Below are 57297 nucleotides of genomic sequence, written 5' to 3' on the forward strand. Positions count from 1 at the left end.
ACGTCCAGCCTGGACGTTCCCGGCGAGCGGGCGGTGCAGGCCGCGCTGGAGACCGTGCTGACCGACCGGACCGCGTTGATCATCGCGCACCGGCTGTCGACCGTGCTGATCGCCGACAGGGTGCTCGTGGTCGACGGCGGCCGGATCGTCGAGGACGGTTCCCCCGCCGACCTCATCGCCGCAGGTGACGGCGAGTTCGCCAGCCTGCACCGCGCCTGGCTCGACTCCCTCGCCTGAACCCCCTCGTGAGTGTTTATCAGGGTTCTAACACTGATAAACACTCACGAGTCAGAGGAGGACGAAGATCAGGGCGATCCAGCCGAGGGCGAGGCCGGACGCGACGCCGAAGGCGACCCAGCGCCAGATCAGGACGCGGCGGGCCAGCCACACCGACGGGGCTAGGCCCGCGGTGACCACTATGTTCGCGCCGATCGCCAGCAACCCGCTGGTCTCGTTCAGCGTGATCGCCAGAGTCAGCACCGCCGTGATCGTGACGACCGCCATCAACGCGCTCACTGTCAGACCGGTCAGCCACGGGGTGGGCTCCGGTGCGGGCAGCGCGGACGCTGGTGACGGCGGCGCGGCGTCCACGAACAGAACTTCACCCGTCAAGGGGTCGTGGTAGCTCACCGTGGTCTCCAGGACGGCCGAAAGCCTGTCCGCGAGCTGCATGCCACGCCGTGACACGAGCACGGCGGCTGAGGCGTCCTCGGGTGCGTCCGCGCGCTGCATGGCGGCCACGACCTGGGCCCATTCGTCCAGCGCGGTGGTCAACTCGGCGGGCACGTCGAGCACCGCCGGGTCGATGACCCGGTCATCCGGCCCCACGAGCTCGGCTCGCTCACCGTTCGTGCGCAGTTCCACGGCCACAGCTAACCAGGCCCGAGGGCGTAAAAGGCCACGGCACCGGCCGTGGCGACGTTCAACGAGTCAACACCACCCGACATGGGGATACGCACAGCGTGATCGGCCGCGTCGATCGCCACGCCGGTCAGGCCGGGCCCTTCGGAGCCGAGCAGCACGGCGACCGGCCCGCCGGCGTCGACCTCGTCCAGCGGAAGCGAATCGGCCCTCGGGGTCAACGCCAGGACCTGGAAACCCTTGCTCCGCAGAAACTCCAGGGCGCCGGGCCATTCGGTCACGTTCGTGAACGGCACCGCCAGCACGTGCCCCATGGAAACGCGCACACTGCGGCGGTACAACGGATCGCTGCAACCAGGTCCGAGCACCACGCCACCCCACCCGAGCGCGGCCACGTTGCGGAACAGGGCGCCGAGATTCTCGTGGTCACCGACGCCTTCCAGGACCACGAGCCGTTTCGCCCTCGCCAGGTCCTCCAGGCCCCACGGCGCCGCCCGGTCGGCGACCGCCAGCACGCCACGGTTCAGGTGGAACCCGACGACCTCGGCCATCACGTCGGCTGATGTGACGTATGCCGGGATCGAACCGTCCACTTCGGCGTCGAGCTCGGCGATCCGCCGCTCGACCCCCAGCAGCGAACGCACCGGGTACGGCGAGGCGAGCAGGCGCCGGACGACCACCACGCCCTCGGCGATGACCAGGCCTTTGCCGCCCGGCCGGTCCGGCCTGCGATCGGCCGTGGTGAGGTCGCGGAAGTCGGCCAGCCGCTCGTCCGCCGGGTCTGTTATCCGGATCACTTCGGCCACGGGGTGATCTTCGCATGATTGGCGCTTCCGGTTGGCGGGAAACCCAGCTATGACAACCGGCCTTTCTACAGCGGAGCGTTATACACGGGTGACGGACAGCACCGATTTGGCCGCTAGCAATTCCGCTAGTTGTTGTGTCAACGTTGGATTTCCCGCTAGTGGCGCCGAGCCGAGCGAAGGGGAGGCGGCATGGGAAGGGACGTGACGACCGGGGCCTACTCCCGGGAGGAGCGCCAACGGTATCGCCGCAAGGTCCAGCGGTGTCTTGACGCATTGGCCGCGATGCTCACCAGTGAAACGTTCGCGTTCCACCGCAGGCACATGGGCCTGGAGATCGAGCTCAACCTGGTGGACGACAAGCTCAGCCCGGCGATGACCAACGCCGTGGTGCTGGAGAAGATCGCGGACCCGGACTTCACGCTGGAACTGGGGCAGCACAACCTCGAACTGAACGTCCGGCCGCGCCCGCTGGACGGCAGCGGGGCGATCGAACTGGAACAGGACATCCGCTCCTCCTTGACCAGAGCCAACTCCAAGGCGCACGACGCGGGCTCGGACATCGTGATGATCGGCACCCTGCCCACATTGCGGGAAGAGCACTTCGACGCCCGCTGGCTCTCCCCAAGCAGCCGCTACGCGGTGCTCAACGAGCGGATCTTCGCCGCGCGCGGCGAGGAAATGCTGCTGCACATGGAAGGCGACGCGTTGCCCGGCCGCGGGCCGGACCGGCTGCGCAGTTACGCGGAGTCGATCCTGCCCGAGGCGGCGTGCACGTCCGCGCAGCTGCATCTGCAGGTCGCGCCCGAGGACTTCGCCGCGCACTGGAACGCGGCGCAGTGCCTGGCCGGGCCCCAGGTCGCGCTCGCCGCGAATTCGCCTTTCCTGCTGGGCAAGGCACTCTGGCACGAGACCAGGATCCCGTTGTTCGAACAGGCCACCGACACCCGGCCGGAGGAGCTGAAGAACCAGGGTGTGCGGCCGCGGGTCTGGTTCGGCGAACGGTGGATCACGTCCATTTTCGACCTGTTCGAGGAGAACGTCCGGTACTTCCCCGGGCTGCTGCCGGAGGTCGAGGACGAGGACCCGATGGCCGAACTGGCCGAGGGCCGGGTGCCCGCACTGCGGGAACTGAGGCTCCACAACGGAACGATCTGGCGGTGGAACCGTCCGGTCTACGACGTGGTGGACGGCGTGCCGCACCTGCGGGTGGAGAACCGGGTGCTGCCCGCCGGTCCGACCGTTGTGGACCTGATCGCCAACGCCGCGTTCTTCTACGGCGCGCAACGCGCACTGGTCAACGAGGATCGTCCACTCTGGACGCAGATGTCGTTCCAGGCGGCCGAGGAGAACCTGTACTCGGCGGCCCGGCACGGTTTCGGCGCGCAGCTGTACTGGCCGGGCATCGGCTGGATCCCGCCGGACGAGCTCGTCCTGCGGCGACTGCTTCCCATGGCGCACGAGGGTTTGCGCGACTGTGGCGTGTCGGATGCCGCGCGGGAGCGGTACCTCGACATCATCGAGCAGCGCTGCGTGGCCCGCCGCAACGGCGCCTCGTGGCAACGGGAGACCGTCGCCACGATGGAGCAGCGCGGGATGAACCGGGACGCGGCACTCGTCGGCATGCTGCGGGCGTACATGCAACTGATGCACACCGGGGAGCCTGTGCACACGTGGCCGGTCGGTTAATGTCAACGCATGCCGAAAATCCTCGGCGAATCGCTGGCCGAGCACCGCTCGCAGGTGCGGGCGAAGGTGTTCGACGCGATGCGCACGCTGCTGTACACGCGCGGCTTCGACGCGATCACGCTGTCCGGCGTGGCCTCGGCGGCCGGAGTCGGCCGGACGGCGATCTACAACCACTTCCCTGACCGGGAATCACTGCTGGTCGCGTTCGTCGAACACGAGACCTCGCAGTACGTGACCCGGCTACGGGAGGCGCTCGCCGCGGTGGACGACCCGGTCGAGGCGTTGGCCGTGTTCGTCCGCATGCAGTTGCGAGTGCTTGCCGGGCGGCACACGCCGCCAGGCGCGAAGCTCAACGCCTTGCTGTCGCCGGAGGCGTACCAGCGGATGGCCGAGCACGTGGATCCGATCACCGCGGAGCTGCGGTCGATCCTGGAGTCGGGCGTCTCATCAGGGCAGATGGTGGCCGAGGACGTGGACGTCCTGGTCACGATGATCACGGCGAGTCTGGCGTCTCGCGAGGTCGTGGACGCCGGAGCGGAGCTGGAAGACACGATCGAGACCGCTGTGCGCTTCGTCCTGCGAGGAGTCGGAGTTAGGGTGGCCTAACCGCACGAGGTGATCTATCCTTTTCTGACAGTGGTGTCAGATAAAGGAGCCGTGCGCATGAGCCCGACGTTCTCGGAAACCCTGCGAGCTGCGACGTTGCCCGTGCACGAGCAGGCCAACCACTCGCCCTACATCTCGGCGCTGCTGGGCGGAGAGTTGTCGGTGGACGCGTTCGCGGCGCTGGCCGGCCAGTTGTACTTCGTCTACTCGGCGCTGGAGGACGCGGCCGAGGCGATGAAGGACGACCCGATCGCGGGAAGGTTCGTGTTCCCGGAGCTCAACCGCGGGGACGCGCTGCGGCAGGACATGGCCTACTACTTCGGGCCGTCCTGGCAGTCCGTGATCACACCGCTGCCCGCGACGTCGGCGTACTGCGACCGCATCCGCGAGGCAGGTCTCTCGTGGTCAGGCGGGTTCGTGGCGCACCACTACACGCGCTACCTCGGCGACATCGCCGGTGGCCAGATCATCCGGCACAAGCTCCGCAAGCTGCACGGGGTCGAGGGCCCCGGGTCGATGTTCTACGTCTTCGACCAGATCCCGAGCGCGCCCAGGTTCCGGGACAACTACCGCGCGCTGCTGAACGACGCGCCATGGACTGCCCAGGAGCGCAAGGACGTGATCATGGAGAGCATCCGCGCGTACGAGCTCAACGTGGGCGTTTTCGCCGCTCTCGCCGACGAGATGCCCAGGTATTCCATGTCCTGAGCGTGATCATGGTCGCCTGACGCCGGCCCTCTTATTGCGAGTAGGTTGCAAGTAGCAGATACTTGCAATGCCTACCCGTAAGGAGGGCCGATGGCCCCGTACGTCCTGCCGGACCTGGACTACGACTACGGCGACCTCGAGCCGGCGATCATCGGTGAGATCAACGAGCTGCACCACGGCAAGCACCACGCCGCGTACGTCAAGGGCGCCAACGACACGCTGGAGAAGATCGACGAGGCCCGTGACAAGGGCGACTTCGGCTCCATCGTCGGCCTGGAGACGACACTGGCGTTCAACCTCGCCGGCCACTCCCTGCACCAGGTGTGGTGGAAGAACCTCAGCCCGAACGGCGGCGACAAGCCGACCGGTGAGCTGGCCGCGGCGATCGACGAGTTCTTCGGCTCGTTCGACAAGCTGCGCGCCCAGCTGAACGCGGCGGCCACCACGATCCAGGGGTCCGGCTGGGGCATCCTGTCCTGGGACCCGGTCGGCCGGCGCCTGCTGACCCAGCAGCTGAAGGACCATCACGCGAACCTGTCGATCGCCACGACGCCGCTGCTGGCGTTCGACGTGTGGGAGCACGCGTACTACCTGCAGTACCGCAACGTGAAGGCCGACTACATCAACGCGCTGTGGAACGTCGTCAACTGGGAGGACGTCAACCAGCGCTTCGTCGACGCCCGTAACGGACTGAACGGCCTGCGAGTCCCGCAGGCCCAGTGAAAGCCTGGCAGCGGATGCTCCGACAAGCGAAGCTGCCATAAGGAACGCCCCCGGCCGGAAGGCTGGGGGCGTTCCTTATGGCTTGTGCGCTACCCCGTTCATGCCACTGTTGCGGTGTTAGTGAGGGTAGGCTAACCTCATACTCGTCCGCTTCGTGGTGGGAGCGGCAGTCAGTTCGGGAACAGTGAGAACCCCGGCCCGCCGGCCGGGGTTCTCATCTCTTCGGTCCAGTTCACACGGTCCCGCGGGCCTCCACCCGGCGCGCGGCGAGACCGGCCCGCCAGCGCAGGACCAGGCCCAGGACCAGCGCCGCGAGGATCGACATCACGCCGCCGACCAGGAACGTCGACCGGCCGCCGAACTGGTCGGCCAGCCAGCCCGTCATCGGGCCTGCGATCGGGTTCCCGCCCAGGAAGACCAGCATGTACAGGCCCATCACCCGGCCCCGCATCTCCTGGTCCACTGACAGCTGCACGGTGGTGTTGGCCGTGTTCATGAACGTCATCAGCACAAGGCCGACCGGGATCAGCGCGATCGCGAAGGACGTGTACGTCGGCATCAGCCCGGCCGCGATCTCCAGGACACCGAACACCAGCGCCGAGCCGAAGACCATGCGTAGCCTCGGCGTGCCGCGCACACTGCGTCGCGCCGCGAGCAGCGCGCCGGCGAGCGTGCCGACCGCGAGCATGGTGGACAGCAGGCCGTAGCCGTCGGCTTCCTTGTGGAAGACGTTCGCGGCCATGATCGCCAGCGTGGTGAAGAACGTGATGCCGAACGTGCTCACGCAGAACACCAGCGTCAGCACCGCCACCAGGTCGGCGCGGCCACGGACGTAGCGCAGGCCTTCGCGCAACTGCCCCTTCTTGCGCGCGATCACCGGTCCGCGGTGCAGTTCCGACGGCCGCATCATCAGCAGGCCGGTGATCACCGCGGCCGTGGTGGCCGCGTTGATCAGGAACACCACGCCGGTGCCGACCCAGATGATCAGCAGACCGGCCACGGCCGGGCCGACCACCCGGGCCAGGTTGAACGACGACGAGTTCAGCGCCACCGCGTTGCTGATCTGGCCGACGCCGACCATCTCGCTGGTGAACGACTGCCGCACCGGGGTCTCCAGCGCCACGAACACACCGAACACCAGGCACAGCACGTAGACGTGCCAGACCTGGACCAGGCCGGAGACGTCCAGCACGCCGAGGATCACCGCACACCCGGCCATCGCGGACTGCAGGAGGATCAGCAGTTTGCGTTTGTCGAGACGGTCGGCGAGCACGCCCGCGTACAGCGACAGGAACAGCGTCGGCGCGAACTGCAGCGCGGCGGCGACGCCGAGCGCGACCGGGTTGTTGCCGGTGAGGGTGAAGACCAGCCAGTCCTGGGCGATCCGGTTCATCCAGGTGCCGACGTTGGAGACGACCTGGCCGGAGAAGAACAGCCGGTAGTTGCGGATCCGCAGGGAGGCGAAGGTGCCCTGCTTCGGCTGCTCCGGCGGTGGCGGTAGGTCTGAGTGGAAGTTGCTTGACTTCTTCTCTCGGGTCCCACCCGTGCCGGTCAGCACCTCTTTATTGCCCCGCCATCCTGTCGATGATCTCGGCCGCGCGGGAGAGCGTCTCCCGCTCGGATTCGTCCAGTTCGGACAGTCGGGCGTCCAGCCAGGCCTCGCGGGCGGCCACGTCGGCCAGGATGTACCCCAGTCCCCGCTCGGTCAGCTCGACGATCACCTGCCTGCCGTCGTTGGGATGGGCCCGCTTGCTGATGTAGCCCATGTCCTCGAGCGCGGCGATCACCCTCGTCATCGAGGGCGGCTGTACGCCTTCACGTGCGGCCAGTTCGCCGGGCGTCATCGGGCCGCACTTGTGCAGGCTGGACAACGCCGAGATCTGGCTCAACGTGACCGACTGACTTGTCCGTTGTGCCCGGAGCCTGCGGTTGAGACGCATCACCGACAGCCTGAGTCGGCTGGTCAGCGAGTGCTCATCGGCGGAACCGGACACATACTTAGCATACCTTATGAATTGGTGACCTGGTCGAACGTCACGCAAGGTCACCCGATAGCACCCTGGATCGGGCCGACCGCGAAGTACGCCACGAAGGCCACGGCGACCACCCAGAGCAACGGGTGCACGGTCCTGGCGCGGCCCGACACGATCCGCAGGACCACAAAACTGATGAAGCCGGCGCCGATGCCGTTGGCGATCGAGTACGTGAACGGCATGACGACGATGGTCAGGAACGCGGGCAGCGCCATCGTGAAGTCGGTGAAGTCGATCTCCTTGATCTGCGCCATCATCAGCACGCCGACGATGACCAGCGCGGGAGCCGCCGCCTCCACCGGGACGACCTGGTAGAGCGGTGTGAGGAACATCGCAGCGATGAACAGCAGGCCGGTGACCACGTTGGCCAGGCCGGTCCGTGCGCCTTCGGCGATACCGGACGCCGACTCGATGTAGACGGTGTTGGAACTGCTGGACGCCGCGCCACCGGCGACCGCGCCGAGCGAGTCGACGAACAACGCCTTGCCGACGCCGGGCAGCTGGCCGTCCTTGCCGATCACGCCCGCCTCCTTGCCGAGGCCGGTCATCGTGCCGACGGAGTCGAAGAAGTCCGTCAGGATCAACGTGAACAGCAGCAGCACCACGGTCAGCGCGGGCACCCTGCTCCACGCGCCGAACGAGAAGTCCCCGAGCAGGGACAGGTCAGGCAGGCCGACGGCCTGCTCGGGCATGGCCGGATAGCCGAGGTTCCAGCCCTTGGGGTCGATGCCCTGCGACGGCCCGGCCTTGACGATGGCCTCGAGCGCGATCGCGAAGACGGTGCTGAACAGCACGCCGATCAGAATCGCGCCCTTGACCCGTTTGGCCATCAGGATGCCCGTGACCAGCAGCCCGACGACGAACACGAACGTCGGCCACGACGCGATCGACCCCGAGATGCCCAGGCCGACCGGGACCGTGGTGTTCGCCGCGTCCGGAATCCGCCGGACGAACCCGGCGTCGACAAGCCCGATGAGCGTGATGAACAGGCCGATGCCCACGGCGATCGCGGCCTTCAACGGCTGTGGCACGGCGTTGAACACGGCCGTCCGCACGCCGGTCAGCACGAGCACCATCACGATCAGGCCGTTCAGCACGACCAGGCCCATCGCCTCGGCCCACGTCATCTGCGGCGCCAGCGTGACGGCGACGAAGCTGTTGATGCCCAGCCCGGTGGCCAGCGCGAACGGGTAGTTGGCGATGACGCCGAACAGGATCGTCATCACCCCGGCGACAAGCGCGGTGACCGCCGCGACCTGCGGAACGGGCAGGATGTCGCCGACCACGTCGCGGTGCGCGGACGGGCCGTCGGCGGCGAAACTGCCGATGATCAACGGGTTCAGCACGACGATGTAGGCCATGGTGACGAACGTGACCAGGCCGCCGCGGATCTCTCTGCCCGTCGTCGACCCACGTTCGCTGATCTTGAAGAACCGGTCGAGCGCGCCGCGGCGGCTGGTCGTTTCGGCCATGCGGGTAGCCTTCCAAACGTGGCGTCCAAAAAGGAACCCGAATCGCCAGGCGAAACCGGAAAGTCACTTCCGCCGCCCCCGCCCCCACCGGCGCGGCTGGTGGACCTCTGGCAGATCGTGATCGTCGGCACGATCGTCTGGGCCGGCGTGCTCGCGGTGGCCCTGTTCACCGGGCCGGGCATCCTGGCGTGGACCGCGTTCACCGGCATCGTGCTGGGCGGCATCGGCATGGCCATCATGACCTGGCAGCGTTCCGCCGCCCGCCGCGGCTCGAAAACCGCCCAACAGGGCCTCTGACTCGTGTGTCCACCACTCCGGCACCATGAAATTCCCCTAGCAGCCACAGGCTTGGCCCGTTCGGGCTGACGCCACCGCCCGAGTGGCCAACTCGGGGTGCTGGAATGCGCAACTCGGGGTGCCGGAATGTGTGTTTCGGGGTGCCGGAATGGTGGACACGGCGGTGTGGGGGTGGCTAGGCCAGGACGGTGCTCGGGTCGGGGTCTTCGAGGATCGCGTGGATCACGTGCCGGTCGATCCACCGGTCGGACGCCCAGGCCAGCGCCCGTGCGAGACCGTCCGGGGTGTCCTCGCAGTGCACGCGGTTCTGACGGTCGACCCACCAGTGCACGCGCTGGCCGTTCGCCGTGAGCTCGTCGTGCACGATCACGCCCTCAAGCGGCAACTCGAAGCCGAGCAACTCCGCGGCCACGACGACAGCACCCAGTTCGGCCCACGGCACCAGTTCGCCGCCGGTCACGTCACCGGCCGACTCGGAAGCAAGCGGTAGGTCGAGCAACTCGGCCAGCGGCTCGGCGGCGTCGTCGTCCAGCGCGGCGACGACCCGGTTCGGCGGCAGAACAGCCAGGAGCCACGGGGCATCCAGCACGACGCAGTCCTCCGCGTCCACGGCCTCGCCGGACAGCACCCGGACACGTTCGGGCGCGTCGAGCAACGACACGTCGACGGAACCGGCCAACGCCGCGTGGGCGCGCAACGACACGCCGTGCGGAACGGTCCGTGCCGGATCGCCGAGGCGTTCGAGCAGGTCCTCCGCGTCGGCGGCGTCCTTGATTTCCAGGCGGGTACGGACTCCGGCCGCCGCGGCCAGCTCGTCGCCGAGCTCGATCGGCAACGGGTCGTAGAGGCCCACGAGGTCCGAGGCTCCGGCGGTCCGCCACGTGCGAGGTGCCTGGCCTTCGAGCAGGGCGTAGCGGGAGATCCACCAGGCGGTGTAGCCGCCGGGTTCCCGCAGTGCTTGCCATGTCGCGGGTTCGAGCGCGAGCAGCCGCAACGCCTCCGGCCACTTGTCGTCCGCGACCAGGTCGAGGTCCCGGACGGCCACGACTCGTTTCGGCTCCTCGGCGCCGGAGGACCACCACTCGTCCTCGTCCGCCAGGTCGTGCTCGGGGCCGATCGGCTCCTCGTCGACGATCACGGCGAAGCCGGTCAGCACGCCGACCGCCGACAGCACGTCCGCGGACCAGCGTTCGGCGAACTCGGGATCGAGCAGCCCGAGCGGCGAGTCCGGGTCCAGCACTTCGAGGAAGCGCGAGCCGGGCAGGGCCAGCTCGTCCGCGGCCCGCCAGTCGCCCTCGGAATCGGGCAGCGCCAACGACTTCAGCCACGGGCGGCCACCGGCCTGGCCGACCAGGCCAAGAACCGCGTGCGCGAGACCGGAGACGATCAGACCCGCCGAAGCGTCGGCGACGCTGCGTTCGACGGCTTCCTGCAACGCGTCCAGCAGTTCGGACGCACCCGCGTGCCGGGCGCCGAGCCGTTCCAGCAGCGGATGCGCCGCATCCGGGTGGACCAGACGCAGACCCGGAACGTCCAGGTCCGACAGGAACTCCGGCTCGTCGGCCAGCAGTGTTCCGCGCGGTCCGGGCAGCGTACGGCCGTCCACCAGCGGAACCGGCAGGCCGCTGAGGTTCTCCCGGATCGCCGCGTCGTTCTCGGCGAACGGCGCCAGCGCCTCGTAGACCCTGCGCCACCACGAGGGTTCCTGGTCGATGCCGGTGATCGCGGCGACGACCTCCGAGATCCGCAGGCGTGAGATCTCCAGCGCCGCCAAGGCGTGTGCGTGCTCCGGCTGGGCGAGCTGGGCGGACGCCAGGTTGGGCACGACATCCGAAAGCAGGTCCGCCAACGCGTCCGACGGGATCTCCAGCACCCTGGCCGAGGCCGGGGCCAGGGACTCCAGCACACCGGGCAGCCAGGCGTGCGTGCGCAACTCGGCGATCAGCAGGTCCCGGATCTGGGCGTCCACATCGGACCGGGGGAACCCGGGCACCGGCACCAGGGCCGTCCGGTGCGCCTCGGGGATGTCGAAGACCAGTGCGGGGTAGAGCTTGGCCGCTTCCGCCAGCACCTCGGCGACCGCCGGTGAGGACATCACGCGGCGACGGGAGGCCTCGATCGGCAGGCTGGCCAGTAGCCGTGCGGGCAACGAAAGCCGCTCGTCGGTCGGGGTCGGGGCGTGCAACACGTCTTCGGTCAACGGCTGCGGCACGCCGGACTCGCTGACCGGGATCGCCCAGCAGACCATCCACTCGGTGCTGGTCTCCATGCCGAGACCGGCCGTGTCGGACAGTTTCCCCGTCGCCCGGCGCAGCATCCAGCGGGTCGTGCCCTCCGGGCCGGTCAGCACCACCGTGTCGGCGGAGTCGGTGCTGGTCCACCGCGAGTCGCCGACCTCGATCGACGCCAGACCGGGCAACGCCAGCAGCAGGTCCGGCGCCTGCTCACGGAAGCCCGCCAGCAGCGCGTCCTGGTCGACGTCCGGCCGCAACGGCAGCCGGACCTCGGTGTCGAAGCCCTCGGGCGGCACCGAGGCGGTCGGCCAGACCAGGCGCAACACCGGCACCTGGCCGGCGCGTGCGGCCACGTGGTCCTGGATCTCGGGGATCTCCCGGGTCCGCCGCGCGGAGAACCGGACCGAGCCGGTGGTGGAGACGACCTCGGGCTCGTCGGTCACCGACAGGACGGCGGAGAAACCGACGCCGAACTGCCCGACCGTGCCGAGGATGTCCCGCTTCGCCGAAGCACGCAGCGAAGCCAGGGCCGCGACGCCGTCGGCGTCGAGCGGCGCGCCGGTGTTGGCCGCCCGCAGCTCGTTGTCCACAATGGACAGCCGGAGCCGTCCGCCGAACCCGGCCGCGTCGGCGGCGTTCTGGGCCAGTTCCACCAGCAGCCGATCGCGGTACGCGCCGAGCCGCAGGTCTTCCTCGGCGTTCGCGTCCTCACGGAACCGCGTCGGCGAGGCGCTCCACGCTGCCAGCACTGCCTCTCGTAAGCGCCGCGTGCCGAAAGGGTCCGTGCCGACAAGCAATTCGTCGTTGCTCACTCTGCCGGGGCCCGCTCGACGTCCAGCAACGAGTCGTCGTAGATCAGGTCCGCCACGAGCACCGGCGACCCCTGGTCGATCCGCAGCTCCGAGTGGGCGCCGCAGCCGTACTGGACGTGCACGACGTGCCCGTCGGCCGGCGAGATCTCGTTGCCGCAGACGCCGAACGCGGCCCGCAAGGAGCCTGCGACCGGCAGGTAGAAGCCACACGTGCCGCAGTGTTCCGGCGCGCTGCGGGCCATGTCCGAGCGCGGCCCGAACTCACCGTCCTGCCAGCGCGCGGCCGCGTCCTGGCGAGCCGGCCGGGACATCACGCGGACGCGGCCGAGGCCGATCTCCCGCGCGACCTCTTCCACGGCCTCGTCGTCGGACTGCACGTACGCGGGCACGAGCCGCGGGTCGTCGGGGGACGTCGGCAGCAGATCGCCGACACCGAGGTCACCGGCCTGCACCCGCTGCTGCCACGGCACCCACGCCGGAGCCACGAGCGCGTCGGGCCCGGGCACGAGCACGACCTCGCTCACGGTCACCTCGGTGCCGGGACCGGCGTTGGCCACCGTGACGGCCCAGTGCCAGCCGCGGTAGCCGGGCTTGTCGGCCTCGAACCGGTGCGTGACCGCGGCTTCGCTCTCCGGCTGCACACCCACGTGCGCACCGACCTCGTCACCGGCTTCTTCACGGGCGGCAGCGCGGGCGCGCTCCACCGCGCCGGCGAGGGCAGCGTCTAGTTCGGGCGTCGTGCTCATCACGAAGATTGTGCACCACGTGTGTCACCCTTCCCGCGTGAAGGTGCACGTTGTTCTCACGGCCTGCGTATTGCTGGCGTCTTGCGGCACCAGCACTGCTCCGAATGCGGAGCCAGGGCCCGTGCGGATGCGGGCCGAGGTCGTCGAGGTGCTGCCGCACGATCCGAAGGCGTTCACCCAGGGCCTCGAACTCGACGGCGACCGCCTGTACGAGGGAACCGGCCTGGAAGGCGAGTCCAGCGTCCGCGAGGTCGACCCGCGGACCGCGCGGGTGGCGAAGAAGGTCGACCTGCCGTCGCCGATGTTCGGGGAGGGCGTGACCGTCACCGGGTCCGCGATCTGGCAGCTGACCTGGAAGGACGGCGTGGCGATCCAGCGGGACAAGCAGACGCTCGCCGAGGTCAGGCGGGTGCCGTACACCGGCGAGGGCTGGGGGCTGTGCCACGACGGGCAGCGCCTCGTGATGAGCGACGGCACCGACAAGCTGACCTTCCGCGACCAGGACAGCTTCGATCCCGTCGGCGAGGTCCGGGTGCGCTCGGGCAGCGAGCCGGTCACCCGGCTCAACGAGCTGGAATGCACGCCGGACGGGGTGTACGCGAACGTGTGGCAGACCGACACCGTCGTGCGGATCGACCCGGCGTCCGGGTCTGTCACGGCCACGATCGACCTGACCGGACTGCTGACGCCCGCGGAACGGGCGAACACGGACGTGCTCAACGGCGTCGCCGCCGTCCCCGGAACGGACGAGTTCCTGGTCACGGGCAAGTTGTGGCCGAAGATGTTCCGGGTGAAGTTCGTCACGGCCGGTTAGGTATCTCCGTGTGTGGCGGCCAGGGCTTTACGGCAGGATGGAGTTGTGCTTCGTTCCGGCTCTGACGACCAAGGCGGGGACCGGCCTGCCAAGGGCCGGAACCCGAAGAAGACCCGTAAGTGGACTGCCCGGCAGCCGCAGCAGTTCAGCGAGCGCCGGCAGCCACCTCCGCCTCCGCCGCCGAGGCGCCAGCCGCCTCCACCGCCGCCGCCCGTGCCGGAGGAGTACCGGCAGACCACCCCGTTACGCCGTGAGCAGCCGCCCCCGCCGCCGTCGACCCGTTATGGCCCTGACGGCTATCCGGTGCCTCGTACCGGCCACACGGGCCCGTACGACTACTACGACGAACCGCCTCGGCAGCAGCCTCCCCGGCAACAACCCGAGCAACAGCCGCCCGAGGCGCATCACGGTGCGGAAGCCGCGGCGCTGCCGCGCGGGGGCATCCCCCACATGCCCAAGAAGCTCACCGTCACGCGTGTGGCGGCGCTGCGCAGCAAGCAGCTGACGCAGCAAGCGGTGCACGCGTTCAAGCGCGCCGCGAAGGCCGACGGTGCCGAGAAGTCCGGTCTCACGTCGCTGACGTACGCGACGATGCTGAACTACGCCAGCGACGCCGCCATGGCCGTCGCGTTGGCGAACACGTTGTTCTTCGCCGCCGCGAGCGCGGACAGCAGCAAAGGCAAGATCGCGCTGTACCTGCTGATCACCGTGGCACCGTTCGCGCTGGTCGCGCCGGTGATCGGGCCCGCGCTCGACCGGATCCAGCGCGGCCGCAGGCTCGCCATGTGCGTGGCCTCCGCGGGCCAGGCGTTGATGTGCGTCGTGATGGCCACCAACTTCGACTCGTGGCTGCTGTACCCGGCCGCGCTCGGCAAGATGGTGCTGTCGAAGTCGTTCACGGTCCTCAAGGCGGCGGTCACGCCGAGAGTCCTGCCGCCGGAGATCACGCTGTCCAAGACCAACGCCCGGCTGACGACCTTCGGCCTGGTGGCGGGCATGGTGTTCGGCGGGATCGCCGCGGGGCTGACGCAGATCTTCAACTCCGAGGCCGCGTTGTGGTTCACCGCGGCGATCTGTGTCGCGGGCGCGGTGCAGGGCATGCGGATTCCGGCGTGGGTCGAGGTGACCGAGGGCGAGGTGCCCGCGACGCTGTCGGCGACGCCGAAGCGGCCGACCCGCCAGCCGATGGGCCAGCACGTGGTGATCTCGTTGTGGGCCAACGGAACCGTCAAGGTGCTGACCGGCTTTCTGATGATGTTCTCGGCGTTCGCGATCCGCGCGGAGACCGAGGGCAAACCGGCCCAGCAGTTGCTGCTGCTCGGCATCATCGCGGCCGCGGCGGGCATCGGCAGCTTCGGCGGCAACGCCATCGGCTCCAAACTGCTCGTGTCCAGGCCTGATCAGATGGTGCTCGGCTGCGTGGTCGCGTGTGTCACGGCGACCGTGGTCGCCACGATCCTGCCGGGCATCGGCACGATGGCCATCGTCAGCCTGATCGCGTCGACGGCCGCGGCCCTGGCGAAGAACAGCCTGGACGCGGTGATCCAGCACGACCTGCCGGAGGAGTCGCGCGCGTCCGCGTTCGGCCGGTCGGAGACCGTGCTGCAGCTCGGCTGGGTGTTCGGTGGCGCGCTGGGCGTGCTGCTGCCGACCACGTTCTGGGTCGGTTTCCTGGTGATCTCGCTCCTACTGGCGCTCGGGATGGTCCAGACGATCCTCGCGACGAAGGGGAACTCCCTGCTCAACGTGGTGCGCCGGGCCACCCCGGCGCGGCGGGCGGGCACCGAAACCCCGTAGTCTTCCGACCGTGCGCCGATTTGGAATTGCCTCGCTGGTGACGGGCGGACTGCTGCTCGCGGGTTGCGCCGCGCCGCACGACCCGGAGGTCACGTTCTTCGCCGACGGCGAGACCGTGCGGATCACGCCGTCGCCCGTCTGCGACCCGGCGCTCGAGGAATGCCAGCCGACCGGCGAACTGCCCGTACCCGGCGGAAAGCCGCTGAACATTTCCGTGCCCAGGCAAGTCGCGGACGCACCATGGCTCGTGGTGTTCCGTTATCGAGCGGCCGACGGCTCAGTGCAGAAGGCCCGCTCATCACTGTTCCGCGCAGGCGAAACCTACGCGTACACGCTCCGGACGCCCACGGCAGGCGACCAGCTGATGCACGTGGAAGTGCAGCGAATAGGCGAACTGGGCTCGAACGAGAACAAAGAACTCTACTTCGGCGTCGACGCCAGCTGGTCCCTGAGGGTGCTCTCGTGAGTGGTTTGTCCCATGCATGCGCATAGCTGTAATCCGAACTAACCACTCACGACAGACGCGAACCAGCCGGGCTGGGACGCGTGTCGTGAGTGGTTAGTTCTGGTACCGGGACAAACCACTCACGAAGAACCGGCGTAGCCACTCACGAGATGAGCCCCTACGGGTCCAGTTCGCGGGCTACGGCGCGGACTACTTCGGCGATTCGCTTGGTGGCTTTGCGATCCGGGTAGCGGCCCCGCCTCAGGTCCGGTTGCACCTTGGCTTCCAGCAACTTGATCATGTCTTCGACGAGGCCGTGCAGCTCCTCCGCCGGGCGCCTGCGCGCCTCGGCGACCGAGGGCATCGGATCGATCAACCGCACCGAAAGCGCCTGCGGGCCACGGCGGCCGTCCGCCACCCCGAACTCAATGCGTTGTCCCGCCTTGAGTCCCGTCACGCCAGGCGGCAGCGCGGAAGCACGGACGTACACGTCCTCCCCGCCGTCCTGCGTGACGAACCCGAAGCCCTTCTCCGAGTCGTACCATTTGACCCGTCCGGTCGGCACAGCTCTCACCGTTCCCTCGTCGACTCCATCAGCCGCGCGGTTTCCACCCTCCACGCCGCACGACTAACGCGCCCCGGGCACGCCCAGGACGCGTCGTACCAGCCTATGCCAAACCGGGGTCCCGGCGTAGCGCATACTCTGCTGCCTGTGTCGAAGTTCAGCCTGTTGCCCGCGGCCGTGGCGATGTTCGTCGTGGGCCTGATCGCGATCATCGCGGTGTTCGTGCTGTACGCCACCGGGCAGACCAATCTGTCCGTCTGGCTGTACGTCGCGGCGATGCTGCTGCCGATCGGCCTGGGACTGGGGATTCTCAGCGTGGTGCGGCGGCGCTGAACCAGTCAGGGAAGTCGGCCAGGCTGGCGAGCACCACGTCGGCGCCGGCCTCGGTCAGCATGGCGGCGTCACACGGCCCGGTCGTCACGCCGACCGCCAGTGCGCCCGCCGCCGCCGCGCCTTTCATGTCACCGATGTGATCTCCGACGTACACGCCGGCGCCGTGCAGTTTCAGCGCTTCCGCCTTGCCCGCCGACCACAGGTCCCCGATCAGGTGGTCGACGTCCCAGCCCAGCGCCTCGATGTGCAGTTCGGCGTTGCGCTGGTACTTCGCCGTGACGATCACCGTCCGTCCGCCCGCGGCCCTGACGGCGGCCAACGCGGCCTCGGCGCCAGGCATGGGCACGGTCCTGGGGATCACGATCTCCGGGTACGAGGCGCGGAACCGCGTCACCAACCCGTCCACCGTGTCCTCGGGGATGCCGACGGCAAGGAACATGTCGCGCAACGGCGGGCCCATGTTGGCCACGATGAACTCACCGTCGATCGCCACACCGGTCTCCTCGGCCAGGGCGGTCATCGCCACGAGGATGCCGGGCCGCGCGTCGATCAGCGTCATGTCCAGGTCAAAGCCGACAGTCAGGGTCACGTCATCACCCTAGGTGACTTTACGAACCCCTCAATCGAGTCCAGGCTGTTGACACGGTCACAGTCCGTGTCAACACTGGGGCCATGACGGAGATCACACCGTTCGCCGAACGGGTGCGGCTGTCGTTACGCGAAACGCTGCTGGACGCAGCCGCCGAACTGCTGGCCGAACGGGGTTTCGCCGGGCTGCGGATGATCGACGTGGCGACCAGCGCCGGGGTGAGCAGGCAGACGGTCTACAACGAGTTCGGCAGCAAGTCCGCGTTGGTCGACGCGGTCGCGTTGCGGACGGTCGCGGAGTTCCTCAGCGGCAGCGAGGAACGCTGGCGCGCGACGGAAGACCTGGCGTCAGGTCTGCACGCGACGGTCGAGCACACCGTCCGGCACGGCCGCGAGAACCGCCTCGTGGCCTCGGTCCTGGGCGGCGCGCAGGCCGAGGACCTGTTGCCGTTCCTGACCACCCGGGCCGAACCGGTGTTCCGGCCCGCCATCGAGCAGACCGTCCGCAACCTGGCCGAGCGGGTCCCCGCGTTGCCGCCGGAACCCGCCGCGCTGATCGCCGAGACCGTCGTCCGGCTCGCCGTCAGCCACATGTTGCTGCCCGGCGGGACGCCGTCCGAAGCCGCCGACGCGGTGTGCGCGGTGGTCCTGCCCGCGATCGAGGCCCATTCCTGATCGTCATCGGCAAAGGAGCCAGTCATGACCGACACGACATCCGAACTGCGGACGGGCTTCGCCTCGCTGCGCGCGGGCGGCCTCAACTGGGACTCGTTCCCGCTCAGGCTGTTCGTCAAGGGCAACGCCAGGTTCTGGAACCCGGCCGACGTCGACTTCGGCAAGGACCGGGCCGACTGGGAGACGCTGACCGACGAGGAACGCCGGTCGGCGACGTACCTGTGCGCGCAGTTCATCGCCGGCGAGGAGGCGGTCACCGAGGACATCCAGCCGTTCATGAAGGCGATGGCCGCCGAGGGCCGGATCGCCGACGAGATGTACCTCACGCAGTTCGCGTTCGAGGAAGCCAAACACACGGAGGTGTTCCGGCGCTGGATGGACGCGGTCGGGCTGACCGGCGACCTGCACTCGTTCGTCGGCGAGAACCCTTACTACCGCAAGCTTTTCTACGACGAACTGCCCAACTCGCTCGCGGTCCTCGAACACGATCCGAGCCCGCTCAACCAGATCCGCGCCTCGGTGACGTACAACCACGTGATCGAGGGGACGCTGGCCCTGACGGGCTACTACGCGTGGCAGAAGATCTGCACCAGCCGCGGCATCCTGCCCGGCATGCAGGAACTCGTCCGCCGGATCGGCGACGACGAGCGCAGGCACATGGCGTGGGGCACGTTCACCTGCCGCAGGCACGTCGCCGCGGACGACTCGCTGTTCGACGCGGTCATCCAGCGCATGGGCGAGTTGCTGCCGATCGCGTTGAACATGATCGAGTGGGTCGGCAGCCAGTTCGAGGAGCCGCGCCCGTTCGAGTCCGATCCGCGGGAGTACGTCGCTTACGCTGGTGACCGCGCCCAGCGCCGGCTCGGAGCCATCTCGTCGGCCCGGGGCACGCCGGTCGCCCAGATCGACCTGGACTACTCACCCGAGGTGCTGGAGGACCAGTTCGGCGCAGAGGACGCGAAGGTCTTCGCGGACGTTGTCGCAGGTAAGTCGCAGTAATCTCTCGGCACGGCCGGTTCGTCGTGGGAGGTCCGTTGTCGCTCGCCAGTGCCCTCAAGCCCCGGATCACCCGGTTCCGAGCCGGTGCGGCCCTGCTGGGACCGGCGTTCGTCGCCGCGATCGCCTACGTGGACCCCGGCAACGTGGCCACCAACACGGCCGCGGGGGCGCAGTTCGGCTACCTGCTGGTGTGGGTGGTCGTCGTCGCGAACGTGATGGCCGGGCTCGTGCAGTACCTCTCCGCGAAACTCGGGCTGGTCACCGGACTGTCGTTGCCCGAGGCAGTCCGGGACCGGCTGTCCACACCGGCCCGGCTCGGCTACTGGACGCAGGCCGAGGTGGTGGCGATGGCGACCGACCTGGCCGAGGTGCTGGGCGGCGCGATCGCGTTGAACCTGCTGTTCGACCTGCCCCTGCTGGCCGGCGGCCTGATCACCGGCGTGGTGTCGACCTGCTTGCTGCTGGTGCAGGACCGGGCCGGGCAGCGGCCCTTCGAACGGGTCATCACCGGACTTCTGCTGATCATCGCGATCGGCTTCGCCGCCGGGTTGTTCGTCTCGCCGCCGTCCGGTTCCGGTGTGGCCGGTGGCCTGGTGCCGCAGTTCGCCGGCCCGGAGAGCGTCCTGCTGGCGGCGGGGATGCTGGGGGCGACGGTGATGCCGCACGCGGTCTACCTGCACTCGGCTCTCGCGCGTGACCGGCACGGGGTGCAGACCGGGCCTTCGTTGGGCCGTCTGCTCAACGCGACCCGCTACGACGTCGGTGCGGCGATGGTGTTCGCGGGTGCCGTGAACTTGGCCATGTTGCTGCTGGCCGCGAGCGCGTTAGCCGGGATCGACGGCGTGGACACGCTTTCCGGCGTGCACGCGGCGATCGGTGATCACCTCGGCGGCGGCATCGCGTTGCTGTTCGCGCTCGGGTTGCTGGCTTCCGGTCTGGCGTCGACGTCGGTCGGGTGTTACGCCGGGGCCGTGGTGATGGGCGGCCTGTTGCGGCGGCGGATTCCGTTGCTGGCCCGGCGTTTGCTCACGCTCGTGCCCGCCGTGGTGTTGCTGGCGTTCAACGTGGACCCGTCGTGGGCACTGGTGATCTCCCAGGTGGTGCTGTCGTTCGGCATCCCGTTCGCGCTGATCCCCTTGGTACGCCTGACTTCCTCGCGCGGCCTGATGGGCGCGAACGTCAACCACCGGGTCACCACCGCGCTGGCCTGGGTGATCGCCGCGCTGGTGATCACGCTGAACCTGGCGTTGATCTGGCTGACCGTCACCGGTAGCTGACGCCGAGCTGGTCAAGGGCTTCGTCGAGGGTACGCATGACCGCGAGGGTCTCGTCCAGCGGCATGTCCGGGCTCTCGGTCTGCCCCGCCTGGACGCGCTTGACGACCTCGGCGATCTGGTAGTGGTACCCGTGCCCCTGGATCTCCAGGGAATGCTTCTCGTCGGGCCGGTCTGGCCGGACCACGGTGAATTCGGTGGGACGGTAGAACAACGGCGGGATCTCGATCCGGCCCGCCGTGCCGACAACCGTCGCGGCCTTCGAGTAGTAACCGACCAGCGACGACGACAACTGCGCGAAAGACCCGTTCTGGTAACGCAGGAGGAGCGCGGCCTCGGCGTCCACGCCGTCGATCAGGGTTCCGTGCGCGGCAATGCTTTCCGGTGCACCGAGAAGCATGTGCGTGAACGAGACCGGGTAGACGCCCAAGTCCAGCAGGGATCCGCCACCCGCGGCCGGATCCCACAGCCAGTGCGCCGGATCGTGCGCGGACGGACCGCCGAAGTCCGCGTGCACACTGCGGATCGAGCCGACGGCACCTTCGGCGACGAGCTCACGGACGCGCTTGACCAACGGGTTGAAGCGGGTCCACATCGCCTCCATCAGGAAGACCTTCTGTTTGCGAGCCAGCTCGACGAGCCGCTCGGCGTCCTTGAGCGTCACCGTGATCGGCTTCTCACACAGCACGGCTTTGCCTGCCAGCAAAGCGTTCCTGGCCACGATGTAGTGACTGCTGTGCGGGGTGGCGACGTAGACGACCTCCACGTCCGGGTCGGCCAGCATGTCGTGGTAGTCGCCGTAGAACCGGGGTATCCCGTGTTTGCGGGCGAATTCCTCCGCTTTCGGCGTACTGCGCGAGGAAACCGCGACGACTTCGGCGTCCGGCACCAGGGCCATGTCCGAGGTCACGATATCCGCGATCTTGCCGGTGGCCACCACTCCCCATTTGGTCACACAGTCAGGCTAGCCGGTAACCCGCACCGGCACCCCGTGTCGACCTTTCCGGCACCCCGTGTCGACCTTTCCGGCACCCCGTGTCGACCTTTCCGGCACCCCGTGTCGACCTTTCCGGCACCCTGAAATTCCCATGCGGTACGGCGAGAGCCAGGCGGGTTCCGAGTGTCATCGGCCCCGGGGTGCGGCGCGGTTTCACACGGGGAAGGGCGGCCGTGAACTCGTCCGTGCTTCAGAGGCCCGACGGCTGAACCGGGTGTTCAAGCACTGCGTCCATGGAGGGCCTCCCCGGCCTGCCGCTCCGAGGCCGCCCGCGGGATTCCCGTGTCAAACCGCGCCGAGTCAGGGTATGCGGCCCTTGATGCGACCCCGCCCTACAGGCCGAGGATCTTCCTGGCTTCCTCGCGCATCTCGACCTTGCGGATCTTCCCGGTGACCGTCATCGGGAACTCGTCGACCACGTGCACGTACCGCGGCACCTTGTAATGCGCGAGTTTGCCCGCGCAGAACTCCTTCAGTGTCCCGGCCGTCAACGGTTGCGCGCCTTCACGCATCCGGACCCACGCCATCAGCTCCTCGCCGTAGCGTTCGTCCGGTACGCCGATCACCTGTGCGTCAAGAATGTCCGGGTGCGTGTAGAGGAATTCCTCGATCTCCCGGGGATAGATGTTCTCGCCGCCACGGATCACCATGTCCTTGATCCGGCCGGTGATGCTCAGGTAGCCCTCGTCGTCCATCACCGCGAGGTCACCGGTGTGCATCCAGCGGGCGGCGTCGATGGCCTCCGCGGTCTTCTCCGGTTCCTCCCAGTAGCCCAGCATCACCGAGTAGCCGCGGGTGCAGAACTCGCCCGGTGTGCCGCGGGGCACGGTCAATCCGGTCTCCGGGTCGACCACCTTGACCTCCAGGTGCGGGTGCACTCTGCCCACAGTGGACACCCGGCGGTCCAGCGAGTCCTCGGCGGTGGTCTGTGTCGAGACCGGGGACGTCTCGGTCATGCCGTAGCAGATCGTCACCTCGTTCATCCCCATGCGCTCGATGACCTGCTTCATCACCTCGACCGGGCACGGTGACCCGGCCATGATCCCGGTCCGCAGGCTCGACAGGTCGTACGAGTCGAAGTCCGGCTCCGCCAGCATCGCGATGAACATGGTCGGCACGCCGTACAAGGACGTGCACTTCTCCTCGGCCGCCGCGGCGAGTGTCTCGGCGGGCTGGAACGACGGCGCCGGGATGACCATGCACGCGCCGTGCGACGTGCAGGCCAGGTTTCCCATCACCATCCCGAAGCAGTGGTAGAAGGGCACCGGGATGCACACCCGGTCCTCCTCGGTGTAGCGGCAGCCCTCACCGACGAAGTACCCGTTGTTCAGGATGTTGTGGTGCGACAGGGTCGCGCCCTTGGGAAAGCCCGTGGTCCCGGACGTGTACTGGATGTTGATCGGATCGTCCGGGGAGAGCTGGATCTCCGCCAGCCTCGCGGGATCACCGGCCCGCCCGGTCTCGACCAGCCGCGTCCACTCCGGACTGTCCAGCAGCACCACGTCCTGGAGGGCGGCGCAGTTCGGCCGGGCCTCGGCGATCATCGCGGCGTAGTCCGACGTCTTGAACGAGGACGCCGAGACCAGCGTGCGGATGCCGGACTGGTTGAGCACGTAGGAGAGCTCGTGCACCCGGTAGGCCGGGTTGATGTTGACCAGGATCGCGCCGATCTTCGCGGTCGCGTACTGGACGAACGTCCACTCCGCACAGTTGGGCGACCAGATGCCGACCCGGTCGCCCTTGCGCACGCCCGAGGCCAACAGGCCGAGGGCGACCGCCGTGATCTCGTCGGACAGTTCCCGATAGGTCCACCGGCGGCCTGACGCGCGTTCGACGAGCGCCTCCCGGTCAGGGAACCGGGCAACCGTCCGGTCGAAGTCGTCTCCGATGGTGTCCCCGAGCAACGGCACGGTCGACGTACCCGAGGCGTAGCTAGGACGAGTCACGGCGAGCCTCCCGACTGTGTGGTCCATCTCACCTTAGGGGTGTTCGCTACCGGCCTGGCAGGGTCGACGCGCTCACCGCGGGTTCCAGGCCGGCGGACTGCCCGGTCGGCTTGATCAGCACGGGCGGCGCGGAGCTCGGCGCGGGCACCACGATCCCGCTGCGCTTCTCGTCGTTGACGAGGAAGGCCACCACAATTCCGATGACCAGGGTGAGCACAGCGGCAACGCCGACGACGGTCCAGTTGACCGGCCAGCGACTCGGCTTGTGCCTGCGACCCAACTCGACTCCTCGCCGTTACTCCAGTCGCCATTCCTATCGTCCGCCGGATGGGCGGTCAAGCCCATCAGGACGGCCGCAAGGGCCTGGCGCGCGCGACACTGCGATCATGTCCCCATGACCTGGAACTACCTGATGGACATGGACGGTGTGCTTGTCCACGAGGACCACCTCGTCCCCGGCGTGGACGAGTTCCTCGCTGAACTGCGTGCCAACGACATCCGGTTCCATGTGCTGACCAACAACTCTATTTTTACGCCACGCGACCTGCGGGCGCGGCTGCTTCGGACAGGTCTTGACGTTCCCGAGACCTCGATCTGGACGTCCGCGCTGGCCACCGCGCGGTTCCTGGACTCGCAACGGCCCGGCGGCTCGGCCTTCGTGATCGGCGAGGCCGGCCTGACCACGGCGTTGCACGAGATCGGTTACGTGCTGACCGACCGCGACCCGGACTACGTGGTCCTCGGCGAGACCAGGACGTACAGCTTCACCGCGATCACCAAGGCGATCCGCCTGGTCGAGGAAGGCGCGAAGTTCATCGCGACCAACCCGGACGCGACCGGCCCGTCCCGGGAGGGCTCGCTGCCCGCGACCGGTGCGGTGGCCGCGCTGATCGAGCGGGCCACCGGGTTCAGCCCGTACTTCGTCGGCAAGCCGAACCCGCTGATGATGCGCTCGGCGTTGCGTTCGCTCGGCGCGCATTCGGAGAACACGCTGATGATCGGCGACCGGATGGACACCGACGTACGCTCGGGCCTGGAGGCCGGACTGGCCACCATCCTGGTGCTGACGGGGATCTCGAACGAGCACACGGCCGAGCAGTACCCGTACCGCCCGACCAGGGTGATCAATTCAATCGCGGACCTGATTGGGCATACCTTGAATCCGTTCGACTGATGAAGCTCGTATCGTCTCCATCCGTGCGGGATGAGCGACGGACCTACGTGATCGGGGACGTGCACGGGCACCGCGCCGAGCTGGCAGCCGCGTTGCGGGCGAAAGGCCTGGTCGACGAGGAGACGAACTGGTCCGGCGGGGAAACCCGCCTGTGGTTCCTCGGTGACTTCGTCGACCGCGGGCCGGACGGCATCGGCGTGATCGACCTCGTCATGCGGCTGTGCGAGCAGGCACCCGAGTCCGGCGGGATGGTCGACAGCCTGCTCGGCAACCACGAGATCCTGATGCTGGGCATGCACCGCTTCGGCGACACGGACGTGCCCTCGGACTTCGGGCCGCGCAGTTTCGCCCGCAGCTGGGAGATCAACGGCGGCCAACCGGCCGACCAGGAGGGCCTGACGCCCGGACACCTGGAGTGGCTGACGTCCCGGCCGGTGCTGGCGCTGGTGGCGGACCACCTGCTGATGCACTCCGACACCATCGAGTACCTGCAGTGGGGCGAGACGGTCGACCAGATCAACGAAGCCGTCCGCGAGCTGCTGGCCTCGGACGACCTGGGCGAATGGTGGGAGTGCTGGCGCCGGATGACGACGCGGTACTCCTTCCGCGGCCCGCAGGGAACCGAGGTCGCCGAGCAGTTCCTGGACATCCTCGGCGGCAGGCAGATCGTGCACGGCCACAGCGTCATCGCCGACCAGCTGGGCATCCTGCCCGCCCAGGTCGAAGCGCCTTACGAGTACGCGGGCGGCAAGGTCCTCGGCATCGACGGCGGCCTGTTCGTGGGCGGACCGTGCCTGATCGTCGAACTGCCGCACACGCCTGAGGACTGAGCGCTACACGTCGGAAGACTGCGACCGCAGCTTCCCCAGCACCTCTTCGTCCGGCCACCGCAGGGTCCGGCGCCGTGGCGGTGTGGTCAGCGCTTCCTCCCACTCGGTGGTGAGCACTTCGGCCACCGTCGACCACGGCACGCGGAACGCCCCGCCGTCCGCCGGGAAAAGAATGTCATCGGCATACGGCAGCAGAGCGTCGTGCCCGCGCGGCCAGGTGGTCACGCTCCGAGCCAGCCCGTCCGATCCCGTGCCCACTTCGTACTCGGCGATCTGGAGGTCTTCCCCAGCCTGCCGGAACAGCCGCTCCATCCGGTTGCGCTGCTCGCGGTACTCGTAGGTCTCCAGGGTCCGCTCCGCCAACCGCACGGCCGCATACGCGGGATGGCCCACGGACGGCCGCCAAGCGACGATGTCGCCGTCCTCGTCCGCTTTGTACGGAACCGGGGAAAGCCAGCGCGGGTGGTCGGCGAAGATTTTCAGCGCCTCGTCGAGCATCCACCGGACGGCCGCGTCGTCCCGCTCGTCGGCGATCAGCATCATGTCGCGGGACGGCACCACCGCCACCGGCTGGATGCCGACCTCCTCGCCGAGTCCGGCCAGCCAGCCCGGGACCACCAGCCGGGACGACTCGTAGGTGTCCTCACTGGCCACGGCCAGTACGCCGTTGTCCAGCCGGGCCAGATGGGTGCCTTCGACCATCAGGTTCTGCGCACCTCGCCGGTACGCCTCGTCGAAGGTGACTCCCCACTCCTCCAGGCTGTCCGAGTTGACCAGGCTCATCCGGTGCTCGTGGTCGATCACGATCATCTCGACCAGGTGCCGCAACGCCGGCCTGCTCGCCACGGTGATCCCGCCGACCTGCCCGGCCTGGGCGTACGAGGCGGTCCGCAGCACCGGCCGCAGGCGCGGCGCGGCCGCCTCCCAGCTCTCCGGCTCGTCCGGCTGGGCGAACATCGCCGCGACGAACTGGTGCACCGCTTCCTTGCGCTCGGCCGGCGAAAGGTGTTCGACCTCGGCGAACAGGTTGCCCAGGAAGATCGAGTGCGCGCCGGTCTCCCCCACCCGCCGCACGTCGATGCCGAACCCGTCGGTCCTGGTGATCTTCGCGATCCCGGGCAGCCGGTTGATGGTGGCCACGAAATCGTCCGTGAACTGTTCCTCGGGTGTCCGCCCCCGACCGAACCCCCGTCTGATGCGCCCCAGGAAACCCATACGAAGAAGGTATCCGACGTGGACTATGGGGTTTCCACCATCACGGTCGTCGCCTTCACCACAGCCACCGCGAGCGAGCCCGGTTCAAGACCAAGTTCCCGCACGGCCTCGGCGGACATCAGGGAGACGATCCGATGCGGCCCGCACTGCATTTCCACCTGCGCCATCACCTTGTCGATCACGATCGACGTGACCAGCCCGACGAACCGGTTCCGGGCGGATCGCCCGATCCCGGAGGGGTCGGGCACTTCGTTGGCGTGTGACCGGGCGAACTCGGCCAGTTCGGCGCCGTCGACGACCTTGCGGCCGGAGGCGTCCAGGCCCGAGGAGAGCTCGCCGGCGTCGACCCAGCGCCGGACGGTGTCGTCGCTGACGCCGAGCAGTTTGGCGGCCTCGGCGAACCGGAACCGGGGCATCAGCGTTTGTCCAGTTCGGCGAACGCGTCCCGGCGGAACCGGTCGATCATCTCGCGCTGGAACCGTTCGATGACCGCCCGCTCCTGCGGCGTGAACCGGGACAGCACGTCTTGCATGCCCTCGACGAGCCCGGTGAACAGGTGGTCGTACTTGCTCTCGTCGACCTTGGTGACCTCGACGAGGACTTTGCGGCGGTCGTGCGGGTCACGCACCCGCCGGACGAAGCCGTGTTTCTCCAGCCGGTCGATCACGCCGGTGACCGCGCCCGTCGACAGGCCGGACAACTTGGCGATCTGACCGGCGGTCAGCGGCTCGTCCACGCGCATCGCGATGTCCAGGCACTTGTAGTCGGTCGCGGACACGCCCATGCTGTCGGCGATCCGGGAGTGGAACAGCACGGTCAGGCCGCTCATCTCGCGGCCCATGTCGCCGAACCGCGCCAGCTCGTCCGGGGGCACCGGATACGTGCCGCGCTCGGTCGAGGTCGACATGGCACACCACTCCTCCGAGCCTCCAGTATCTTACGAACTAAGAGGCTTAGCTACTGACAAGCTTTGCTCTAAAGACATCATAGCTGGCGGAAACGCCCATGAGCAGGACAACGGGCCGTCGGCTCAACCAGGCGCGTTGAGCAGGCCGGACAGCATGATGCCGAGGGACAACTCCACCTGGTGACGCGCATGATCGGCGTCGTCGGCGTGCGCGATCACCATGACGGCCTCGACCAGCAGGCTGAAGACGAACCGGGCCAGCACCTCCGAGGGCTCATGCGCCAGCACGCCCGCCGCGGCCGCCCGCCGCAGCAGGTCGTCGATCAGCCTCAGGCCGTGCTCCGACTCGATCTCACGCCAGGCGTCCCAGCCGAGCACGGTCGGCGCGTCCTGCAAGGCGATCCGCAGCACTTCCGGCCGCTGACAGGCGTCGAGGAACGCCCGCAGGCTGATCGCCAGCCGGGCCGGCACGTCCGGGGCCGCGTCCATGGCGGCCTCGATCTCGGCGCTCAGTTCGGCCTCGATCTGCTCGAACACCGCACGGAACAGGCCTTGTTTGTCCTTGAAATGGTGGTGCAACGCGCCACGGGTCAGCCCGGCGGCCGCGACGATCTCGTCGGCCGCGACGTTCGGGTATCCCCGCTCGGCGAACAGCGGCCGGGCGGCCTTGATCAACGCTGCCCGCGTCGCCCTCGATCGGTCCTGCTGGGTTCGCGGCATGCCGCCTAGTTTGCCGTGACGAACCGCACGATCGCGTCAGCGAGTACGGCCGGCTGGTCCTCGGGCACGAACGTGAGACTGTCCGGGATCTCGACGACGGTCGCGTCGGGCAGGACGTCCGCCAGCCGGTACGCGAGCGTGACCGGGAACACCTTGTCCTCCCTGGCCCACGCGAGCAGCACCGGCTTGGTGAAGTCGCCGAGTTTCGCCGCGGCGGCCAAGGTGTGTCGTTTATGGATGGTCCGGAGGAACCTCGTCACGTCTTTCCTGATCGCCTTGCTCCGGCGGCTCGGCGCGAGGTACGAGTCGGCGATCTCATCGGGAAAAGGGCGTTTTGCCAGGTATCCGAAGGCGATCGGCAGTCGTTGGACCCAGCGCGGACGGGCCGCGTTGGCGAGCAACCAGACGAAGCCCGGCACCTTCGCGAGCTTCGGCAACGGCGCGAACAGCGGCGGGAGGAAGTACTCGAAACAGTCCGAAGGGGTCAGCACGACCCGGCCGATCCGCTCCGGATTCCTTGTCAGCAGAAGCTGAACGAGCGCGCCGCCGGTGTCGTTCGCCACAAGCGTGACGTCGCTCAGGTCCATTGTGTCCAGGAACTCGGCGATCATGCCGGCGAGGCCCGGCGGCGTCAGGTCGGCGTCCGGCACCGGTGTCACATGCCCGCCGAGTGGCCAGTCCGGTGCTATACAACGGTTTCCGGCCTCCGCCACGGCCGGCATGACGTGCCGCCAGAGGTCGCCGTTGACCAGCAGGCCGTGCACGAACACCACCGGCGACCCCTGACCCAGCTCCCGGTAGTCGATGGTCGCCCGGCTCAACCGGACGGTCTTCCGCTCCATGCCGCCCATAAAAACATACATACGGTATGTATGTCTATCCGGGACTAGAATCGCCTGGGTGAGTGACAAAGTCACAGTCCAGGTCCGGTATTTCGCGGGCGCGCGCGCCGCCGCCGGGATCGAGGAGGAGCTGATAGCCCTCCCAGCAGGCGCGACGCTGGCCGACGCGGCCCGGACCATCGCCGAGCAGCACGGCGAGAAGCTCAGTGGCGTGCTGACCGCGTGCAGCTTCCTGATCGACGGGATCGCGGTCCGGTCACGCGCCACCCGGCTGTCGGACGGAGTTCAGCTGGACGTCCTGCCGCCGTTTGCGGGGGGCTGAACGGACGTCCACGAACGGCCCAACCGGGCTGCGACACGCATGACACAGGTCTCACTTAGAGTGAAAAATCTCGGGCAGGATACGAACCGATAACGGCACTCCTACCTGCGGATATACCTTTGATCGCGCAGAGTTGCGCGGCGTTACTGTGAGCTAGGTCACGCCCTCATAAATTTCCGATCTCGGTTCCGGTTACGTACGGTCGCTTTCGGGTTGGACCCGACCAACCCGGCAAGACCTGAGAGCCCGCAGCGCCGAACCCCGTCCGGTGGGCTCGCAGGACCCAAGCCCCGAGTGAGAGACAACTTCCGGACGGGGGCAGGTAGGGCGAACCCCGAGTGACCCCTGCCAGCACGCAGCAGGCGCTGGAGGTGAGAGCGAAATGACTAACCCCGGCAAGCACCGCAGGCCGACCTTCGCCACCCGCACCATCGCTCGCGTCGCCATCGCAGGCCTCGCGGTCGGCGCGCCACTGGCGATCGCAGCGGCACCGGCGCAGGCTGAAGGCAGCGTCAACTGGGATGCCATCGCGCAGTGTGAGAGCGGCGGCAACTGGTCGATCAACACCGGCAACGGTTACTCCGGTGGCCTCCAGTTCCACCCGAAGACGTGGGCTGCCAACGGCGGCAAGGGCAGTGCGCACAACGCTTCCCGTGAGGAGCAGATCCGCGTCGCGGAGAATGTCCTGAAGTCCCAGGGCATCGGCGCCTGGCCCGTGTGCGGCAAGAAGGCCGGCGCCGCCGGCGGCGCCGCCGCCAAGAAGCCCGCCACCACCAAGAAGGCCACCAAGCCGGTGCAGAAGAAGGCCACCCCGAAGGCCGCACCGAAGGTCGCGCCGAAGCCTGCCACCGCGCCCGTCCAGACCGGCGCCGGTGACTACACCGTCGTCGTCGGCGACACGCTTTCGGGCATCGCCCAGAAGCAGAACGTCCAGGGCGGCTGGAAGACCCTGGCGGACAAGAACAAGAGCACCGTCAGCAACCCGAACCTGATCTTCCCGGGTCAGAAGCTGGTCACCAAGTGACCTCGGGGTGCTGAACCCGAAGCCCGGAATCCGGTGACACGACCGGATTCCGGGCTTCAGCTCTGTCTCGTGGCCCCGCTCACGGGCGTCCGCCACGCCCAGTAGGACAAGAAGGCGCAGATCAGCGCGATCATGGCTTGGAAGAACAGCAGCACCCAGATCAGGCTGATCGACTGCGGAGCCTCGGCGAGGCTGCCGTCGTGGACCCCGTCGGAGGCGTCAGGGTCGTAGCGGATCCTGACGGTGTCGCCGACCTTGTGAGTGGTTCCCCACTCGAGGACCAGCGCGAGGTTCTCGTCAGGTTCGTGCTTGTCGAACCAGACGCCGAGATAGGTGCTCGAGCCCCGTTCCATCCGCGAGACGACCTCGCCCTCGGTCTCGGCCCACGTGCTCTCCTCATAGCCGGACCAGGCCTGGAAGCCGAAGATGACCAGCATCATCAGCAGCCCGCCGGTCGCACCCACCCGGACAGCCCAGACGACCACCGGCGGCCAGGGTCGCCTGCCGACCGGTTCCCCGCGGCGGCGTGGTGCCTCGCCGTCCGGCGGCATCCGGAACCAGGCCCAATACCCGATGCCCAGCCCGGCCAGGAGGAGCACGCCCACGATCAGGCCGTTCCCTGCCCCGGCCTTGCCCCCGGCGAGCTGGACGACCCACAACGCACCCCGGATCAGCGCGAACGCGATGAAAACGATCGAGAACGCGCGCACGGACCTGCGGGACGGCCCTCGCCGCCCCAGCGCAGGCTCTTGATTCTCGTCCAGGAAATCCGGCTTGTCCGACACCAGCCTGCCCCCTTGGTCCGGCTGAACATGACTGAATCGCCAAGAGGGCCCGCGGTGTTACGGGCAGTTGACCCACTCGTCGGTGCCGTCGGTGAAGGTCTGGTGCTTCCAGATCGGCAGCTGCCGCTTCACCTCGTCGACCAGGTCCGAGCAGGCCGCGAACGCCTCCGCCCGATGTTCCGCGGAGACCGCGCACGCCAGGGCCACGTCGCCGATCTGCAGGTCACCGATCCGGTGGCTGACCGCGATCCCGCGCAACCCGGGCCGGGAAGCGGCGATCTCCCCCGCGACCCGTTCGATGACCTCGGCAGCGCTGGGGTGGCCGCTGTACGACAACTCGCGAACGCTCTTGTCGCGGTCGTGGTCACGGACCACACCGGCGAACGACACCACAGCGCCCGCGGCCCGTTCGGCGACGATCGAGGCGTGCTCCTCGACCGAGAGGGTCTCCTCGGTCACGACCGCGCGGATCACCTTCGCGGGCACGATCTGGCCGGTCTGACGGACGTGGTCACCGCCACGTAACTGGTCCACAGCGTGGTCGAGCACGCCCTCCAGCACGCCAAGGCCGTCACGGACACCGCCCGTGGACCCCGGCAGGTTGATGACCAGGGTCGTTCCGGCCACGCCCGCGAGGCCACGGGACAGGGCCGCGGTCGGGACCTCGGGCTGGCCGGCGGCACGGACCGCGTCAGCCAGGCCCGGGATCTCGTAGTCCAGGACCGACGACGTGGCCTCGGGCGTCCTGTCGGTCGGCGTGATGCCGGTGCCGCCGGTCGTGATGACGACGTGCACCCCGGCGGCGACGGCCTCGCGCAGCGCCGCGGCGACAGGACCGCCGTCCGGGACGACCACCGGCGCGGGCACGTCATAGCCACGAACCCGCAGCCAGTCGACGATGATCGGACCGGTGCGGTCCTCGTAGACGCCTGCCGCCGCCCGGTTCGAGGCCGTGATGACCCGCGCCGTGTTGGTCATGATTCGTTCGCCGCCTTACGGACTGCCTCGGCGACCGCGGGCGCGACCGCCGCGTCGAACACGCTGGGCACGATGAACGAGGCGTTGATCCGGTCGCCGTCCGACACGTCCGCGATGGCGTCGGCCGCGGCCAGCAGCATCGAGTCCGTGATCGTGTGGGCGTGCGCGTCCAGCAGGCCACGGAAGACCCCGGGGAACGCCAGCACGTTGTTGATCTGGTTCGGGTAGTCGCTGCGGCCGGTGGCCACGACGGCCGCGTACTGCTGGGCCTCCAGCGGGTCGATCTCCGGGTCCGGGTTGGCCAGCGCGAACACCACCGGGTCCTTGGCCATCGTCTTGACCTGCTCGGCACCGAACAGGTTCGGCGCCGAGACACCGATGAACACGTCCGCCCCCACCAGGGCGTCGTGCAGGCTGCCCGAGACACCGTCCTTGTTGGTCCGCGCCGCGATCTGCTCGAGGTTCGAGTCCAGGTCGCCGCGGCCGGCGTGGACGATGCCGTTGATGTCGACCGCGATGATGTCGCCGGGCTTGCGGTGCAGCAGCAGCCGGATGATCGCCGACCCGGCCGCGCCCACGCCGCAGACCACGATCTTGCACTGGTCCAGCGGCTTGCCGACCACCTTCAGCGCGTTGCGCAGCGCCGCGACCACGACGATCGCCGTGCCGTGCTGGTCGTCGTGGAACACCGGGATGTCGAGCTTCTCGCGCAGCCGCGCCTCGATCTCGAAGCAACGCGGCGCCGCGATGTCCTCGAGGTTGATGCCCGCGTACGCCGGGGCGATCAGCTCGACCGTGCGGATGATCTCGTCGGTGTCCTGCGTGTCCAGCACGACCGGCCACGCGTCCACGTCCGCGAACTTCTTGAACAGCACCGCCTTGCCCTCCATCACCGGAAGGGCGGCGGACGGGCCGATGTTGCCGAGGCCCAGCACGGCGGAGCCGTCGGTGACCACGGCGACGGTGTTGCGCTTGATGGTCAGGCGGCGCGCGTCCTCGGGGTTCGCCGCGATCGCCTGGCAGACCCGGGCGACACCCGGGGTGTAGGCGCGGGAGAGGTCGTCACGGTTACGGAGCGCTACCTTCGAGTGCACCTCGAGCTTGCCGCCGAGGTGGATCAGGAACGTCCGGTCGGAGACCTTGCGAACCGCGACGCCGGGCAGTTCACCCAGCGCGTCGGTGATCTCGTTGGCGTGGTCGGCGGACGTGGCGTTGCACGTGATGTCCACGACCACGCGGTCGGCATGCGACTCGACGACGTCGAACGCCGTGATGACGCCGCCTACCCGGCCGACGGCCGAGGTGAGGTCGCCCGCGGCACTCGCCGACGGCGGGGCCTCGACCCGGATGGTGATCGAATAACCAGGACCGGGCACTGGCATGACTTGCTCCCCGCGACTGAACGATTTATTTGTTGATCTCCGTGACCGGGTGCTGGTAGCCCAGTTCCTCCACCGGAACCGGGAAGGTCACGTCACCGAACGGCGACAGCGCACCTTGCATGTCGGCCGCGAGTTCACTGACCGGGTGTGCGGCGTTCGCCGGCTTCTCGGGCCAGGTTGGGTCGATCCGTTCCGGGTTGACCTTGGCCACCGAACTCCTCCTCGAAGTGCTCGCCCGCTGTTCGATGCGGAAATCCGCCCGTACGGTACCCGACCTCGCACGCGCCGGAGCACGCGCGTATACCGTGGTCAGGGTGTCAGTCTCCACGTTAACCGAGTGGCTGCGCGAGCGGGACGACGCCGCATTGGCCCGGCTGCTCGGTGCACGCCCGGACCTGGCCACGCCGATACCTGCGGACACGTCCGTTCTCGCGACCCGGGCGGGCAGCCGGGCGTCCGTCGCGCGCGCGGCCGAATCGCTGGACACGTTCACCCTGACGGTGCTCGACGCCCTCCTGCTGTGTGACGCCGACACCCGCCCGGTCACCCTGGCCGAGGTGGCCGCGATGCTCGGCACGAAGGTGCCGCGCAAACGTGTTCGTGAGGCCTTGGACACGTTGGCCGAACTGGCACTGGTGTGGGGCCCGGACGACGCGCTGAGCGTGGTGCCGTCGGCGCGGGAGGCGGCCGGGATGTTCCCCGGCGGGCTCGGACGGCGCTCGGCCGAACTGGACGGCCGGGACCTGACGGCGGTCATCGCGGAACTGTCCGAACCGGAGCGCAAGGTGCTGGCCACGCTCGCCGAAGGCCAGCCGACCGGCCGCAGCCGGGACGCGAACGTGATCGTGCCGCTGGAGCAGGCCGAGACCCCGGTGCAGAAGCTGCTGGCACGCGGGCTGCTGCTGCGGTTGGACGCGGAGACCGTGGAGCTGCCCAGGCAGGTCGGGCTGGCGCTGCGCGGCGCGCATCCGATGGGGCAGGTCAAGGTCAACCCGCCGCCGGTGCAGACGACCGCGCACAAGCTTTCCACTGTGGACGCCACCGCCGCCGGTGAGGCGATGGAGCTGATCCGGCACACCGAGAAGCTGATCGCGTTGTGGTCCGGGGAACCGCCCGCGGTGTTGCGGGCGGGCGGGCTCGGTGTCCGGGACATCCGCAGGCTCGCCCGCGAGCTCCAGGCCGACGAGGTGCGGTGCACGCTGATCGCCGAGCTGGCGCTGGGGGCGGGGCTGGTGATCGCGACCGACACGTCCACACCGCAGTGGGCGCCGACCACCCAGGCGGACGTCTGGCTGGCCGCGACCCCGCCGCACCGGTGGGCCACGTTGGCCTCGGTCTGGCTGGATCTGCCGAGGCTGCCGGGCCTGGCGGGCAGCAAGGACCTGCGGGACAAGGTGATCGCTCCGCTGTCGGAGGAACTGCGCCGGCCGCTGGCACCGGCGTCGCGCCGCCGCGTGCTGGACGCGCTCGGCGAGTTCGAGCCGGGCACCGGCGTCGACTCCCCGGACGACCTCGCCGGACTGCTCGCCTGGCGGGCGCCGCGCCGGGGCGGGCGGTTGCGTGACGACCTGGTGTTCTGGACGATTCGCGAGGCCCAGGCGTTGGGCCTGGTCGCTTTCGGCGCCCTCACGTCCGCCGCGCGGGCGCTGATCGAGGACGGTCCCGCGGTCGCCGCCAAGAACATGGCCGACGCGATGCCGCAGCCGGTCGACCACGTCCTGGTCCAGGCGGACCTGACGGTCGTGGCGCCCGGACCGTTGGAGCAGACGCTCGGGCACGAGATCAACCTGGTCGCGGACGTCGAATCCGCCGGTGGCGCAACGGTTTACCGGATCAGCGAGGCGTCGATCCGGCGTGCGCTGGACGCCGGTCGCACGTCGACGGATCTGCACGAGCTGTTCCGGACGCGGTCCAGGACGCCGGTGCCGCAGTCGTTGACGTACATGATCGACGACGTGGCGCGGCGGCACGGCCAGTTGCGTGGCGGCGCGGCGATGTCGTTCCTGCGTTGTGACGACGAGGCTTTGCTCGCCGAAGTCGCGGCAAGCCCGGCGGGCGCACGGCTGGAACTGCGCAAGATCGCGCCGGGCGTGCTGGTCAGCCCGGTTCCCCTGGCGGACGTGCTGGAAGAGTTGCGTGGCGCGGGTTTCGCGCCCTCGGCCGAGGATTCCGACGGCCGGTTGATGGATCTGCGGCCGAGCGGGGTGCGTGTCCCGCTCCGGCAACGCCCGAAACCCGCGGGAGTGCCCAGAACCGCCAGCCCGGAACAGCTCGCCGATCTCGTCAGCGCGATGCGCGCCGGGGACAAGGCAGCGGGCACGCGCCGCGGCCGGACCGTCGCGCTGGCAGGCGGTGGCGGCGCGGACACGTCCGCAACCCTTGCGCTGCTCCAGGAAGCGGTCACGCAAGGGCGGAACGTGCACATCGGATACGTCGACGCGAACGGAACCGCGAGCCAGCGCGTGATCGAGCCGATCCGGGTCGGCGCGGGCGTGGTGGAAGGACTGGACTCGACCCGCTCGGAAACGCACAGGTTCGCCCTGCACCGCATCACCGCAGTCTCCCTGGTAGAAGACTCGTGAGTGTTTATCCGTGTTCTAACCCTGATAAACACTCACGAGGCTAGAGCTGCGTGGACTGCTTGGCGGCCGAGCATCACGGCTTTGCGCAGCAGCTTGGGGTCACGCTCCAAAGCGGACACTGTCGGGGCGTCGGTGGGCGGGCGGATCGACATGACCGTGGGGAGTTCGGTCAGGAGCTGTTCGTCGGCCATGTCCCGGGCGTACTGCTGGACCCACACGCTTCGCAGGCCGGGCAACGCTCGCGGCACGATCATGTTGTGCGTGCGGCGTGGTTTGACGGGACGTTCGGTGGCGCGGCGAGTGCGGAGCATCAGCACATGAGTCGCACCGTTGGCGAGAGCTGTCCGGAATGGCAGGGGTTCGGCGACACCGCCGTCGACAAAACGCCTGCCTGCCAGGAAGACCGGTTTGCCGGAGAGGACGGGCAGGCACGCGGTGGCGCGTAACGCGGTTTTCAGGTCCTCGACTTTGCGGATGTACGGGCGCAGGTCCACCGGGTCGCCGGTCTCCGCGTCGGTGGCCATCGGGTGGTAGCTGACGGGGTTGGCCAGGATCGCCGGGAAGTCCATCGGCGTGAGTTCCTGGTAGACCGTGTCCACCAAGTACTTCGTGTCGACGACGGGTCTGCCGCGCAGGAATCTCCACGGGTTGATGACCTGGCGCATGATCTCCGGGTCCCACCAGCCGCGCATTCCCGACAAAGCCCGCCCCGACAACAGCCACGCGCCGTTCAACGCACCGGCCGACGAGCCGTACACGGCGTCGAAACACCTGGTCAGCCCCAGTTCCTCCAGCGCCATGACCATTCCGCTGGAATACGTCCCCCGGCTGCTGCCGCCCTCGATCGCCAGCGCGATGCGGTAGCCGTCGGCCCGGAAACCGGGACGGCTGCCGTCCGCGTGACGACGCGATATCAGACGCATGACCGGGTGCACAGATCAAGTTTGGCATGGCCAGAATGGGTGAATGCGCGCACTTGTACTCGGCGGCGGCGGAGTGGCCGGAATCGCCTGGGAGGTCGGAATCCTGTACGGGCTCGGCGACGCGGTCCTCGATGTCGACGTCATCGTGGGAACGTCCGCCGGTTCTGCCGTCGCGGCGACCGTGACCCAGATCTCGCTCGCCGAGGCGTACGAGCGGCAGATCACACCGGCGCCACCGTCGGCCAACGGCCCGCGCCCGGCGCCGCAACTGGGCAAGCTGATGGAACTGTTCGGCGAGACCTACAGCCTGCCCGAGCAGGAAGCGGTGCGGAAGATGGCGGACTTCTCGCTGGCCGCGGAGACCATGCCGGAAGAGACGTTCCAGCGCGTGATCGGCTCCGGTCTGCCGTCCGGTCAGTGGCCGGACCGGAACATCTCGGTGGTCGCGTACGACACCGGCTCGGGCGAACGCACGGTGTTCACCCGTGAGTCCGGTGTGGACCTGGTGCCCGCGGTGGCCGCGAGTTGCTCGGTGCCAGGGGTGTTCCCGCCGATCACGATCAACGGCAGGCGCTACATGGACGGCGGCATCCGGATGTCGAACAACGCGGACCTGGTGGCACACTGCGACGAAATCCTGATCATCGCGCCACTCACGGAACTGTCACCGCCGCCGAACGCGAAGGTGATCTCCCCGGACCAGGACGCGATCGCCGCGATGGGCGCGAACGTGCTCGACCCGGCGAGCCGGATTCCCAGCGCCGAAGCGGGCTTGCGACAGGGCCGCGCGATGACCGTTTGACACGCCCTGGCGCACGTTTCACCCGTGCGTGAACTCGCGAGCAGGGCCGGGCCCGCGTGGCTACCGTCTCCATCGTGGCCAAGAGACTCTTCGTACTGACGTTGGCGTTGGTCATCGGCACGGTGTTCCTGGTCGGTTTCGGCCGGGACGATGTCGATGAAGCCGCGGGCGGCGGCAGGACCGTCATCCGCAACGCGTCCATGGTGCTGACCATGGATCCGAAGCTGGGCACGCTGGAGAACGCGGACGTGCTCATCGAGGGCGACACGATCACCGCGGTCGGTCCGGGACTACAGGCGGACAACGCCAGAGTGGTCGACGGCCGGGGCAAGATCGTCATGCCCGGGTTCGTCGACCTGCACACGCACCTGTGGCAGTCACTGATCCGCGGGTGCGCGACCGACCAGGAACTCAACGGCTGGCTCGGCGGTTGTGTCCTCCCGCTGTACGGCTCGCCCGTGAACGGCGCGGACGCCTACGCGGGCGCCCGGTTGTCGACGCTGGACTCCCTTTCGACCGGCGTGACGACTGTGACGGACTGGTCGCACACGTTCAACGCGGACTTCGCTCGCGGCAACCTGCAGGCGCTCGTGGACTCGAAGCAGCGCTTCGTGTTCTCGTACACCGGCGGGAAGGACCCGGCGATCGACCCGGAGATCCGCCGGGTGAAGAAGGACATCATCGACCCCAACCCGTTGGCGCGCCTGATGATCGGCACGCATCCGACGACCGGGAACTACGAGAACACGCTGGCGTCGGAACAGCTGGCGAAAGAACTCGGGGTGCCGCTGAACGTCCACCTGCACGAGTCCAAGGCGGACCCGGCGACCGGCCAGATGGACGCCCTGCGCCGCGCCGGCGCGCTGCGCCCGGGCCTGCTCACCAACCACACCATCCAAATGACCGACGCGGAACTGGACGAACTGGCCTCACATGACGTCCGGGTCGCCCACAACCCGCTTTCCAACATGCGCCTGGCCTCCGGCGTGGCCCGCGTGCCGGACATGAAGGCCCGCAACATGAAGATCGGCCTGGGCCTGGACGGCGGCACCAACGACACCTCGGACATGTTCAACAACATGCGGGTGGCTGTCGGTCTGCAGCGTGCCCAGTCGACTGATCCGGCGCGTTACCCCACGCCGGCCGACGTGCTGCGGATGGCGACGCTGGGCGGCGCCGAGGTCTTGGGCCTGGAGAAGGAGATCGGTTCGCTGACGCCGGGCAAGAAGGCGGACCTGCAGGTGATCGAGACGCAGGCGTTGAACTTCGCGCCCAAGGTGGACTGGGCGGCTCAGGTGGTGTTCAACGCGCAGCCCGCAAACGTCCAGTGGGTGTTCGTGAACGGTGTGCCGCTGAAGAAGGACGGCAAGGTCGTCGGCGACACGGCCCGGGCGATCGCGGACGCACAGGCCGCGGCAGACCGCGTGAAGAAGTACCTGGGCCGCTGAGCCCGAAGGTGACGCCTCCGGAAACGCCGCTCAGGGGGCGTTACCTTCACCATCCAGGCAGAAACGCATGGCGCGACAGGGCTTCCAGAACACGCCCCACCCCCAGAACATGCCTTTCGCCACCCAGACATGCCCCCGCCCTGTCCCGGGGGGCGACCCCGAACCCAGTCTACCGGGGGTAAGGGCTGGTCAGAAGGGTTACCGGCGGGTTGTGGACAACCAGATTCGCGAACGGACCGTTCGTACGGATTGGCCGGTCGCCGGTGATCTCAAGAGACGTGGACGCGGCACGGCCGGATCCGAAGAACCTGGGACCGACCGGCAGCAGACACACCGCAGCGGCTGTCGCCCGTCACGGAGCGACAGCCGCTGCGGAGAGCAAGTCAGACCGCGCGGGCCGACATCCGCTGGTGCATCGCGTGTTCCACCAACGTGATCAGGCTTTCCTTGGTGGATTCCCGATCCCGCGCGTCACACGTGACCACCGGCACCGACGGCTCGATCGTCAACGCGTCGCGGACGTCTTCGACCCGGTGGTGCAGCACGCGCTCGAAGCAGTTGATCGCCACGATGTACGGCAGCTGCCGGTCTTCGAAGAAGTCGATCGCCGCGAAGGCGTCGGCCAGACGACGGGTGTCCACCAGCACGATCGCGCCGATCGCGCCGCGGACCAGGTCGTCCCACATGAACCAGAAGCGGTGCTGGCCCGGCGTTCCGAACAGGTACAGGATCAGATCCGAGTCCAGCGAAACACGACCGAAGTCCATCGCCACCGTCGTGGTGACCTTGTTCGGCGTGGCCGACAGGTCGTCGACGTCCTGGCTCGCCTCGGTCATCACCGCCTCGGTGGTCAGCGGCACGATCTCCGAGACCGCGCCGACGAACGTGGTCTTACCGACGCCGAACCCACCGGCGACGACGATTTTCGCGGACGTCGTCGCCTGACGCGCCACGGCCCGCGGGTTGTGAGGACTAGAGCCTGCGGAGCCCACTGAGCACCCTTTCCATGAACTCGATCGACGGCCGGTCCCCGACGACCATGCCGCTCTGGTGGATCAGCACGAGCCCCATGCCCGCCATGTCACCGATCAGCACCCTGGCCACACCGAGTGGCAGCCGCAGGTGCGCGGCGACTTCGGCGACCGAACGCGTGTCGAGACACAGCCCGCAAATCGACCTGTGCTCGGGGAGCACCGCCGCCTCGGGCAGCCTGCCACGGTCACTGGTGGACACCAGTGCCTCGATGGCGAGGTCGTAGTCGGATCGTGTCCGTCCACCTGTCTTGGTGTACGGCCGGACCAGCGAACCGGTCTCCGCGATCGGCTCGGCCCTGACCGGCTCCTCCCACTCCGTAGCGGCTGGCACCGCGGGAAGCTGGTCGGAGTTCCAGTCATTCTGCCTTGGCACCCCCGGGTCGCCGTACAGGCTAGCGCCTGGCCCACCGAACAACCTCGCTCGGTAGCCGTCCAGGTCGATCCTGTTCGGTGGATCCCCAAGTCCGTGCTCGGGCAGGTCCTCCCAACCTCGCTCCGGCATTTCCTCTTGCCTCCGCTCCGGCCGGCTTGGCAGCCGTTGGTCGTGCTCCTCCAGCGCTTCATCGGGCTCGTGATAGGCCGCCGCGTCGGGCGCGACGTCCTCGTCGTCGGGGCCATTCGCGTCTGGCTCCTCGAACCGGAACCCGCTGGAAGCCCAGTCCCGATAGGAGAAGTCCGCGCCGAACCGACCGCCTGAGGCTCGGTGACCTCTAGCCATCTGCTCTCACCCCGCCAAACCCGGCTATCTCCGCTGCGCGCCTTGCAGCTGCGCCCGCAGTTCGGGCGTCATCTGCTGGCCGACTCGCTCGACCAGAAGCGTCATCTCGTAGGCGACCAAGCCTATGTCGCAGTTGGGCGCGGCGAGCACGGCGAGACAAGACCCATCCGAGATCGACATGAGGAAGAGATATCCCCGGTCCATCTCGACGACGGTCTGGTTGACCCCGCCTGCCTCGAAACACCTCGCGGCGCCCTGGGTGAGGCTCACCAGGCCGGACGCCACCGCGGAAAGCTGTTCGGCGCGGTCACGGGGCAGGCCCTGTGACCCGGCCAGCAGCAGGCCGTCTGCCGAAACCACCACCGCGTGCGCGACTCCGGGCACCTGCCGAACGAAATCGGTGATGAGCCAGCCGAAACTGCCTGGCTGGTTAGTCGTCGCGGTCGTCACTCCTGCTCCTCGTCTTGACGGCTCTCGACTGAATCCTGGTCACCAGCGTAAGCATCGACCATCGCGTGCCTTCCGCGCCGGATCCCCTGCTGGAAACTCGACATCCTGCCTCTCACTGCGTCAGCCGAGCGCGGCGGCAGCGCCGGAGAGCGCTGCGTCTGCTGCTGGGTGGATGTCGGCCTGCTCGGTGCCGATCCGGGGATCAGCTGCGCCTTCGGTACGCGCTTGGGCAGACCGGCCGAGGTGACCACCTCGGGGGCCTTCTTGGCCAGCGCCTGCGCGGCCTGCCAGCCCTCGTCGCCGGGCGACTGCCAGGCCGCGTGGGCCGGGGCGGCGGGCTCGGGCTCCGGTTGTGGCTGGGGCTCGGGCTGCGGAGCCGCCTCCTGCGGCTGCTCCACGACCGGCTGGTGGTTCTCGACGTGCGGTGAGTCGCCGTTCATAGCTTCCACATGTGCTGGCGGAGGCGGCGGCGTCGCCGGCTCCCTGCGCGGGAGCGGGGCGTCAGCGGCGGACGTCGTCGAGCGGCCACGCTCGGACGCGGCGGGCGTGCGCTTGTCGCTGTCGCCCTCCTCGAACCACTGGGACAGCACCGCCTCGTAGATCGGCAGGCGCTCGGTCGGCGCGTCCAGGTCCTGGTTCACCGGCTGTGGCGGTGGCGTGGGCCTGGGGTTCGCCGCCTCGCGTGCGGCCTTCTCCGCGGCGAACGCGTCGCCGAACAGGGATGCCGCGGCGGGTTGTTCCGGCTGCTCCTGGTGGAGCGGCTGGACGTGCGTCGCCGGTTCGTCCTGCTGCTGGTGTTGCTGCGGGTCGAGCCGGTCCGGCGCCCACCGTGCGGTGGATTCACCGGTGGCAGGCATGCTGCCGTTCGTCGCGTTCTCGTTGCCCGGCGGGTACGAAGGCGCCGGGTACGAAGGCATCGAGCCGAAGTCCGAAGAGTCCTCGGTGCCGCCTCCGCCGACCCTCGGCAGGCTGCCGGTGAAGGCGCTGGCGATCCCGCCGCCGGGCCGGGACGCGGGCGGTGGCGTGCGCTGCCCGCCCATCGTGCCCATCGAGCCGGTGGCGCCGCCCATCGTGGAGTCCATGCCCGGGGCGATCGTCGGGATGCCGCCGGTCGGGGTCAGGTTCGTGCCCTGCACGCCGCGCGAGGACTGGATCAGCGACGCCGGGACGATGATCCGGGCGATCAGGCCGCCGTCGATGTCCTCGTTGTCGCGCAGGCGGACCTGGATGTTGTGCCGCTGCGCCAGGCGCGCGACCACGTAGAGGCCCATTCGCCGGGTCACCGACACGTCCATGTCCGGCGGGTCGGCCAGGCGGCGGTTGGCCGCCTCGATCTCGTCGGCCGACATCCCGACACCCTGGTCGGTGATCTGGATGGCCAGCTCCTTCTTGCGGGTGGCGGCCATCCGGACGGTGACCTTCTTCTCCGGCTCGGAGAACGAGGTCGCGTTGTCGAGCAGCTCGGCGATCAGGTGCACGAGGTCGTTGACCGCACGGCCCTGGACGGCGACCTCGGGAGCCGAGAGCACCTCGATCCGGGCGTACTGCTCGACCTCCGACACGGCGGCACCGACCACGTCCGCCGCGGGCACGGGCCGCGTCAGCTGACGGGACAGACCGGTGCCGGAGAGCACCAGCAGGCTTTCGGAGTTGCGCCGCATCCGGGTGGCCAGGTGGTCCAGCTCGAACAGGCTGGCCAGCTGGTCGGGGTCCTGCTCGTCCTGCTCGAGCCGGTCGATCAGGTTCAGCTGGCGTTCCACCAGCGCCTGCGACCGGCGGGACAGGTTGACGAAGATCGAGTTGACGTTGTCACGCAACAGCGCCTGCTCGGCGGCCATTCGGACGGCCTGTTCGTGGACCGCGTCGAAGGACCGGGCGACTTCACCGGTCTCCTCACGGGTGAACACCGGCACCGGCTCGACCGCGTGCTTGGACGCCGCGACGGGGTCCGGGTCGGCCAGGATCCGCTGCACCGTCTCCGGCAGCCTGGTGTAGGCGACGTCCAGCGCGTTGGTCCGCAGCACCCGCAGCGGCTTCAGGATCGACCGGGTCACCAGCGCCATCAGCACCAGTGCGGCGATCAGCAGCGCCAGCACGATGGCCGCGTTCGTCCACGCCGAGTTGGTCCGCGCGGTGGCCAGGCTGTCGGCGCTGTCCCGCAGGTTGCTCAGCAGGCTGTCCTCGACCGTGCGCAGCTTGTCGACCGTGGCGTTGCCGTCCCTGGCCAGGTCGTCGGTGTCGATGTCCAGGCCGCTCTGGTTGGCCGTCTCGGCCTTGTTGAACGCCGTCGACTTGATCCGCTCCCGGTCGTCGACCTCGGGACCGGACACGGTGTCGGAGTAGAACTGCAGTTCCTGCGGGGTGGCGTTGGCCCGGAACCCGGCCTGGGCGGCCTGGAAGCTCGCCTCGGCGGCCCGTGCCTCGTCCAGCAGGCCGGACGGGAAGTTGTCGACCGCGGCGGCGATCTGCAGCGCCGCGTTCTCCTGCGAGGCGAACTCCTTGGTCTCCGACAGCGACTGCACCGTGGTGGCCTGCCGAAGCAGGTCCCGGTCGGTCACCGCGGTGTTGACCTCACGTCCCAGCTGGACGAGGGCCTCGATGATCGAGGTGTACGCAGCCTTGACCGCGAGGTGCGGGTACTGCGTGTCCTTGGCCGCCTGGCGCAGCGCGTCGAGGCCGGCCAGCCGCTGAAGACCACGGTTGTACCGCTCGAGGGCGGCCTCGTCGGTGGTCTGCACGCGGTCGGCGGCCTCGCTGAGGGCCTGCCTGGCGGTGTTCACCCGGTTGATCTGATCGTCCAGCTCCGCCCTGGCGGCATCCCGGCCCCGCGCCACGTTGTCGACCGCGAGCGTGCGTTCCTTCTGCAGCTCGTGCACGACGCTGGTGACGTTGCGGGCCAGGTCCACCTGGTTGACGGTCTGGCGGAAGTCGTCGGCGCGCTGCAGGTCCTCCTGCGCGCGCAGACCTCCGAGCGCGAGCGCTGTCAAGGTCGGGACGATCAGCACCGCGAGGACTTTGGTGCGCAGTCGCCAGTTGCGCATGCGCCATGGCGACCCGGCGCGGGCGGATTTCCCGCCGGGCGCGCGAGTCCCTTGGGGCCTGGCGCCTGTGTCGGCCTCGCCGCCTGGCAGCACAGCCTGGCGGCCGATCCCCGAGCTACCTGCGACCCCAGCGTTCTGGTCGGGCACTCCCAGCACACTCCCTGCGTTTGAGCCAGTAGCCCGGTACCCGGAAGGCCAGCTCGAACGGACGATTTACCGCAATGAGATAGGACACCGAACGAGAGCGCGTCTCGTTCCACACCGAACGTCAGGTCACATAGCTCCAGTCCTCACCTGCCGGTTCGGCTCGCGGCACCCATCCACTCAGCCTCGAACCAGGCGGCCCGCCGCACGCCCGCAGGCATGCGTCGAAAACCGTCGGCGCGAAGCATCGCGGCCCAAGGCCACCTAGGTCAACCCATCCCGACCTGGGTCGTCCTCGGCGGCCACGGTGTTCCCCTCAAGACTTCCCGGCTGTCGGATCGACGGCTCGTGCCGCCGTCCCGGCGTCCGGGCAGCCTCCTCACTACATCGGTGGCGCTCCACCTCACTGTGGGCACAGAAGGTAGCGAAAACTATCCGCCGATGTAAGCCTATCGGGGAGGTTTACTGGAGAAGCATGTCCCACCGGCGGCCGATCAAGGTGTACCGGAACGATCGTTTTGTGGCCAAATACACTCTTCGGCGGGATGCATTCACCCATTAGAGGGCCTTCCGGTGCAGGCACAACCGTGCGTGCCCCCATTGTCACGATGAGTACGAGTTTCCGGCCGTCAGCCTGACCGACACCAGGCATGACTGTGTGGCGTGGCCCATCCGGCCGGGCATGCATGTCGATCACCAAGGTGTCGGTTCTCACACTTCCGGATGCGGATCGCCCGGCGTCCGGACGACTCAGGCAGTCCCTGGACCGGTTCCGCCGCCCGTCTGTTGATCATTGCGAGACGCGGCACGGCGCCAGGCCCGGCCGCCGCCCCGGGGCAGGCCGGGCAGGACCCGGAATGGACCACGACCGATCCGAATTGACGATTCCGCCGTCCGCTTCGGCCGCGGTTTCCGACGTCGTCCGGATTGGACACACCGGCTCGCCACGCTCCTTTTCGGAGCACAGGAAAGGAACCGGCCGACCTGTGCCGACGCGGTGAGGACGGACATCGCACGCGGTTTCCCCGGATTCCCCGGCACACCGGTTTTTCAAGATCGTTTCATCGGCGGCCGCACCCGGCGCCGACCGGATCGCGGACCACACCACCACGGGACCAGCGACGCTCCGGACGAGGGCTTCATGATCAACACACTGTTGCCGATCGAAGTGCCCGATCCGGCATAGCCGGTGAGATTCCAACAGGCGACAGATCCGGATGTTTGCCAACAGGTGCCGCCAGACCACGCAGACGGTTACTCCATTCGGTGTTTTCCGCTCATCGAGTGATCAATTGAGGCGAAGAGAAACCGAGCGGCGACCCATTGTGACCGGATAGTTGGCGGGCCTAGAGTCTCGCCGGTACGTCGGGGAGCGACCTTGCGAAACATTCACATCAGCAAGAACTCGAGGAGAGGCAATGCCTAGACGCGGCGACACCCGGTCGCGCGTGTGGATCCCGATCATCTCTGCCACCGTCGCCCTGTTGACCGCGCTCAGCGGCTGCGGTGCGCTCGAAGGCTCGTCGAACAACCCGGGCGATGGCGGCTCGGGTTCCGGCGGGCCGATCGAGAAGCCCAATCTCAAGGTCGGCCTGCTACCCGTGGTCGACGTCGCTCCGCTGTACCAGGCGGTGGAGAAGGGCTACTTCAAGGAGCAGGGTCTCAACGTCGAACCGATTGTGGTGGCCAGCGGCCCGAAAGCGGTGGAGAGCGTGATCTCCGGTGAGATCGACATCGCCTTCACCAGCTACCCGGGCGCGTTCGTCGCGCAGTCCAAGGGCGTGGCCGACCTGAAGATCGTGGCGGACGCGTACGCGGCCCGGCCCGGTCACCTCGCCCTGGTCGCCACCCCGGACTCGCAGATCAAGAAACCCTCGGACGTCGCGGGCAAGAAGATCGCCGTGACCAGCAAGGGGTCCATCTCGGACCTCGGCGTGATGTCGGTGCTCAGCTCGCAGCAGGTGGACATCAGGAGCATCAACTTCGTGCCGATGCCGTTCCAGGACATGGGCCCGGCGATGCAGAACAAGAACATCGACGGCGCCGTGGTCGCCGAGCCGTGGGTCACCAGGACCGCCAAGGAACAGGGCGCGGTCACGATCGTGGACGTCTCCTCGGGTCCGACCCAGAACATCTCGATGTCCGGCTGGGCCGCCCTGAACAAGATGACCAGCGCGAACCCCAACACCTTCGCCGCGTTCCAGCGCGGGCTGGCCAAGGGCGTCGCGGACGTCAAGAAGGACCGCACGGCGCTGGAACCGATCCTGGTCAAGCACGTCAAGATCGACCCCGCGACCGCGCCGCTGGTGACGATCGCGGACTACCCGGAGCGGGCGGATGCGATCCGGCTGCAGCGGGTGGCCGACCTGATGCAGGAGTTCGCCGTGATCGGCCAGCGGCTGGACGTCTCGAAGATGCTGCTGGAGCCCGCGAACACGAAGTGAGGCGCACGAGGATGTCAAGCCCGGGGGTCACACGCCCCCGGGCTTCTTCGTCTCCGGGCCGCGATGCTGGCTCACACGCACTAGTCCCGCCCGACCGGCCGGAGCAACCCGCTGCTCCTGACCGACTAGGCCGAACGGCCGGTTTTCCCTACCGTCACGGGTTGACGGAACGTGAGCAATTTGTCGAAAACGCTCGTCAGTCTTTAGAGTGACCCCCTGGCATCGCCGGGTGACCCGCCTTCCAACCGCTCATGGAGTTCGGTGTGTTCATCTCCGCAGCGTCGCCGCTCGACGCCGCACCCTCGTCCTCGCCGGCCGGCGTGGGTGAACCGGGGTGATCCGGTTCTTCCGCGGCCTGGTGGGGATCGTGATCATCCTCGCCCTGTGGCAGCTCGGGTCGTTCACCGGGTTGTTCCCACAGACCTACATCCCGCCGCCCACCACAGTCATCCCCCGGATGTTCGAGCTGTTCGGGCCGGCGTTCAACGTCGCCGACACGAGCAGCACCAGCAGCCACTTCGTCTCCGACCTCGTCGCGACCATGCTGACCTGGTTGCTCGCCCTGCTCATCGCGATCGGGATCGCGGTGCCCGCCGGGCTCATCCTCGGCAGCGTGCCGTCGGTCCGGGTGGCCACCCGCGTGATCATCGAGTTCCTCCGGCCGATCCCGTCGGTCGCGATCATCCCGCTGATCATCGTCATGCTCGGCTCCGGCGTGGAGACCAAGATCACCCTCGCGGTGTACGCCGCGATCTGGCCGATCCTGTTCAACACCATCTACGCGCTGGACGAGATCGATCCGCTGCTGCTGGACACCGCGCGCTCGTTCGGCCTGGGCAAGGCACGGACCATGTTCACCGTGGGCCTGCCGCACGCCGCGCCGTTCATCTTCACCGGTGTCCGGCTGGCCAGCGCAGTCGTGCTGATCGTGGTGATCAGTGTCGAGTACCTGGCCGGCGGGGTGATCGGGATCGGGAAGTTCACCCTGGACTGGGCCAGCGGGTCCGGCAGGCAGGACGTGATCCTCGCGGTCACCATCCTGGCGGGCGTGATCGGCTACCTGCTCGACGGCGGCTTCCTGAAACTGCAACGCGTGCTGTTCAAGTGGAACACCGTGGAGGCGGGCAAGTGACGCATCTCAGGGGTTTCGCGCAGCGCTGGGTCGTGTTCGTCGGAGTGCTGGTGGTCTGGCAGCTGCTGACCATGGCGAGCGCGTCGAAGTTCTTCCCGACGCCGGTCTCCATCGTCGAGTCGGCGGGCAAGCTGTGGCTCGGTGGACCGGCTTCGCAGTTCTGGTTGCACGACAACGTGTTCGTACACATCCTGCCGAGCATCGGCAGGCTGCTGACCGGCTGGCTCGGCGCCGCGGTCGTCGGGATCGCGCTGGGCATCGCGCTCGGCCGGTCCAAGCACGGCGTCGACTACTTCGGGCCTTTGTTCGCGTTCCTGCGGTCGATCCCGCCGGTGCTGCTGCTGCCGTTCTTCATGGTGATCTTCGGCATCGAGTCGCCGCAGAAGATCGCGCTGATCGCGTTCGGCGCGCTGTGGCCGATCCTGCTCAACTCGGTGGACGGCGCCCGTTCGGTGGACGCGGTGAAGACCGACACCGCGCGGTCGTTCCGCATCCCGCGTGGTCAGTGGATCTTCATGGTGGTGCTGCCCGCGGCACTGCCCAAGATCTTCGCCGGACTGCGCGTCTCGCTCTCGCTGTCGTTGGTGCTGATGGTGATCTCCGAGCTGGTCGGCGCGGCCACCGGGATGGGCACCCAGCTCGTCGACGCGCAGCGGCAGTACGAGTACACCGACATGTGGGCGATCATCCTGCTGCTCGGCGTGCTCGGCTACGCCCTCAACAGTTTGTTGCTGGTACTCGAGCGGCGCGTGCTCTCCTGGCAACCCACCCGTAACGCGCAACCGAGTACCGTCAAAGCCGGAGGCTGAACCCCCATGACGCCAATGCTGGAAGTCGCCGACCTTCGGCACACGTACGGCTCCGGGCCGACCGCGCACACCGCGGTCCAGAACCTGAAGTTCGAGGTGGCGGCGGGCGAACTCGCCTGCATCGTCGGCCCGTCGGGCTGCGGCAAGTCGACGCTGCTGCGCTGCATCGCCGGCCTGATCAAGCCGTCCGAGGGCACAGTGTCGCTGCACGGCGACAAGATCGACCGTACGCCGGAAGACCTCGCCGTGGTCTTCCAGGACTACAGCCGCTCGCTCTTCCCGTGGCTCTCGGTGCGCGGCAACGTCGAGTTCCCGCTGCGTTCGCGGGGCGTCGCACGGGCCGAACGCCGCAAGCGTGCCGAGGAAGCACTGGAGTGGGTCGGCCTGTCCGGCGCGGGTGCGAAGTACCCGTGGCAGCTGTCGGGCGGTATGCAGCAGCGCGTGTCGATCGCCCGCGCGTTGGCGTGCCAGCCTTCGCTGCTGCTGATGGACGAGCCGTTCGCGTCGGTGGACGCGCAGACCCGCTTCGAGCTCGAAGACCTGCTGCTGCGGGTACGGCACGAGCACGAGAGCACAGTTCTGCTCGTCACGCACGACATCGACGAGAGCGTGTACCTCGGTGACCGGGTGCTGGTGCTGTCCAAGTCGCCCGCGTCGATCGTGGCCGACCTGACCGTGGATCTGCCCGCCCAGCGCGACCAGATCACCACCCGCGAGTCGAAGAACTTCGTGGCGCTGCGCAGTGAGGTCGCGCGGCTGCTGCACAACCAGCCGGCCGCCGAGCCGGAGCCGGTCGTGCGCCCGGCTTCCAGCGCCGCCGAGGACGAGGCCGCGGCACAGCGGTTCCTCGAGGCCGAGCGGGAGCAGACGCGGCAGACCAGCCGCTAGGACATACGTCACCCCGGATCGACCGGCACGGGCCCAGCCCGTGCCGGTCGATCTTTTTTGCGGGCTCCCGGCCGGGGCGCATGCCCTGGAGGCATTTCCCGTCCACAGTGCTCCATTTGACGCACCGAGGGCCGGGAAATGCACCGTTCACCGGGTCGGCAACTGACTCTCTCGGAGTAATAGTCATATTTTTCCACCCGAGAAGAATGATCATCGGAATCCGACAGGGACAGCGGCGGCGGATTGCCGCAGCCCGCGAAAGAAGCCCAGGTCAGACGCCACTTCCGCAGGAAAAAGACGGTCGCGGCGGACCGTGCCCGCGCGGACGTCGTCACGCGCGGGCGATCACGATCAACTCCTGTCCACAATCCCGCCGAATGGTGTATAAAACACCGCACAAGAAACACGTCAGGTGACTGATCGCGTACCGGGCTCTACCCGATCGACTCACTCGCGTTTCCTCTGTTCGGAGATCCTCGACTCTCAGATAAGGCAGCAGATGCTTGGACGAGGCAGTAGGCCTGTTCACACCCGCAGGGCCGTCATCAGCACACTGGGAACCGCGAGCCTCATCGCGGCGCTGAGCGGCTGCGGTCTCCTCGGCGGCGAATCGAACGACGGTGGCAGCGGTGGCGGCGGCAACGGTCAGCTCGAACGTACGCAGATCAAGGTCGGCGCGATGCCGATCATCGACTCGACCCCGGTGCACCTCGCGGCGCAGAAGGGCTACTTCAAGGAAGAGGGACTCGACGTCCAGCTGGAGACGGTGACCGGCGCGGCCACCGCGATCCCCAAACTGCTGTCCGGCGAGCTGCAGTTCACCTACGGCGCGTACGTCCCGGTGTTCCAGTCGCAGGCCAAGGGCATCGGCGAGTTCAAGTTCGTCGCCGACAGCTACCAGACGGCCGAGAACATCTTCGTGATCATGGTGGCGCGCGACTCCGCCATCAAGTCCCCGAAGGACCTCGAGGGCAAGACGATCGCGACGAACACCAAGAACAGCATCACCGACCTGCTCGCCAAGTCGGCGATGGAGACCGCGGGCGTCAACCACAGCACGGTGAACTGGGTCGAGTTCCCGTTCCCGGACATGCAGTCGAAGCTGGAAGGCAAGCAGATCGACGCGGCGGTGATCCTGGAGCCCTTCGTCACCCAGGCGGCGCGGGCGATCGGCGCCGTGCCGATCCTGGACACCTCACAGGGCCCGACCCAGAACTTCCCGATCTCCGGCTACACCGGCATGTCGAAGTTCGTCGCGGAGAACCCGAAGACCACCGAGGCCTTCCGCCGCGCGGTGACCAGGGCGGCGGAGACCGCCCGTAACCGTGCCGAGGTCGAGGAGGCGGTGACCAAGTTCGTCAAGATCGACAAGGAGGTCGCGCAGCTGGTCCGCATCGGCACGTTCCCGACCAGTGTGGACCGTACCCGGCTGCAGCGGACCGTCGACCTGATGAAGCAGTACAAGATGCTCGATCCGAACGCGAACGTCAACATCGACTCGATGATCTTCAACCCGCCCGCGGGCTGAGTGTGCCGAGGGCGGTTCGTCCGAGGTGGACGAACCGCCCCTCAGCGAGCCGTCAGGCCTTGGCGATGCACAGGGTGGTCGCCGGTTCCGAGTAGACCGCGGCGACGTTCCCCCTGCCGCAGGCGGACTTGTCGGCGGTGCCGGTGACGACCTTGACCACTTTGTACGGCGCGGACGGGCCACAGGGGACTCGTTCGTCGGTCTGGTTGCCGCCGCCACTGGTGATCTTGAAGCAGTCGCCTTCCTTGGCGTTGAGCATCAGGCAGAGCTTCATCGTGTCGCGGCGGCTGCGCTTGGTCCACTCCGTGTAGTCGCCCTTCGGGCACTGGCCCGCCGAGCTGTCCAGCTTCTTGGCGACCTTGTACACGGCCTCCTGGCTGCCGCAGTCGGCCTTCTCGGCGTCCGCGCTGGAGGCCGACACGACCTTGATGCAGTCGCCCGCCTCGGCCGCGGCGGCACCCGTGCCCCAGTTCATGATCCCGAACACGACCAGGCCGACGACGCCGAGGGCCACGACGCCCAGTGCGACCCGCTTGCCCCCGTTCTTGGCGGGCATCGGCGGCGGCAGGTTCGGGGGCAGGTTCGGCGGCGGGAAACCGGGCTGCTGCTGGGGGAATCCGCCCGACGGCGGGAACTGGGGCGGCGGCGGGTAGCCCGGCTGTTGCTGGGGGTACTGCTGGTACGGGTGTGGCTGCTGCGGATAAGGCGGTGGATACCCCTGCGGCGGCGGATATTGCCCCTGCGGCGGGTAGGTCATCGAGGTCCCCCGGGCGTGATCGGTCGTGACTGCCGGGCAACCGTACCGGTCGGCCGCGGGGCGTCAGGCCCGATTGACCGGGATTTTTGCGCTCGCTCGCGGTGTTGGCACACTGGGGTGTCCCGCGGATGAGGAGTTGTTTCACACAGTGACCGACGGCCCGCTGATCGTGCAGTCCGACAAGACGTTGCTGCTCGAAGTCGATCATCCACTGTCCGACGAGGCTCGGATGGCCATCGCGCCGTTCGCCGAGCTCGAGCGTGCGCCCGAACACGTGCACACCTACCGGGTGACACCGCTGGCACTGTGGAACGCCCGCGCGGCCGGGCACGACGCCGAACAGGTCGTCGACGCCCTCTCGCGGTTCTCCAGATACCCCGTGCCGCAGCCGTTGCTGATCGACGTGGTCGACACGATGGGCCGGTTCGGCCGGTTGCAACTGCTGCACCACCCGGCGCACGGCCTGGTGATGAACGCGCTCGACCGTGCGGTGCTGGAAGAGGTGCTGCGCAACAAGAAGGTCTCGCCGATGCTCGGCGCGCGGATCGACGAGGACACGGTCGTCGTGCACCCGAGCGAGCGCGGCCGTCTCAAGCAGGTCCTGCTGAAGGTCGGTTGGCCCGCCGAGGACCTGGCGGGTTATGTCGACGGTGAGGCGCATCCGATCGCGTTGGAGGAGAACGGCTGGCAGCTGCGCGACTACCAGCGCACCGCGGCCCAGACGTTCTGGGCCGGCGGCTCGGGTGTCGTCGTACTGCCTTGTGGCGCAGGCAAAACGCTGGTCGGTGCGGCAGCGATGGCCGAAGCCCAGGCGACCACGCTGATCCTGGTGACGAACACGGTCGCGGGGCGGCAGTGGAAGCGTGAACTGATCGCACGGACCTCGTTGACCGAGGAGGAGATCGGCGAGTACTCCGGCGAGCGCAAGGAGGTCCGGCCGGTCACCATCGCCACGTACCAGGTGATCACGCGCAAGACCAAGGGCGAGTACCGGCACCTGGAGCTGTTCGATTCCCGCGACTGGGGCCTGATCGTGTACGACGAGGTCCACCTGCTGCCCGCGCCGGTCTTCCGGATGACCGCGGACCTGCAGTCCCGGCGGCGTCTGGGGCTCACGGCGACGCTGGTGCGGGAGGACGGGCGTGAGGGCGACGTGTTCTCGTTGATCGGCCCGAAGCGCTACGACGTGCCGTGGCGGGACATCGAGGCCCAGGGCTGGATCGCGCCGGCCGAATGCACCGAGGTGCGCGTGACGCTGACCGACGCCGAGCGGCTGAAGTACGCGACGGCCGAGCCGGAGGAGCGCTACAAGATCTGCTCAACCGCGCGGACGAAGCTGCCGGTCGTGCGCAACATCCTGGAGAAGCACCCCGGCGAGCCCGCGCTGGTGATCGGCGCGTACCTGGACCAGCTCGACGAGCTCGGAGCGGAACTGAACGCGCCGATCGTGCAGGGCTCGACGAAGAACAAGGAGCGGGAGGCGCTGTTCGACGCGTTCCGCAACGGCGAGCTGCCCACGCTCGTGGTCTCCAAGGTCGCGAACTTCTCCATCGACCTGCCGGAGGCCTCGGTGGCGGTGCAGGTCTCCGGCACGTTCGGGTCACGTCAGGAGGAGGCCCAGCGCCTCGGCCGGCTGCTGCGGCCGAAGACCGACGGGCGCCAGGCGCACTTCTACTCGGTGGTCTCCCGGGACACCCTGGACACCGAATACGCCGCTCACCGGCAGCGTTTCCTGGCCGAACAGGGCTACGCGTACACCATCGTGGACGCCGACGACCTGCTCGGACCGCCGGTTGGCGAGATCGGCTGAATCCGGATTGTCGGACCCCTCCGCTAGCGTTATATTCGAACACACGTTCGAGGCGAGGGGTTCGCTATGACGGCTATGACGATCGCTCCGGCAGCACTGGGCAGCTGGCACGGTGAGATCTGGTTGACCGACTCGGTCCTGACCGATCCGCATGCCTATCTCGACCGGGTGGCGGAGTACCCGCGGACCCGGCTGTGGCCAGTGCTCGTGCCCTCGGGCGGCCTCGGCATCCCGCCCGAGGTCTCCTTCGTGCCCGAATCGGCCCGGCGCGCGGTCGACCGGCACGACCCGCAGGCCGAAGCGGGCATCACCGGTGCGGTGCTGCTGGCCAACAAGCGCCCCGCCTACCGTCTCGGCCTGGTGGAGGCCAACCGCCCGGCGGACGTCCCGGCCCGGCTGGGCAGGCCGGGGATCTCGGCGATCCTGCGCAGCTGGGAGGACCGCTTCGGCGCGACCCTGGTCATGCTGGGCGCCCGGGAGATGATGCTGTCGGTGTCCGCGCCGCCGACGGAACTGCACCACGCCCTCGTGATCGCCAACGAACACAGGTCCTTCTGCCCCCGCATCCCCGGCACCCTCCCCCAGCTCTCCCGCGGCTTGATCCGCCTGCGCCGCTGGCACTTCCGCTGGCACTGACCAACCTCGTGAGTGTTTATCGGGGTTCTAACCCTGATAAACACTCACGAGGGGGAGCTCAGTCGGCGATGTCCCCCTGCGCCAGGACTTTGGTGATCCGGCCGCGTACCAGGTACTCGCCGGGGACGGCGTTGCGCTTCCCGTAGGCCTCGGCCCGCTCCTCGCCCATGTACCGAGCCGCGAGCCGGGTCGCCCACAGCAGCGACTCGTCGAGGTCTTCGGAGAGCACCGCCTCCGCCTGGAAGACCACGTACGAGAACGGCGGGGTGTCGTCGTCAACGCACAGCGAGAACCGGGGATCGCGCCGCAATGCCTTGCCCTTCACCGTTTCGGCGCCGGTGTTGAAGATGATCTCGTCGTAGCCGTCCTGCTCGTTGAGCAGGAACCAGATCGGCGCCACGTGGGGCGCGCCGTTGGCCCGGACCGTGGCGAGCTTGCCGGTCCGGGTGCCTTCCGACGCGAAGTCCCACCACTGTTCCCGTGACATCGTGTACATGGCGTTCACGATGGCGCACACCCGCGAGGAGCGCGAGCCGGACAATCTTCGAGAGTCCGATCCGCATCTTCGGGTCCGATCCGCCTGGAACACCGTGAATGCGGTTCTTGATCGACTCGGGGTTGATTGCCCACGCAATCGGTAGCAGGCTCGATCAGGTGTGAGGGTGATCACGCCCGCACGCGTTCCCGAGCCCACCACCGAGTCAGCGTTGGAGGCGCTATGCGGATCACCGTCAGCGTCGACGGGACCAAGTACACGGACGATGTCGAGCCCCGCATGTTGCTTGTGCACTACTTGCGCGAGCGGCTCGGCAAGACCGGAACAGTAGTCGGCTGTGACACCAGCAACTGCGGGGCCTGCACCGTGCATCTCGACGGGCACAGCGTGAAGTCCTGCTCCGTCCTCGCGGTCCAGGCCGACGGCTGCGAGGTCACCACCGTCGAAGGGCTCGCCCGCGACGGCCGGATGCATCCCGTCCAGCAGGCGTTCCACGACAACCACGCGTTGCAGTGCGGGTTCTGCACACCCGGGATGATCATGCAGGCGATCGACCTGCTCGCCGACGATCCCGACCCTGACGAGAACGCCGTACGGCACGGCCTGGAGGGCAACCTCTGCCGCTGCACCGGCTACCAGAACATCGTGCGCGCGGTGCGCGACGCCGCGTCGAAGATGGCGCCCGGCGCGGGTCCCGTCGCCGAGCAGGTCAGCGACTCCGAGATCACCTCGCGCGCGCCGAGCCACACCGGAGGCGGTAGCTGATGACCGCCACCGCTGAACCCGAGGTAGGCAAAGCACGTCTCCGCAAGGAGGACGCCCGACTGATCACCGGACGCACCCGGTGGACCGACAACATCACGTTGCCCGGCATGCTGCACCTCGCGGTGCTGCGCAGCCCCATGGCGCACGCCAGGATCGTCAGCATCGACACGTCCGCTGCGCGCGACATGCCAGGCGTGGTGGCGGTTCTGACGGCCACGGATCTCGACCCGGACGGCGAGATCGGCATGCCGTGCGCCTGGCCGATCACGCCGGACATGCGGCACCCGCGCAGGCCGGTCCTGGCCGCCACCGAGGTCAACTTCGCGGGCGAGGGCGTTGCCGTCGTGGCCGCGCGCAGTGCGGCCGAAGCCGAGGACGCGCTGGAGCACATCGAGGTCGAGTACGAGGATCTCCCCGTCGTGCTGGACATGGAAGCCGCGTTGGCCGAAGGTGCGCCGTTGGTGCACGAGGACCTCGGCACCAACCGGAGCGCGTTGTGGGTCTTCGACTCCGGTGAGGCCGGCACCGGCGGCGACGTCGAGCAGGCGATCAGCGACGCGGAGGTCAAGCTCACCCGCCGGTTCCGTCAGCAGCGGCTGATCCCGGCGTTCATGGAGCCACGTTCCACGGTCGTCGACCCGACCGGGCCGCAACTGACCGTCTGGTCGTCCACGCAGATCCCGCACATCCTGCGCGTGATGACCGCGATGACCCTCGGCGTGCCGGAGCACAAGCTCCGGGTGGTCGCGCCGGACGTCGGCGGCGGCTTCGGCGGCAAGATCGCCGTGCTGCCCGAGGAGATGATGGCCGCACTGGTGGCCCGGAAACTCGGCAAACCGGTCAAGTGGACCGAAAGCCGCTCGGACGCCATGCTTACCGCGCACCACGGCCGTGACCAGATCCAGGACATCACCATCTCGGCCACCCGGGACGGCATGGTCACCGGGCTGAAGGTCGACCTGCTCGCCGACATGGGTGCGTACCTCGGCCTGGTCGGGCCCGGTGTTCCGCTGCTCGGCGCGTTCATGTTCAACGCGATCTACAAGATCCCCGCGTACCGGTTCGCGTGCACGAACGTGTTCACCAACAAGACACTCACCGATGCCTACCGCGGCGCCGGGCGTCCGGAGGCCACGTTCGCGATCGAGCGGATGATGGACGAGCTGGCCGCCGAACTCGGCATGGACCCGTTGGAGCTGCGGGAGAAGAACTGGATCAGGCACGACGAGTTCCCGTTCACCACGGTCGCCGGCCTGACGTACGACTCGGGCAACTACGAAGCCGCGACCGAACG

At 68.4% G+C, this 57297-nt stretch carries 57 protein-coding genes (2 of these 57 cut by a window edge); 29 read left to right on the top strand and 28 right to left on the bottom strand.

What is annotated here, in order from left to right; all coding sequences use genetic code 11:
* On the top strand, nt 1-237 hold the 3' portion of the coding sequence (locus tag GC106_RS37550) for an ABC transporter ATP-binding protein (protein ID WP_312873197.1). Its footprint begins 1662 nt before the window's first position; 237 of the gene's 1899 nt are visible here — the last part of the coding sequence; the start codon falls outside the window, past its left edge; the stop codon is at nt 235-237.
* Between the two features lie 51 nt (nt 238-288).
* Here the strand turns inward: GC106_RS37550 and GC106_RS37555 are convergent, their stop codons facing one another.
* Together GC106_RS37555 and GC106_RS37560 are read right to left on the bottom strand one after the other, a co-directional pair.
* Nucleotides 289-864, bottom strand: a complete 576-nt coding sequence (locus GC106_RS37555) for a DUF2537 domain-containing protein (RefSeq protein WP_173140439.1) — start codon at nt 862-864, stop codon at nt 289-291.
* An 8-nt stretch (nt 865-872) separates the two neighbouring features.
* Nucleotides 873-1667: a TrmH family RNA methyltransferase gene (locus tag GC106_RS37560; protein ID WP_173140441.1), complete on the bottom strand. Its 795-nt coding sequence runs from the start codon at nt 1665-1667 to the stop codon at nt 873-875.
* A gap of 189 nt (nt 1668-1856) precedes the next feature.
* On the opposite strand from GC106_RS37560, the gene GC106_RS37565 reads away from it, so the two are divergent.
* The 4 genes from GC106_RS37565 (at nt 1857) to GC106_RS37580 (ending at nt 5390) form a co-directional block, all read left to right on the top strand.
* Complete coding sequence (locus GC106_RS37565; protein WP_173140443.1) at nt 1857-3353, top strand: glutamate-cysteine ligase family protein; 1497 nt, start codon at nt 1857-1859, stop codon at nt 3351-3353.
* A 9-nt stretch (nt 3354-3362) separates the two neighbouring features.
* Nucleotides 3363-3959: a TetR/AcrR family transcriptional regulator gene (locus tag GC106_RS37570; protein WP_173140445.1), complete on the top strand. Its 597-nt coding sequence runs from the start codon at nt 3363-3365 to the stop codon at nt 3957-3959.
* Nucleotides 3960-4016: 57 nt separating this feature from the next.
* Nucleotides 4017-4667 (top strand): biliverdin-producing heme oxygenase, encoded by a 651-nt coding sequence (locus GC106_RS37575; protein WP_173140447.1) that lies wholly within the window; start codon nt 4017-4019, stop codon nt 4665-4667.
* Nucleotides 4668-4757: 90 nt separating this feature from the next.
* Complete coding sequence (locus GC106_RS37580; RefSeq protein WP_173140449.1) at nt 4758-5390, top strand: superoxide dismutase; 633 nt, start codon at nt 4758-4760, stop codon at nt 5388-5390.
* A 232-nt stretch (nt 5391-5622) separates the two neighbouring features.
* Here the strand turns inward: GC106_RS37580 and GC106_RS37585 are convergent, their stop codons facing one another.
* From GC106_RS37585 to GC106_RS37595, 3 genes are read right to left on the bottom strand one after another with little or no spacing between them, the layout of a single operon-like run.
* The gene (locus GC106_RS37585) at nt 5623-6945 is read right to left on the bottom strand and encodes an MFS transporter (protein WP_173140550.1); all 1323 of its coding nucleotides are present in this window, start codon (nt 6943-6945) and stop codon (nt 5623-5625) included.
* A gap of 7 nt (nt 6946-6952) precedes the next feature.
* Entirely contained in the window at nt 6953-7384 is a 432-nt protein-coding gene (locus GC106_RS37590) for a MarR family winged helix-turn-helix transcriptional regulator (protein ID WP_173140451.1), read from the bottom strand.
* 50 nt (nt 7385-7434) lie between these two features.
* Entirely contained in the window at nt 7435-8895 is a 1461-nt protein-coding gene (locus GC106_RS37595; RefSeq protein WP_173140453.1) for an NCS2 family permease, read from the bottom strand.
* An 18-nt stretch (nt 8896-8913) separates the two neighbouring features.
* On the opposite strand from GC106_RS37595, the gene GC106_RS37600 reads away from it, so the two are divergent.
* Entirely contained in the window at nt 8914-9192 is a 279-nt protein-coding gene (locus tag GC106_RS37600; protein ID WP_173140455.1) for a DUF2530 domain-containing protein, read from the top strand.
* A 175-nt stretch (nt 9193-9367) separates the two neighbouring features.
* On the opposite strand, the gene GC106_RS37605 is transcribed toward GC106_RS37600, so the two are convergent.
* Nucleotides 9368-12175, bottom strand: a complete 2808-nt coding sequence (locus tag GC106_RS37605; RefSeq protein ID WP_312873199.1) for a sacsin N-terminal ATP-binding-like domain-containing protein — start codon at nt 12173-12175, stop codon at nt 9368-9370.
* Between the two features lie 59 nt (nt 12176-12234).
* Nucleotides 12235-12984, bottom strand: coding sequence for a DUF3027 domain-containing protein (locus tag GC106_RS37610; protein ID WP_173140457.1), 750 nt, complete (start codon nt 12982-12984; stop codon nt 12235-12237).
* Nucleotides 12985-13027: 43 nt separating this feature from the next.
* On the opposite strand from GC106_RS37610, the gene GC106_RS37615 reads away from it, so the two are divergent.
* Genes GC106_RS37615 through GC106_RS37625 form a run of 3 tightly spaced genes read left to right on the top strand, consistent with a single transcriptional unit; the run spans nt 13028 to nt 16061 of the window.
* Complete coding sequence (locus GC106_RS37615; protein WP_173140554.1) at nt 13028-13798, top strand: glutaminyl-peptide cyclotransferase; 771 nt, start codon at nt 13028-13030, stop codon at nt 13796-13798.
* 45 nt (nt 13799-13843) lie between these two features.
* Entirely contained in the window at nt 13844-15595 is a 1752-nt protein-coding gene (locus GC106_RS37620) for an MFS transporter (RefSeq protein WP_173140459.1), read from the top strand.
* A 10-nt stretch (nt 15596-15605) separates the two neighbouring features.
* Nucleotides 15606-16061, top strand: a complete 456-nt coding sequence (locus GC106_RS37625; RefSeq protein WP_173140461.1) for a DUF2771 family protein — start codon at nt 15606-15608, stop codon at nt 16059-16061.
* Nucleotides 16062-16218: 157 nt separating this feature from the next.
* Here the strand turns inward: GC106_RS37625 and GC106_RS37630 are convergent, their stop codons facing one another.
* Nucleotides 16219-16605, bottom strand: a complete 387-nt coding sequence (locus tag GC106_RS37630) for a cold-shock protein (RefSeq protein WP_037254337.1) — start codon at nt 16603-16605, stop codon at nt 16219-16221.
* 147 nt (nt 16606-16752) lie between these two features.
* Here GC106_RS37630 and GC106_RS37635 point away from each other — a divergent pair, with 147 nt between their 5' ends.
* A complete protein-coding gene (locus GC106_RS37635) occupies nt 16753-16938 on the top strand; it encodes a hypothetical protein (RefSeq protein WP_173140463.1) in 186 nt (61 codons plus the stop codon).
* On the opposite strand, the gene GC106_RS37640 is transcribed toward GC106_RS37635, so the two are convergent.
* The gene (locus GC106_RS37640; RefSeq protein WP_173140465.1) at nt 16916-17527 is read right to left on the bottom strand and encodes an HAD family hydrolase; all 612 of its coding nucleotides are present in this window, start codon (nt 17525-17527) and stop codon (nt 16916-16918) included. The two genes, GC106_RS37635 and GC106_RS37640, sit on opposite strands and share 23 nt — an antisense overlap.
* 83 nt (nt 17528-17610) lie before the next feature.
* On the opposite strand from GC106_RS37640, the gene GC106_RS37645 reads away from it, so the two are divergent.
* From GC106_RS37645 to GC106_RS37655, 3 genes are read left to right on the top strand one after another with little or no spacing between them, the layout of a single operon-like run.
* Nucleotides 17611-18201, top strand: coding sequence for a TetR/AcrR family transcriptional regulator (locus tag GC106_RS37645; RefSeq protein ID WP_173140467.1), 591 nt, complete (start codon nt 17611-17613; stop codon nt 18199-18201).
* Nucleotides 18202-18225: 24 nt separating this feature from the next.
* Nucleotides 18226-19200 (top strand): R2-like ligand-binding oxidase, encoded by a 975-nt coding sequence (locus GC106_RS37650; RefSeq protein ID WP_173140469.1) that lies wholly within the window; start codon nt 18226-18228, stop codon nt 19198-19200.
* Nucleotides 19201-19235: 35 nt separating this feature from the next.
* Nucleotides 19236-20477, top strand: a complete 1242-nt coding sequence (locus GC106_RS37655) for an Nramp family divalent metal transporter (protein ID WP_173140471.1) — start codon at nt 19236-19238, stop codon at nt 20475-20477.
* On the opposite strand, the gene GC106_RS49545 is transcribed toward GC106_RS37655, so the two are convergent.
* From GC106_RS49545 to GC106_RS37670, 3 genes are all read right to left on the bottom strand, one after another.
* Nucleotides 20464-21429, bottom strand: coding sequence for a Gfo/Idh/MocA family protein (locus GC106_RS49545; protein WP_312873200.1), 966 nt, complete (start codon nt 21427-21429; stop codon nt 20464-20466). The two genes, GC106_RS37655 and GC106_RS49545, sit on opposite strands and share 14 nt — an antisense overlap.
* A gap of 374 nt (nt 21430-21803) precedes the next feature.
* Complete coding sequence (locus GC106_RS37665) at nt 21804-23444, bottom strand: AMP-binding protein (RefSeq protein WP_173140473.1); 1641 nt, start codon at nt 23442-23444, stop codon at nt 21804-21806.
* A gap of 19 nt (nt 23445-23463) precedes the next feature.
* Nucleotides 23464-23697 (bottom strand): hypothetical protein, encoded by a 234-nt coding sequence (locus GC106_RS37670; RefSeq protein WP_173140475.1) that lies wholly within the window; start codon nt 23695-23697, stop codon nt 23464-23466.
* Nucleotides 23698-23811: 114 nt separating this feature from the next.
* Between GC106_RS37670 and GC106_RS37675 the strand changes: the two genes are divergently transcribed.
* Nucleotides 23812-24591 carry an HAD-IIA family hydrolase gene (locus tag GC106_RS37675; RefSeq protein WP_173140477.1) on the top strand — a complete coding sequence of 260 codons (780 nt, stop codon included), beginning with the start codon at nt 23812-23814 and terminating at the stop codon, nt 24589-24591.
* Nucleotides 24591-25421, top strand: a complete 831-nt coding sequence (locus GC106_RS37680; RefSeq protein WP_173140479.1) for a metallophosphoesterase — start codon at nt 24591-24593, stop codon at nt 25419-25421. Before GC106_RS37675 ends, GC106_RS37680 begins: the two co-directional genes overlap by 1 nt.
* A 3-nt stretch (nt 25422-25424) precedes the next feature.
* On the opposite strand, the gene GC106_RS37685 is transcribed toward GC106_RS37680, so the two are convergent.
* The 5 genes from GC106_RS37685 to GC106_RS37705 form a co-directional block, all read right to left on the bottom strand.
* Nucleotides 25425-26561 (bottom strand): DUF1444 family protein, encoded by a 1137-nt coding sequence (locus GC106_RS37685; RefSeq protein ID WP_173140481.1) that lies wholly within the window; start codon nt 26559-26561, stop codon nt 25425-25427.
* Between the two features lie 98 nt (nt 26562-26659).
* Nucleotides 26660-27052, bottom strand: coding sequence for a TOBE domain-containing protein (locus GC106_RS37690; RefSeq protein ID WP_173140483.1), 393 nt, complete (start codon nt 27050-27052; stop codon nt 26660-26662).
* A complete protein-coding gene (locus GC106_RS37695) occupies nt 27052-27543 on the bottom strand; it encodes a MarR family winged helix-turn-helix transcriptional regulator (protein ID WP_173140485.1) in 492 nt (163 codons plus the stop codon). Before GC106_RS37695 ends, GC106_RS37690 begins: the two co-directional genes overlap by 1 nt.
* A 123-nt stretch (nt 27544-27666) precedes the next feature.
* Nucleotides 27667-28263, bottom strand: coding sequence for a TetR/AcrR family transcriptional regulator (locus tag GC106_RS37700; RefSeq protein ID WP_173140487.1), 597 nt, complete (start codon nt 28261-28263; stop codon nt 27667-27669).
* Nucleotides 28264-28268: 5 nt separating this feature from the next.
* Nucleotides 28269-29105, bottom strand: a complete 837-nt coding sequence (locus GC106_RS37705; protein WP_246367744.1) for an alpha/beta fold hydrolase — start codon at nt 29103-29105, stop codon at nt 28269-28271.
* 58 nt (nt 29106-29163) lie between these two features.
* Here GC106_RS37705 and GC106_RS37710 point away from each other — a divergent pair, with 58 nt between their 5' ends.
* Both GC106_RS37710 and GC106_RS37715 read left to right on the top strand, forming a co-directional pair.
* Complete coding sequence (locus GC106_RS37710; RefSeq protein WP_376777806.1) at nt 29164-29427, top strand: MoaD/ThiS family protein; 264 nt, start codon at nt 29164-29166, stop codon at nt 29425-29427.
* A 382-nt stretch (nt 29428-29809) separates the two neighbouring features.
* Complete coding sequence (locus tag GC106_RS37715; protein ID WP_173140493.1) at nt 29810-30451, top strand: LysM peptidoglycan-binding domain-containing protein; 642 nt, start codon at nt 29810-29812, stop codon at nt 30449-30451.
* Between the two features lie 56 nt (nt 30452-30507).
* Here GC106_RS37715 and GC106_RS37720 read toward each other — a convergent pair whose 3' ends face one another.
* Genes GC106_RS37720 through GC106_RS37735 form a run of 4 tightly spaced genes read right to left on the bottom strand, consistent with a single transcriptional unit; the run spans nt 30508 to nt 33807 of the window.
* Nucleotides 30508-31236 (bottom strand): hypothetical protein, encoded by a 729-nt coding sequence (locus GC106_RS37720; protein ID WP_173140495.1) that lies wholly within the window; start codon nt 31234-31236, stop codon nt 30508-30510.
* Nucleotides 31237-31293: 57 nt separating this feature from the next.
* Complete coding sequence (locus tag GC106_RS37725) at nt 31294-32214, bottom strand: molybdenum cofactor biosynthesis protein MoaE (RefSeq protein WP_173140497.1); 921 nt, start codon at nt 32212-32214, stop codon at nt 31294-31296.
* Nucleotides 32211-33596, bottom strand: coding sequence for an NAD-dependent malic enzyme (locus GC106_RS37730; protein ID WP_173140499.1), 1386 nt, complete (start codon nt 33594-33596; stop codon nt 32211-32213). The genes GC106_RS37725 and GC106_RS37730 overlap by 4 nt, the downstream gene beginning before the upstream one ends.
* Before the next feature lie 25 nt (nt 33597-33621).
* Nucleotides 33622-33807, bottom strand: coding sequence for a hypothetical protein (locus GC106_RS37735; RefSeq protein ID WP_173140501.1), 186 nt, complete (start codon nt 33805-33807; stop codon nt 33622-33624).
* 103 nt (nt 33808-33910) lie between these two features.
* Here GC106_RS37735 and GC106_RS37740 point away from each other — a divergent pair, with 103 nt between their 5' ends.
* The gene (locus tag GC106_RS37740) at nt 33911-36178 is read left to right on the top strand and encodes a helicase-associated domain-containing protein (protein ID WP_173140503.1); all 2268 of its coding nucleotides are present in this window, start codon (nt 33911-33913) and stop codon (nt 36176-36178) included.
* Nucleotides 36179-36210: 32 nt separating this feature from the next.
* Here GC106_RS37740 and GC106_RS37745 read toward each other — a convergent pair whose 3' ends face one another.
* Nucleotides 36211-37101, bottom strand: coding sequence for a patatin-like phospholipase family protein (locus GC106_RS37745; RefSeq protein ID WP_217281447.1), 891 nt, complete (start codon nt 37099-37101; stop codon nt 36211-36213).
* Nucleotides 37102-37144: 43 nt separating this feature from the next.
* On the opposite strand from GC106_RS37745, the gene GC106_RS37750 reads away from it, so the two are divergent.
* Together GC106_RS37750 and GC106_RS37755 are read left to right on the top strand one after the other, a co-directional pair.
* Nucleotides 37145-37903 (top strand): patatin-like phospholipase family protein, encoded by a 759-nt coding sequence (locus GC106_RS37750; protein ID WP_173140507.1) that lies wholly within the window; start codon nt 37145-37147, stop codon nt 37901-37903.
* 74 nt (nt 37904-37977) lie between these two features.
* The gene (locus tag GC106_RS37755) at nt 37978-39351 is read left to right on the top strand and encodes an amidohydrolase family protein (protein ID WP_312873201.1); all 1374 of its coding nucleotides are present in this window, start codon (nt 37978-37980) and stop codon (nt 39349-39351) included.
* Nucleotides 39352-39734: 383 nt separating this feature from the next.
* Here the strand turns inward: GC106_RS37755 and GC106_RS37760 are convergent, their stop codons facing one another.
* The 4 genes from GC106_RS37760 to GC106_RS37775 are packed head-to-tail and all read right to left on the bottom strand — an operon-like array spanning nt 39735 to nt 44594.
* The gene (locus GC106_RS37760; protein WP_037254387.1) at nt 39735-40343 is read right to left on the bottom strand and encodes a GTP-binding protein; all 609 of its coding nucleotides are present in this window, start codon (nt 40341-40343) and stop codon (nt 39735-39737) included.
* On the bottom strand, nt 40324-41103 hold the full coding sequence (locus tag GC106_RS37765; protein WP_173140509.1) for a DUF742 domain-containing protein: 780 nt from the start codon (nt 41101-41103) through the stop codon (nt 40324-40326). Before GC106_RS37765 ends, GC106_RS37760 begins: the two co-directional genes overlap by 20 nt.
* 24 nt (nt 41104-41127) lie before the next feature.
* Complete coding sequence (locus GC106_RS37770) at nt 41128-41553, bottom strand: roadblock/LC7 domain-containing protein (protein WP_033390388.1); 426 nt, start codon at nt 41551-41553, stop codon at nt 41128-41130.
* On the bottom strand, nt 41550-44594 hold the full coding sequence (locus tag GC106_RS37775; RefSeq protein ID WP_246367746.1) for a sensor histidine kinase: 3045 nt from the start codon (nt 44592-44594) through the stop codon (nt 41550-41552). Before GC106_RS37775 ends, GC106_RS37770 begins: the two co-directional genes overlap by 4 nt.
* A gap of 1562 nt (nt 44595-46156) precedes the next feature.
* On the opposite strand from GC106_RS37775, the gene GC106_RS37780 reads away from it, so the two are divergent.
* From GC106_RS37780 to GC106_RS37800, 5 genes are all read left to right on the top strand, one after another.
* Complete coding sequence (locus tag GC106_RS37780) at nt 46157-47182, top strand: ABC transporter substrate-binding protein (protein ID WP_173140511.1); 1026 nt, start codon at nt 46157-46159, stop codon at nt 47180-47182.
* Nucleotides 47183-47516: 334 nt separating this feature from the next.
* On the top strand, nt 47517-48314 hold the full coding sequence (locus tag GC106_RS37785) for an ABC transporter permease (protein ID WP_312873202.1): 798 nt from the start codon (nt 47517-47519) through the stop codon (nt 48312-48314).
* Nucleotides 48311-49123 carry an ABC transporter permease gene (locus GC106_RS37790; RefSeq protein WP_312873203.1) on the top strand — a complete coding sequence of 271 codons (813 nt, stop codon included), beginning with the start codon at nt 48311-48313 and terminating at the stop codon, nt 49121-49123. The genes GC106_RS37785 and GC106_RS37790 overlap by 4 nt, the downstream gene beginning before the upstream one ends.
* Before the next feature lie 6 nt (nt 49124-49129).
* Nucleotides 49130-50011 (top strand): ABC transporter ATP-binding protein, encoded by an 882-nt coding sequence (locus tag GC106_RS37795; protein WP_173140513.1) that lies wholly within the window; start codon nt 49130-49132, stop codon nt 50009-50011.
* Between the two features lie 499 nt (nt 50012-50510).
* Nucleotides 50511-51539 carry an ABC transporter substrate-binding protein gene (locus GC106_RS37800; RefSeq protein WP_173140514.1) on the top strand — a complete coding sequence of 343 codons (1029 nt, stop codon included), beginning with the start codon at nt 50511-50513 and terminating at the stop codon, nt 51537-51539.
* A gap of 52 nt (nt 51540-51591) precedes the next feature.
* On the opposite strand, the gene GC106_RS37805 is transcribed toward GC106_RS37800, so the two are convergent.
* Complete coding sequence (locus tag GC106_RS37805) at nt 51592-52296, bottom strand: LppU/SCO3897 family protein (protein WP_173140516.1); 705 nt, start codon at nt 52294-52296, stop codon at nt 51592-51594.
* Between the two features lie 148 nt (nt 52297-52444).
* On the opposite strand from GC106_RS37805, the gene GC106_RS37810 reads away from it, so the two are divergent.
* Both GC106_RS37810 and GC106_RS37815 read left to right on the top strand, forming a co-directional pair.
* On the top strand, nt 52445-54106 hold the full coding sequence (locus GC106_RS37810; RefSeq protein WP_173140518.1) for a DNA repair helicase XPB: 1662 nt from the start codon (nt 52445-52447) through the stop codon (nt 54104-54106).
* Nucleotides 54107-54172: 66 nt separating this feature from the next.
* Nucleotides 54173-54742 (top strand): DUF4253 domain-containing protein, encoded by a 570-nt coding sequence (locus tag GC106_RS37815; RefSeq protein WP_173140520.1) that lies wholly within the window; start codon nt 54173-54175, stop codon nt 54740-54742.
* Between the two features lie 58 nt (nt 54743-54800).
* Here GC106_RS37815 and GC106_RS37820 read toward each other — a convergent pair whose 3' ends face one another.
* Entirely contained in the window at nt 54801-55238 is a 438-nt protein-coding gene (locus GC106_RS37820; protein WP_173140521.1) for a PPOX class F420-dependent oxidoreductase, read from the bottom strand.
* Nucleotides 55239-55460: 222 nt separating this feature from the next.
* On the opposite strand from GC106_RS37820, the gene GC106_RS37825 reads away from it, so the two are divergent.
* Together GC106_RS37825 and GC106_RS37830 are read left to right on the top strand one after the other, a co-directional pair.
* Nucleotides 55461-56003: a (2Fe-2S)-binding protein gene (locus tag GC106_RS37825; RefSeq protein ID WP_173140523.1), complete on the top strand. Its 543-nt coding sequence runs from the start codon at nt 55461-55463 to the stop codon at nt 56001-56003.
* Nucleotides 56003-57297, top strand: partial view of a xanthine dehydrogenase family protein molybdopterin-binding subunit gene (locus GC106_RS37830; protein ID WP_173140525.1) — the 5' portion only. 1075 nt of this gene lie beyond the right edge of the window; only the first 1295 of its 2370 coding nucleotides appear in the window; its start codon is at nt 56003-56005; its stop codon lies off the right edge, out of view. The genes GC106_RS37825 and GC106_RS37830 overlap by 1 nt, the downstream gene beginning before the upstream one ends.

The organism is Kibdelosporangium persicum (genome assembly GCF_013280595.1).
In the GTDB taxonomy this organism is placed as follows: Bacteria; Actinomycetota; Actinomycetes; order Mycobacteriales; family Pseudonocardiaceae; genus Kibdelosporangium; species Kibdelosporangium persicum.

Coding starts and splice junctions, on each gene's coding strand:
- GC106_RS37565 (WP_173140443.1), top strand. CDS start 1,857: ATGGGAAGGGACGTGACGACCGGGGCCTACTCCCGGGAGGAGCGCCAA.
- GC106_RS37570 (WP_173140445.1), top strand. CDS start 3,363: ATGCCGAAAATCCTCGGCGAATCGCTGGCCGAGCACCGCTCGCAGGTG.
- GC106_RS37575 (WP_173140447.1), top strand. CDS start 4,017: ATGAGCCCGACGTTCTCGGAAACCCTGCGAGCTGCGACGTTGCCCGTG.
- GC106_RS37580 (WP_173140449.1), top strand. CDS start 4,758: ATGGCCCCGTACGTCCTGCCGGACCTGGACTACGACTACGGCGACCTC.
- GC106_RS37595 (WP_173140453.1), bottom strand. CDS start 8,895: ATGGCCGAAACGACCAGCCGCCGCGGCGCGCTCGACCGGTTCTTCAAG.
- GC106_RS37610 (WP_173140457.1), bottom strand. CDS start 12,984: ATGAGCACGACGCCCGAACTAGACGCTGCCCTCGCCGGCGCGGTGGAG.
- GC106_RS37645 (WP_173140467.1), top strand. CDS start 17,611: ATGACGGAGATCACACCGTTCGCCGAACGGGTGCGGCTGTCGTTACGC.
- GC106_RS37650 (WP_173140469.1), top strand. CDS start 18,226: ATGACCGACACGACATCCGAACTGCGGACGGGCTTCGCCTCGCTGCGC.
- GC106_RS37665 (WP_173140473.1), bottom strand. CDS start 23,444: ATGGACCACACAGTCGGGAGGCTCGCCGTGACTCGTCCTAGCTACGCC.
- GC106_RS37675 (WP_173140477.1), top strand. CDS start 23,812: ATGACCTGGAACTACCTGATGGACATGGACGGTGTGCTTGTCCACGAG.
- GC106_RS37680 (WP_173140479.1), top strand. CDS start 24,591: ATGAAGCTCGTATCGTCTCCATCCGTGCGGGATGAGCGACGGACCTAC.
- GC106_RS37690 (WP_173140483.1), bottom strand. CDS start 27,052: ATGCCCCGGTTCCGGTTCGCCGAGGCCGCCAAACTGCTCGGCGTCAGC.
- GC106_RS37695 (WP_173140485.1), bottom strand. CDS start 27,543: ATGTCGACCTCGACCGAGCGCGGCACGTATCCGGTGCCCCCGGACGAG.
- GC106_RS37700 (WP_173140487.1), bottom strand. CDS start 28,263: ATGCCGCGAACCCAGCAGGACCGATCGAGGGCGACGCGGGCAGCGTTG.
- GC106_RS37705 (WP_246367744.1), bottom strand. CDS start 29,105: ATGGAGCGGAAGACCGTCCGGTTGAGCCGGGCGACCATCGACTACCGG.
- GC106_RS37715 (WP_173140493.1), top strand. CDS start 29,810: ATGACTAACCCCGGCAAGCACCGCAGGCCGACCTTCGCCACCCGCACC.
- GC106_RS37725 (WP_173140497.1), bottom strand. CDS start 32,214: ATGACCAACACGGCGCGGGTCATCACGGCCTCGAACCGGGCGGCGGCA.
- GC106_RS37730 (WP_173140499.1), bottom strand. CDS start 33,596: ATGCCAGTGCCCGGTCCTGGTTATTCGATCACCATCCGGGTCGAGGCC.
- GC106_RS37745 (WP_217281447.1), bottom strand. CDS start 37,101: ATGCGTCTGATATCGCGTCGTCACGCGGACGGCAGCCGTCCCGGTTTC.
- GC106_RS37750 (WP_173140507.1), top strand. CDS start 37,145: ATGCGCGCACTTGTACTCGGCGGCGGCGGAGTGGCCGGAATCGCCTGG.
- GC106_RS37765 (WP_173140509.1), bottom strand. CDS start 41,103: ATGGCTAGAGGTCACCGAGCCTCAGGCGGTCGGTTCGGCGCGGACTTC.
- GC106_RS37775 (WP_246367746.1), bottom strand. CDS start 44,594: ATGCGCAACTGGCGACTGCGCACCAAAGTCCTCGCGGTGCTGATCGTC.
- GC106_RS37780 (WP_173140511.1), top strand. CDS start 46,157: ATGCCTAGACGCGGCGACACCCGGTCGCGCGTGTGGATCCCGATCATC.
- GC106_RS37795 (WP_173140513.1), top strand. CDS start 49,130: ATGACGCCAATGCTGGAAGTCGCCGACCTTCGGCACACGTACGGCTCC.
- GC106_RS37800 (WP_173140514.1), top strand. CDS start 50,511: ATGCTTGGACGAGGCAGTAGGCCTGTTCACACCCGCAGGGCCGTCATC.
- GC106_RS37805 (WP_173140516.1), bottom strand. CDS start 52,296: ATGACCTACCCGCCGCAGGGGCAATATCCGCCGCCGCAGGGGTATCCA.
- GC106_RS37815 (WP_173140520.1), top strand. CDS start 54,173: ATGACGGCTATGACGATCGCTCCGGCAGCACTGGGCAGCTGGCACGGT.
- GC106_RS37820 (WP_173140521.1), bottom strand. CDS start 55,238: ATGTACACGATGTCACGGGAACAGTGGTGGGACTTCGCGTCGGAAGGC.
- GC106_RS37825 (WP_173140523.1), top strand. CDS start 55,461: ATGCGGATCACCGTCAGCGTCGACGGGACCAAGTACACGGACGATGTC.